At 35.4% G+C, this 54,143-nt stretch carries 77 protein-coding genes, 2 pseudogenes and 1 riboswitch (2 of these 80 running past the window's edge); of the genes and pseudogenes, 60 read left to right on the forward strand and 19 right to left on the reverse strand.

What is annotated here, in order from left to right; all coding sequences use genetic code 11:
• On the forward strand, positions 1-602 hold the 3' end of the coding sequence (locus LG329_RS16145; protein WP_404451849.1) for a catalase. 1,048 nt of this gene lie to the left of the window's left edge; 602 of the gene's 1,650 nt are visible here — the last part of the coding sequence; its start codon lies beyond the left edge, outside the window; the stop codon is at positions 600-602.
• Positions 603-958: 356 nt separating this feature from the next.
• On the opposite strand, the gene LG329_RS16150 is transcribed toward LG329_RS16145, so the two are convergent.
• From LG329_RS16150 to LG329_RS16165, 4 genes are all read right to left on the reverse strand, one after another.
• The gene (locus LG329_RS16150; protein ID WP_404451850.1) at positions 959-1,102 is read right to left on the reverse strand and encodes a hypothetical protein; all 144 of its coding nucleotides are present in this window, start codon (positions 1,100-1,102) and stop codon (positions 959-961) included.
• Positions 1,103-1,412: 310 nt separating this feature from the next.
• Positions 1,413-2,522, reverse strand: coding sequence for an endospore germination permease (locus LG329_RS16155; protein WP_404451852.1), 1,110 nt, complete (start codon positions 2,520-2,522; stop codon positions 1,413-1,415).
• Positions 2,522-4,057, reverse strand: a complete 1,536-nt coding sequence (locus tag LG329_RS16160; RefSeq protein ID WP_404451854.1) for a spore germination protein — start codon at positions 4,055-4,057, stop codon at positions 2,522-2,524. The genes LG329_RS16155 and LG329_RS16160 overlap by 1 nt, the downstream gene beginning before the upstream one ends.
• A 144-nt stretch (positions 4,058-4,201) precedes the next feature.
• Positions 4,202-4,906: a lysostaphin resistance A-like protein gene (locus LG329_RS16165; protein ID WP_404451856.1), complete on the reverse strand. Its 705-nt coding sequence runs from the start codon at positions 4,904-4,906 to the stop codon at positions 4,202-4,204.
• Between the two features lie 86 nt (positions 4,907-4,992).
• Here LG329_RS16165 and LG329_RS16170 point away from each other — a divergent pair, with 86 nt between their 5' ends.
• The 6 genes from LG329_RS16170 to LG329_RS16195 all read left to right on the forward strand — a co-directional run bounded on the left by LG329_RS16170 (position 4,993) and on the right by LG329_RS16195 (position 9,221).
• Positions 4,993-5,748, forward strand: coding sequence for a MerR family transcriptional regulator (locus tag LG329_RS16170; RefSeq protein ID WP_404451857.1), 756 nt, complete (start codon positions 4,993-4,995; stop codon positions 5,746-5,748).
• Between the two features lie 229 nt (positions 5,749-5,977).
• Positions 5,978-6,457: a DUF2975 domain-containing protein gene (locus tag LG329_RS16175; RefSeq protein ID WP_404451858.1), complete on the forward strand. Its 480-nt coding sequence runs from the start codon at positions 5,978-5,980 to the stop codon at positions 6,455-6,457.
• 10 nt (positions 6,458-6,467) lie between these two features.
• On the forward strand, positions 6,468-6,689 hold the full coding sequence (locus tag LG329_RS16180) for a helix-turn-helix transcriptional regulator (RefSeq protein WP_018392595.1): 222 nt from the start codon (positions 6,468-6,470) through the stop codon (positions 6,687-6,689).
• A 46-nt stretch (positions 6,690-6,735) separates the two neighbouring features.
• Positions 6,736-8,208, forward strand: coding sequence for a DUF4153 domain-containing protein (locus LG329_RS16185; protein WP_404451859.1), 1,473 nt, complete (start codon positions 6,736-6,738; stop codon positions 8,206-8,208).
• A gap of 15 nt (positions 8,209-8,223) precedes the next feature.
• Positions 8,224-8,922: an isoprenyl transferase gene (locus LG329_RS16190; RefSeq protein ID WP_404451860.1), complete on the forward strand. Its 699-nt coding sequence runs from the start codon at positions 8,224-8,226 to the stop codon at positions 8,920-8,922.
• Between the two features lie 167 nt (positions 8,923-9,089).
• Positions 9,090-9,221, forward strand: coding sequence for a YuzL family protein (locus tag LG329_RS16195; protein ID WP_404451861.1), 132 nt, complete (start codon positions 9,090-9,092; stop codon positions 9,219-9,221).
• A gap of 137 nt (positions 9,222-9,358) precedes the next feature.
• Here the strand turns inward: LG329_RS16195 and LG329_RS16200 are convergent, their stop codons facing one another.
• Entirely contained in the window at positions 9,359-9,697 is a 339-nt protein-coding gene (locus tag LG329_RS16200; protein WP_404451862.1) for a DUF3889 domain-containing protein, read from the reverse strand.
• A gap of 136 nt (positions 9,698-9,833) precedes the next feature.
• Between LG329_RS16200 and LG329_RS16205 the strand changes: the two genes are divergently transcribed.
• The 11 genes from LG329_RS16205 (at position 9,834) to LG329_RS16255 (ending at position 15,075) form a co-directional block, all read left to right on the forward strand.
• Positions 9,834-10,310, forward strand: coding sequence for a GNAT family N-acetyltransferase (locus LG329_RS16205; RefSeq protein ID WP_404451863.1), 477 nt, complete (start codon positions 9,834-9,836; stop codon positions 10,308-10,310).
• Between the two features lie 146 nt (positions 10,311-10,456).
• Complete coding sequence (locus LG329_RS16210; RefSeq protein WP_404451864.1) at positions 10,457-10,615, forward strand: hypothetical protein; 159 nt, start codon at positions 10,457-10,459, stop codon at positions 10,613-10,615.
• 64 nt (positions 10,616-10,679) lie between these two features.
• Complete coding sequence (locus LG329_RS16215) at positions 10,680-11,135, forward strand: cell division protein (protein WP_404451865.1); 456 nt, start codon at positions 10,680-10,682, stop codon at positions 11,133-11,135.
• Positions 11,136-11,297: 162 nt separating this feature from the next.
• Positions 11,298-11,594: a hypothetical protein gene (locus LG329_RS16220; RefSeq protein ID WP_404451866.1), complete on the forward strand. Its 297-nt coding sequence runs from the start codon at positions 11,298-11,300 to the stop codon at positions 11,592-11,594.
• A gap of 88 nt (positions 11,595-11,682) precedes the next feature.
• Positions 11,683-11,931 (forward strand): hypothetical protein, encoded by a 249-nt coding sequence (locus LG329_RS16225; protein WP_404451867.1) that lies wholly within the window; start codon positions 11,683-11,685, stop codon positions 11,929-11,931.
• A 118-nt stretch (positions 11,932-12,049) separates the two neighbouring features.
• Positions 12,050-12,250: a hypothetical protein gene (locus LG329_RS16230; protein WP_404451869.1), complete on the forward strand. Its 201-nt coding sequence runs from the start codon at positions 12,050-12,052 to the stop codon at positions 12,248-12,250.
• Between the two features lie 163 nt (positions 12,251-12,413).
• Positions 12,414-12,788: a DUF4181 domain-containing protein gene (locus LG329_RS16235; protein WP_404451870.1), complete on the forward strand. Its 375-nt coding sequence runs from the start codon at positions 12,414-12,416 to the stop codon at positions 12,786-12,788.
• Positions 12,789-12,995: 207 nt separating this feature from the next.
• The gene (locus LG329_RS16240) at positions 12,996-13,553 is read left to right on the forward strand and encodes an AAA family ATPase (RefSeq protein ID WP_404451871.1); all 558 of its coding nucleotides are present in this window, start codon (positions 12,996-12,998) and stop codon (positions 13,551-13,553) included.
• A 283-nt stretch (positions 13,554-13,836) separates the two neighbouring features.
• Positions 13,837-14,049 carry a helix-turn-helix transcriptional regulator gene (locus LG329_RS16245; RefSeq protein WP_404451872.1) on the forward strand — a complete coding sequence of 71 codons (213 nt, stop codon included), beginning with the start codon at positions 13,837-13,839 and terminating at the stop codon, positions 14,047-14,049.
• The gene (locus tag LG329_RS16250) at positions 14,039-14,455 is read left to right on the forward strand and encodes a hypothetical protein (protein ID WP_404451873.1); all 417 of its coding nucleotides are present in this window, start codon (positions 14,039-14,041) and stop codon (positions 14,453-14,455) included. Before LG329_RS16245 ends, LG329_RS16250 begins: the two co-directional genes overlap by 11 nt.
• A 113-nt stretch (positions 14,456-14,568) precedes the next feature.
• Positions 14,569-15,075: a sigma factor-like helix-turn-helix DNA-binding protein gene (locus LG329_RS16255; protein WP_404451874.1), complete on the forward strand. Its 507-nt coding sequence runs from the start codon at positions 14,569-14,571 to the stop codon at positions 15,073-15,075.
• Positions 15,076-15,127: 52 nt separating this feature from the next.
• On the opposite strand, the gene LG329_RS16260 is transcribed toward LG329_RS16255, so the two are convergent.
• The 6 genes and pseudogenes from LG329_RS16260 to LG329_RS16285 all read right to left on the reverse strand — a co-directional run bounded on the left by LG329_RS16260 (position 15,128) and on the right by LG329_RS16285 (position 17,630).
• On the reverse strand, positions 15,128-15,295 hold the full coding sequence (locus LG329_RS16260) for a hypothetical protein (RefSeq protein WP_404451876.1): 168 nt from the start codon (positions 15,293-15,295) through the stop codon (positions 15,128-15,130).
• Positions 15,296-15,346 (reverse strand): annotated as a pseudogene (locus LG329_RS16265) (hypothetical protein); the annotation flags it as partial.
• A gap of 36 nt (positions 15,347-15,382) precedes the next feature.
• A complete protein-coding gene (locus LG329_RS16270; RefSeq protein WP_404451877.1) occupies positions 15,383-15,793 on the reverse strand; it encodes a hypothetical protein in 411 nt (136 codons plus the stop codon).
• A gap of 85 nt (positions 15,794-15,878) precedes the next feature.
• A pseudogene (locus tag LG329_RS16275) lies at positions 15,879-16,046 on the reverse strand (LysR family transcriptional regulator); the annotation flags it as partial.
• 128 nt (positions 16,047-16,174) lie between these two features.
• Positions 16,175-16,489, reverse strand: coding sequence for a hypothetical protein (locus tag LG329_RS16280; RefSeq protein WP_404451878.1), 315 nt, complete (start codon positions 16,487-16,489; stop codon positions 16,175-16,177).
• Between the two features lie 205 nt (positions 16,490-16,694).
• The gene (locus LG329_RS16285; protein WP_404451879.1) at positions 16,695-17,630 is read right to left on the reverse strand and encodes a DUF3231 family protein; all 936 of its coding nucleotides are present in this window, start codon (positions 17,628-17,630) and stop codon (positions 16,695-16,697) included.
• Positions 17,631-18,028: 398 nt separating this feature from the next.
• Here LG329_RS16285 and LG329_RS16290 point away from each other — a divergent pair, with 398 nt between their 5' ends.
• The 5 genes from LG329_RS16290 to LG329_RS16310 all read left to right on the forward strand — a co-directional run bounded on the left by LG329_RS16290 (position 18,029) and on the right by LG329_RS16310 (position 20,909).
• Positions 18,029-18,343, forward strand: a complete 315-nt coding sequence (locus tag LG329_RS16290) for a hypothetical protein (RefSeq protein WP_404451880.1) — start codon at positions 18,029-18,031, stop codon at positions 18,341-18,343.
• Positions 18,344-18,403: 60 nt separating this feature from the next.
• Complete coding sequence (locus LG329_RS16295; protein WP_404451881.1) at positions 18,404-18,991, forward strand: YdeI family protein; 588 nt, start codon at positions 18,404-18,406, stop codon at positions 18,989-18,991.
• Between the two features lie 158 nt (positions 18,992-19,149).
• Complete coding sequence (locus LG329_RS16300) at positions 19,150-19,344, forward strand: DUF6366 family protein (RefSeq protein ID WP_404451882.1); 195 nt, start codon at positions 19,150-19,152, stop codon at positions 19,342-19,344.
• Positions 19,345-19,737: 393 nt separating this feature from the next.
• A complete protein-coding gene (locus LG329_RS16305) occupies positions 19,738-20,169 on the forward strand; it encodes a hypothetical protein (protein ID WP_404451883.1) in 432 nt (143 codons plus the stop codon).
• 563 nt (positions 20,170-20,732) lie between these two features.
• Positions 20,733-20,909 (forward strand): hypothetical protein, encoded by a 177-nt coding sequence (locus LG329_RS16310; protein WP_404451884.1) that lies wholly within the window; start codon positions 20,733-20,735, stop codon positions 20,907-20,909.
• A 375-nt stretch (positions 20,910-21,284) separates the two neighbouring features.
• Here LG329_RS16310 and crcB (LG329_RS16315) read toward each other — a convergent pair whose 3' ends face one another.
• Both crcB (LG329_RS16315) and crcB (LG329_RS16320) read right to left on the reverse strand, forming a co-directional pair.
• Complete coding sequence (crcB, locus tag LG329_RS16315) at positions 21,285-21,644, reverse strand: fluoride efflux transporter CrcB (protein ID WP_404451886.1); 360 nt, start codon at positions 21,642-21,644, stop codon at positions 21,285-21,287.
• Complete coding sequence (crcB, locus tag LG329_RS16320) at positions 21,641-22,027, reverse strand: fluoride efflux transporter CrcB (RefSeq protein ID WP_404451887.1); 387 nt, start codon at positions 22,025-22,027, stop codon at positions 21,641-21,643. Before crcB (LG329_RS16320) ends, crcB (LG329_RS16315) begins: the two co-directional genes overlap by 4 nt.
• Before the next feature lie 69 nt (positions 22,028-22,096).
• A riboswitch (Fluoride riboswitch) is annotated at positions 22,097-22,159 on the reverse strand.
• Between the two features lie 260 nt (positions 22,160-22,419).
• On the opposite strand from crcB (LG329_RS16320), the gene LG329_RS16325 reads away from it, so the two are divergent.
• The 5 genes from LG329_RS16325 to LG329_RS16345 all read left to right on the forward strand — a co-directional run bounded on the left by LG329_RS16325 (position 22,420) and on the right by LG329_RS16345 (position 26,612).
• Complete coding sequence (locus LG329_RS16325; protein WP_404451888.1) at positions 22,420-22,680, forward strand: S8 family serine peptidase; 261 nt, start codon at positions 22,420-22,422, stop codon at positions 22,678-22,680.
• Positions 22,681-22,850: 170 nt separating this feature from the next.
• Entirely contained in the window at positions 22,851-23,201 is a 351-nt protein-coding gene (locus LG329_RS16330; protein WP_404451889.1) for a VOC family protein, read from the forward strand.
• A gap of 631 nt (positions 23,202-23,832) precedes the next feature.
• A complete protein-coding gene (locus LG329_RS16335) occupies positions 23,833-24,705 on the forward strand; it encodes an SMP-30/gluconolactonase/LRE family protein (protein ID WP_404451890.1) in 873 nt (290 codons plus the stop codon).
• Positions 24,706-25,313: 608 nt separating this feature from the next.
• Positions 25,314-25,901: a DUF1062 domain-containing protein gene (locus tag LG329_RS16340; protein WP_404451891.1), complete on the forward strand. Its 588-nt coding sequence runs from the start codon at positions 25,314-25,316 to the stop codon at positions 25,899-25,901.
• A 216-nt stretch (positions 25,902-26,117) separates the two neighbouring features.
• Positions 26,118-26,612 carry a DinB family protein gene (locus LG329_RS16345; protein ID WP_404451892.1) on the forward strand — a complete coding sequence of 165 codons (495 nt, stop codon included), beginning with the start codon at positions 26,118-26,120 and terminating at the stop codon, positions 26,610-26,612.
• A gap of 673 nt (positions 26,613-27,285) precedes the next feature.
• On the opposite strand, the gene LG329_RS16350 is transcribed toward LG329_RS16345, so the two are convergent.
• Positions 27,286-27,399: a YjcZ family sporulation protein gene (locus LG329_RS16350; protein WP_404451893.1), complete on the reverse strand. Its 114-nt coding sequence runs from the start codon at positions 27,397-27,399 to the stop codon at positions 27,286-27,288.
• A gap of 136 nt (positions 27,400-27,535) precedes the next feature.
• Between LG329_RS16350 and LG329_RS16355 the strand changes: the two genes are divergently transcribed.
• The 6 genes from LG329_RS16355 (at position 27,536) to LG329_RS16380 (ending at position 31,471) form a co-directional block, all read left to right on the forward strand.
• Positions 27,536-27,907 (forward strand): hypothetical protein, encoded by a 372-nt coding sequence (locus LG329_RS16355; RefSeq protein ID WP_404451894.1) that lies wholly within the window; start codon positions 27,536-27,538, stop codon positions 27,905-27,907.
• A 432-nt stretch (positions 27,908-28,339) separates the two neighbouring features.
• Positions 28,340-28,816, forward strand: a complete 477-nt coding sequence (locus tag LG329_RS16360; RefSeq protein WP_404451895.1) for a DinB family protein — start codon at positions 28,340-28,342, stop codon at positions 28,814-28,816.
• A 276-nt stretch (positions 28,817-29,092) separates the two neighbouring features.
• Positions 29,093-29,449: a glyoxalase superfamily protein gene (locus tag LG329_RS16365; protein WP_404451896.1), complete on the forward strand. Its 357-nt coding sequence runs from the start codon at positions 29,093-29,095 to the stop codon at positions 29,447-29,449.
• A gap of 737 nt (positions 29,450-30,186) precedes the next feature.
• Complete coding sequence (locus LG329_RS16370; RefSeq protein ID WP_404451898.1) at positions 30,187-30,354, forward strand: hypothetical protein; 168 nt, start codon at positions 30,187-30,189, stop codon at positions 30,352-30,354.
• A gap of 202 nt (positions 30,355-30,556) precedes the next feature.
• Positions 30,557-31,084 (forward strand): cupin domain-containing protein, encoded by a 528-nt coding sequence (locus LG329_RS16375; RefSeq protein WP_404451899.1) that lies wholly within the window; start codon positions 30,557-30,559, stop codon positions 31,082-31,084.
• A gap of 153 nt (positions 31,085-31,237) precedes the next feature.
• Positions 31,238-31,471 (forward strand): hypothetical protein, encoded by a 234-nt coding sequence (locus LG329_RS16380; RefSeq protein WP_404451900.1) that lies wholly within the window; start codon positions 31,238-31,240, stop codon positions 31,469-31,471.
• A 366-nt stretch (positions 31,472-31,837) separates the two neighbouring features.
• Here LG329_RS16380 and LG329_RS16385 read toward each other — a convergent pair whose 3' ends face one another.
• The gene (locus LG329_RS16385) at positions 31,838-32,092 is read right to left on the reverse strand and encodes a hypothetical protein (protein WP_404451901.1); all 255 of its coding nucleotides are present in this window, start codon (positions 32,090-32,092) and stop codon (positions 31,838-31,840) included.
• 25 nt (positions 32,093-32,117) lie between these two features.
• Positions 32,118-33,026 carry a sulfotransferase domain-containing protein gene (locus LG329_RS16390; protein WP_404451902.1) on the reverse strand — a complete coding sequence of 303 codons (909 nt, stop codon included), beginning with the start codon at positions 33,024-33,026 and terminating at the stop codon, positions 32,118-32,120.
• Between the two features lie 275 nt (positions 33,027-33,301).
• On the opposite strand from LG329_RS16390, the gene LG329_RS16395 reads away from it, so the two are divergent.
• From LG329_RS16395 to LG329_RS16405, 3 genes are all read left to right on the forward strand, one after another.
• Positions 33,302-33,493, forward strand: a complete 192-nt coding sequence (locus LG329_RS16395; protein ID WP_404451903.1) for a hypothetical protein — start codon at positions 33,302-33,304, stop codon at positions 33,491-33,493.
• A 408-nt stretch (positions 33,494-33,901) separates the two neighbouring features.
• Positions 33,902-33,973, forward strand: a complete 72-nt coding sequence (locus LG329_RS16400; RefSeq protein ID WP_404456725.1) for a putative holin-like toxin — start codon at positions 33,902-33,904, stop codon at positions 33,971-33,973.
• A gap of 382 nt (positions 33,974-34,355) precedes the next feature.
• Positions 34,356-34,898, forward strand: a complete 543-nt coding sequence (locus LG329_RS16405; RefSeq protein WP_404451904.1) for a DUF4269 domain-containing protein — start codon at positions 34,356-34,358, stop codon at positions 34,896-34,898.
• A 230-nt stretch (positions 34,899-35,128) separates the two neighbouring features.
• Here the strand turns inward: LG329_RS16405 and LG329_RS16410 are convergent, their stop codons facing one another.
• Positions 35,129-35,758, reverse strand: coding sequence for a CGNR zinc finger domain-containing protein (locus LG329_RS16410; protein ID WP_404451905.1), 630 nt, complete (start codon positions 35,756-35,758; stop codon positions 35,129-35,131).
• 216 nt (positions 35,759-35,974) lie between these two features.
• Here LG329_RS16410 and LG329_RS16415 point away from each other — a divergent pair, with 216 nt between their 5' ends.
• The 14 genes from LG329_RS16415 (at position 35,975) to LG329_RS16480 (ending at position 45,280) form a co-directional block, all read left to right on the forward strand.
• Positions 35,975-36,439: a hypothetical protein gene (locus LG329_RS16415; protein ID WP_404451906.1), complete on the forward strand. Its 465-nt coding sequence runs from the start codon at positions 35,975-35,977 to the stop codon at positions 36,437-36,439.
• A gap of 224 nt (positions 36,440-36,663) precedes the next feature.
• Positions 36,664-37,476 carry a DUF899 domain-containing protein gene (locus LG329_RS16420; protein WP_404451907.1) on the forward strand — a complete coding sequence of 271 codons (813 nt, stop codon included), beginning with the start codon at positions 36,664-36,666 and terminating at the stop codon, positions 37,474-37,476.
• Between the two features lie 441 nt (positions 37,477-37,917).
• A complete protein-coding gene (locus tag LG329_RS16425; RefSeq protein WP_404451908.1) occupies positions 37,918-38,097 on the forward strand; it encodes a hypothetical protein in 180 nt (59 codons plus the stop codon).
• 93 nt (positions 38,098-38,190) lie between these two features.
• Positions 38,191-38,550 (forward strand): hypothetical protein, encoded by a 360-nt coding sequence (locus tag LG329_RS16430; protein WP_404451909.1) that lies wholly within the window; start codon positions 38,191-38,193, stop codon positions 38,548-38,550.
• A gap of 120 nt (positions 38,551-38,670) precedes the next feature.
• The gene (locus LG329_RS16435) at positions 38,671-39,072 is read left to right on the forward strand and encodes a hypothetical protein (protein WP_404451910.1); all 402 of its coding nucleotides are present in this window, start codon (positions 38,671-38,673) and stop codon (positions 39,070-39,072) included.
• Between the two features lie 56 nt (positions 39,073-39,128).
• On the forward strand, positions 39,129-39,317 hold the full coding sequence (locus LG329_RS16440; protein ID WP_404451911.1) for a hypothetical protein: 189 nt from the start codon (positions 39,129-39,131) through the stop codon (positions 39,315-39,317).
• Between the two features lie 171 nt (positions 39,318-39,488).
• Positions 39,489-40,028: a dihydrofolate reductase family protein gene (locus LG329_RS16445; protein ID WP_404451912.1), complete on the forward strand. Its 540-nt coding sequence runs from the start codon at positions 39,489-39,491 to the stop codon at positions 40,026-40,028.
• Positions 40,029-40,067: 39 nt separating this feature from the next.
• Positions 40,068-40,244 (forward strand): hypothetical protein, encoded by a 177-nt coding sequence (locus tag LG329_RS16450; RefSeq protein ID WP_404451913.1) that lies wholly within the window; start codon positions 40,068-40,070, stop codon positions 40,242-40,244.
• A gap of 39 nt (positions 40,245-40,283) precedes the next feature.
• Positions 40,284-40,748, forward strand: coding sequence for a hypothetical protein (locus LG329_RS16455; RefSeq protein WP_404451914.1), 465 nt, complete (start codon positions 40,284-40,286; stop codon positions 40,746-40,748).
• Positions 40,749-40,841: 93 nt separating this feature from the next.
• Positions 40,842-41,354, forward strand: coding sequence for a hypothetical protein (locus tag LG329_RS16460; protein WP_404451915.1), 513 nt, complete (start codon positions 40,842-40,844; stop codon positions 41,352-41,354).
• A gap of 352 nt (positions 41,355-41,706) precedes the next feature.
• A complete protein-coding gene (locus LG329_RS16465) occupies positions 41,707-42,528 on the forward strand; it encodes a hypothetical protein (protein WP_404451916.1) in 822 nt (273 codons plus the stop codon).
• A 452-nt stretch (positions 42,529-42,980) separates the two neighbouring features.
• Positions 42,981-43,406 (forward strand): MaoC family dehydratase, encoded by a 426-nt coding sequence (locus LG329_RS16470; protein WP_404451917.1) that lies wholly within the window; start codon positions 42,981-42,983, stop codon positions 43,404-43,406.
• Positions 43,407-43,729: 323 nt separating this feature from the next.
• Positions 43,730-44,293: a GNAT family N-acetyltransferase gene (locus LG329_RS16475; protein ID WP_404451918.1), complete on the forward strand. Its 564-nt coding sequence runs from the start codon at positions 43,730-43,732 to the stop codon at positions 44,291-44,293.
• Positions 44,294-44,407: 114 nt separating this feature from the next.
• A complete protein-coding gene (locus tag LG329_RS16480) occupies positions 44,408-45,280 on the forward strand; it encodes an alpha/beta fold hydrolase (RefSeq protein WP_404451919.1) in 873 nt (290 codons plus the stop codon).
• Between the two features lie 381 nt (positions 45,281-45,661).
• On the opposite strand, the gene LG329_RS16485 is transcribed toward LG329_RS16480, so the two are convergent.
• Positions 45,662-46,384 carry an NADPH-dependent F420 reductase gene (locus LG329_RS16485; protein WP_404451920.1) on the reverse strand — a complete coding sequence of 241 codons (723 nt, stop codon included), beginning with the start codon at positions 46,382-46,384 and terminating at the stop codon, positions 45,662-45,664.
• Between the two features lie 231 nt (positions 46,385-46,615).
• Here LG329_RS16485 and LG329_RS16490 point away from each other — a divergent pair, with 231 nt between their 5' ends.
• The 3 genes from LG329_RS16490 (at position 46,616) to LG329_RS16500 (ending at position 47,767) form a co-directional block, all read left to right on the forward strand.
• The gene (locus LG329_RS16490; protein WP_404451921.1) at positions 46,616-46,975 is read left to right on the forward strand and encodes a winged helix-turn-helix transcriptional regulator; all 360 of its coding nucleotides are present in this window, start codon (positions 46,616-46,618) and stop codon (positions 46,973-46,975) included.
• Positions 46,976-47,185: 210 nt separating this feature from the next.
• Positions 47,186-47,491, forward strand: a complete 306-nt coding sequence (locus LG329_RS16495) for a TIGR04104 family putative zinc finger protein (protein WP_404451922.1) — start codon at positions 47,186-47,188, stop codon at positions 47,489-47,491.
• A gap of 66 nt (positions 47,492-47,557) precedes the next feature.
• A complete protein-coding gene (locus LG329_RS16500; protein ID WP_404451923.1) occupies positions 47,558-47,767 on the forward strand; it encodes a hypothetical protein in 210 nt (69 codons plus the stop codon).
• A 47-nt stretch (positions 47,768-47,814) separates the two neighbouring features.
• On the opposite strand, the gene LG329_RS16505 is transcribed toward LG329_RS16500, so the two are convergent.
• Positions 47,815-48,699: a LysR substrate-binding domain-containing protein gene (locus LG329_RS16505; protein WP_404451924.1), complete on the reverse strand. Its 885-nt coding sequence runs from the start codon at positions 48,697-48,699 to the stop codon at positions 47,815-47,817.
• A 329-nt stretch (positions 48,700-49,028) separates the two neighbouring features.
• Here LG329_RS16505 and LG329_RS16510 point away from each other — a divergent pair, with 329 nt between their 5' ends.
• The 6 genes from LG329_RS16510 to LG329_RS16535 form a co-directional block, all read left to right on the forward strand.
• Positions 49,029-49,805, forward strand: a complete 777-nt coding sequence (locus tag LG329_RS16510; protein ID WP_404451925.1) for an SDR family NAD(P)-dependent oxidoreductase — start codon at positions 49,029-49,031, stop codon at positions 49,803-49,805.
• 24 nt (positions 49,806-49,829) lie between these two features.
• A complete protein-coding gene (locus LG329_RS16515) occupies positions 49,830-51,113 on the forward strand; it encodes a Rieske 2Fe-2S domain-containing protein (RefSeq protein ID WP_404451926.1) in 1,284 nt (427 codons plus the stop codon).
• A complete protein-coding gene (locus tag LG329_RS16520) occupies positions 51,110-51,598 on the forward strand; it encodes an aromatic-ring-hydroxylating dioxygenase subunit beta (protein ID WP_404451927.1) in 489 nt (162 codons plus the stop codon). The genes LG329_RS16515 and LG329_RS16520 overlap by 4 nt, the downstream gene beginning before the upstream one ends.
• 27 nt (positions 51,599-51,625) lie before the next feature.
• A complete protein-coding gene (locus LG329_RS16525) occupies positions 51,626-52,660 on the forward strand; it encodes an NAD(P)/FAD-dependent oxidoreductase (RefSeq protein ID WP_404451928.1) in 1,035 nt (344 codons plus the stop codon).
• A 30-nt stretch (positions 52,661-52,690) separates the two neighbouring features.
• On the forward strand, positions 52,691-53,701 hold the full coding sequence (locus LG329_RS16530) for a VOC family protein (protein ID WP_404451929.1): 1,011 nt from the start codon (positions 52,691-52,693) through the stop codon (positions 53,699-53,701).
• A 126-nt stretch (positions 53,702-53,827) separates the two neighbouring features.
• Positions 53,828-54,143 carry the start of an amidohydrolase family protein gene (locus LG329_RS16535; RefSeq protein ID WP_404451930.1) on the forward strand. 701 nt of this gene lie beyond the right edge of the window, so 316 of the gene's 1,017 nt are visible here — the first part of the coding sequence; the start codon lies at positions 53,828-53,830; the stop codon falls past the right edge of the window.

The raw sequence follows: 54,143 nt of genomic DNA on the forward strand, positions 1-54,143 counted from the left end.
AAGGTCGTACTTTCTCATACTCTGATACGCAGCGCTATCGTGTAGGTGCAAACTATTTAAAATTACCTGTGAACGCACCAAAAGCACCTGTTCGCACAAACCAGCATCGTGGCCAAATGGATATCCATAACCCGAAGGAATTTGGAGATAATCCACATATTAACTATGAGCCATCGATGAAAGGCGGCCTTCGGGAAGCAAGTGAAGAAGAACCTCCACAACACCGTCCAACTTATAATGCGGCGGCTATGAGTGCACCAATTGATCGTCCTAACAACTACGGCCAAGCAGGCGATACATATCGTAGCTTTGAAGATTGGGAGCGCGATGAATTGATCGAAAACCTTTCCGGAGCACTTGCGGTATGCGACAAACGAATTCAAGATGCCATGATTGGGCACTTCACTCATGCCGATAAAGACTATGGTCGCCGTGTGAAGGAAGGTATCGAAAAGAAAATGAAAGAAATGGAAGAAAAAAAGATGGAAGACAAAGTCCTTGGACGTGATGCAAGTAAATCGAAATATGGTCAAGGTTCGCTAGCTGAGAATGAAGCAACAGAAGATGCTGTAAAGAAAAGCCACGAAGCTGATCCTTATTAATTATAAGGTAAGGACAATCACTTCTTCAGAATACTACAAGAGCAGGAACAGCCCTTTCCCCTTATTCTGGGTTTACTGGAAAAAAGTGAGGTTAATGATGACAAAAGTGATGGGGCTAGTCTATTGTAACCGTTCCATGTAACTAGCATGGGACGGTTTTTATATTATATCTTTCTACTTGTGGTATATTAAATTGTATAATGTCAGCCATGAAAATCTTCCTTCCTTGAAAGCATATATCTATGTCCTATGTGGTTAGCTTCATGATATTATAAAACTTGTAAATGAACAACACACCATGTATTCGAATAAAATTGAGACCAGATTTATCAATTATATTTATTATTCTGGGGCATTTATGAGCATTGTAGGATCTCTGAAGAATCATTTTGTTGTTCTATCAACCATTTAATAAAATCATATTCTTTGTTTGTTAATTTCCTGTTTAAGTTCTGCTCAAATTCCTGCACAAGACTTATATACTGGTCAATGTAATGCATTGTACCCACCCCTTTAGATAACTATAGCAATTTTCAAAATAATTAAAAGGGTATTACATAAATGTAATCTAAATGACCCCTTATAAATATACTGTTGAATAGAGTAGCAACGAATTCAATCAGTATACTTATAGTCACTTTAAAAGAACTAAATAAGATAAATAGTCCTTAATAAATAGTTATAGTTTGTGGAACAACTGGTGACTCTAATATTTATTCCAAAGAATTCACTACGGTTTTCTATGCTACTTGGTCCTAACATCCTGTTAACTAGAAGACAAATGTGCAAAGGATTAGCAAATAGACTTTTCTATTTTCCATCCCGCTTCACCCCCTTTACTTTAGCAACAATAAAGAGAACCACCCCTATGAAAATGGTGTATACGAATGCTGCATTACTGACAATTGAGCCAAGTAGTGTTACCTCAATTAAGTCCTGTGGAAACATACTAACGCTAAATACAATCGGTGCTACTAAAATAATAACTTTGATTTTTTTCGTATGATTAAAGATAGAGTTGAGTGAAAGTACAACAATATCTAATGCCATCGCAGTTGTATTAAAGATGGCCATAATCCAAATAATAAAAAAGACAGATTCAAACCGTTCTAAAAATCCCCCAGGTACGTCAACCCCCTTTGCTAACTCAATGGTTGGAGAAAGTAGATTAGCTGTTACCGAATGACCAAATACGCCTATACACAGAAGAAAAAGCATTAAATACAAAGCAATTGGTATACACATCCCAATTGCAGCCTTTTCAGGAACGTTTTTGGGATTGTCAACTAGTCCAATGTAAAATAAAACAATGACAAATCCAACATATGATAATAAACCTGTATGAATCCCCTTAACGTAACCTTTAAAGTCTGTTTCAAACATTGGTAATAATTGGTTTGGATCAAAAAATCCTAAATTAAATACAAAAACAACTAAGGCAATAAGGAGAATAATCGGTAAAAACAACATATTTAATCGAAATAATCCTGCCCTAGAGCCTGAAACAGCATAAACAACGACAAGAAGAAAGCAAAGTGAAATTACCTCGACAGGCGTTCGGTCAAATAAATATAGTTTTGATACATCAGCAATTCTACGGACTTCAAAAGCAGTAATTCCTAACCAAATTACAGCAAACAATAACGATATAACAACTGCCACCGGTTTTGAAAGAATGGTAGATGAAAACGTAAAGAAGGATTGATTTGGAAATCCAATAGCAAGCTTAGCCAATAACCACGTGGCAAGAACTGCAACTAACCCGGCAACGAGTATAGCAATCCACCCATCCGAGGCGGTAGTTACATTCGCCAAATCTCTAGGTAATGAAAAGATTCCAACACCAATCACCAGGGATGGAATAGCAAGCATGATTTCTCTATCACTAATTTTTTCATCACCATATTCGAAGCTCTTCATTACGTTGTATCCCCTTTATTTGCTGAAGTATTATCAGGTGGTTTTAAATAACCTGGACGCTTAGTCAACGTAGGAATTGGTGCTCGTAGCACAAGATCCTTCCAATCCTTTGGAAATGCAGGGGCAAATTGGCTAGAATAAGGAACTCCAACACTTTTAAGATTTACAATATGAATGTTAATCATAATGTAAACAAGGATAATACCATAAAGCCCTAGAAGAGCTGCTGAAACCATAAAGAAAAAGCGTACCAATCGAAAAGAAATTGCAACACTATATGCAGGGAGTGCAAAAGAAGCAATCGCAGTTAGAGCAACAACAACAACCATAACTGGACTTACGATGCCGGCTTGAACTGCGGATTCTCCAATTACCAAACCTCCAACAATACCAATTGTTTGTCCAATTGTTTTCGGCAGCCGTGCTCCTGCCTCCCGTAACAATTCCATGGTTACTGCCATTAAGAGGGCTTCCACAAATGGCGGAAAGGGTACTCCATCTCTAGTGGCTGCAATGGAAAACGCCAACTCTGAAGGAATCATTCCCTGATGGTAGGAAACGAGAGCGATATATAATGCGGGCAAAAACATGGCTATGAATGCAGCAAAGTAACGTAAAACCCTCAGTGCCGATCCAATCGTCCACCGTTCATAATAATCCTCGGGAGACTGAAATGCATTTCCAATTGTTAAAGGGGCAATCAATGCAAATGGCGTACCATCCAGTAAAATTACAGCCTTCCCCTTTGCAATGGCCGCCGCGGCTGTGTCAGGTCGTTCTGTATTAAGAAGTTGTGGAAATGGTGACAGAAAACTATCTTCAATCCATTCTTCAATGTAGCCAGATTCCGGTACATCATCCATATCAATTGATTCAAGTCTACGGTTCAACTCTTTCAAAAAATCCGGATGAATAACACCACCTAGATATGCTACAACAAGGACACGTTTCGAACGACGCCCAACATGATGCGTTTTAAAATGTAAGTTAGGATCTTGTAAGTGACGGCGAAGAAGAACCATGTTTGTTCGTATATTTTCAACAAAACCTTCACGCGGCCCACGGATTACTGCCTCTGATATTGGTTCTTCAATTGCGCGACTTTCCCATCCTTTTGTATCCATAATTAACACACGATCTATTCCATCCAGATAAAAGATCGTGCTACCATATAAAAGAGCATTCGAAATAGCGTCCAATGTTTTAGCCTTTTTGATATCACATATGGAAATGATCTCCCGATGAATTTCATCTAAGAGCTCGGTTACGTCATCAGGAAGTTGTTTTCGTTCGTTTACTATCTGTACATTTTTCAAGATATTATTATTTACCAAATTCGTATCTATCAAGCCATCAATAAAAACGACAGCACACTTATGGTTAGTACCACGAACCGTAAATTCCCTTATAACTAAATCATTGGGTTCATCCAACATTTTTTTTAGATTATCTAAGTTTTTATCGAGTTCTTTTACTAACTCTATAGAGAAATCTTCTTCCGTATTTTTTGACTTCTGTTTTTTAATCCGTTTCATTTAATTCACCTCAATGCACGGTAGGTTGCTTCCCTTCTTTTGCCCATAGTCAATGTTATTTATACAGAAATAGGTTTGACTGTATGAGATAGGAAAACGTCCTTTTAATGAGGTGGCACTTTGAATTAGATTGTGAAGAAATGCTTACATGGTCACTGTCAAAAAAACTGCCAATCCGTTAAAAGTTCCATGAATAATCATTGAAGGATAAATAGATTGTGTTTTTTCATATGTCCATGCAAAAACTAGACCAGATAAAAAAGTGTATGGCAAAGAATTGAATGTTGGAATATGAACAATCATGAAGATAAAGGAGCTAATCAACATTCCCGCTAACAATCCATATTTACTTCTAAACCAACGATAAAGAAATCCACGATAAAAAATTTCCTCATAAATTGGCGAAATTATCGCAGCTGATACAAAAGCAATGATGGTATTAATGGTGGTTAATCTAGTTTGTAAGCTATTTGTCTTGCTGTTGTTCGTTCCAATATCAAATAGCCATTCCGTGATATATGACAGCAAAATGCTACCGATAATTAGAACAATGGTCCATCCGATCATGGGACTCCAATAAGATTTTGAGAATCGATGGAAACCTACTTCATTCCAAGAAAGTTTTTTCGGTTTAATCCCAATAAAATAAACTCCAAAGGTAAAGAGGATGGACATAATAAATCCAATTAAGGTCCCGGAATATAATTCATTTTGAAAGATTTCTGTTAGATATTGCATTATCAGAAATTCAATGAAGAATGGGGTAAACACCAAAACTAGCGTCAAAAGCTGGATTAATTCCTTCCATGACCATGGACTCTGATTGAAATAAAAATCTTTACTATTCATGAATAATCACTTCCTTATTTATGCTATATTAAGTGTAATTGGTAACGTTGCGTAACCCGCAATTGTTTTTTTTGGGAGGGGAAAAGGTGAAATTTCATTCAACAGGGGAAGTTTCTAAGATGCTGAATATTTCTGTACGGACATTACGGTATTATGATCAGATTGGATTAATGAGCCCAAACAAGAAAGATGAGCATGGAAAACGGTTTTATAGTGATGAAGATTTATTAATATTAAAAAAGATAACGATACTAAAAATGCTGAACTTGTCACTAAATAATATTGGGAAAATACTTTCAAAGATTACGATGGAGAAGTTACTTTATGTCCATAGAGATTACTTACAGCAGAAGATGGAAGGGTATCATGCATCCGTTAAACATACTAACTCGCTTTTAAATAGTATTAAACTGGAAGGAGATTTAAAATGGGAGCAATTAATTCCTTTGATACAAGAAGATCAAACAAAGGGCAGTGCCGATGAAAAGTGGAATAAATACTTTGGTCTTCAAGAACAGGTGACCCTTAAGGGAAATCTCCCAAAGTTGGAACAAGATAATCCTCAAGTAAGACGATGGATTAACCTAAACAGGAGGATTGAATTATGTTTGAAAAGGGGTGATAGTCCGAAATCTGAAGAAGGTCAGATTATTGCTGAAGAAACTTTATTCTTATCTGAGGAATTATTTGAAGGTGATGAACAGCTAGGTGATAAATTTTTTGAAATACGTAAATCACCAGAAAAGTCACGAGAAATTAATCTCTATCCGGTAAAAGAAAAGGTATTGGATTTTGTAGAAGAGGCAATTCAGCTTTTTGAAGAAAATATGCACGTGAAATAACCGATAATTGTTGTTTTCAGAGAAGGAAAATTAATTAAAAATGATAAATCCAATTTTCTTAATTAAAGGGCGCGATTCTAAAATTAGAATTGCGCTTTTTATTTTTGTCTAAGATTAAATGGATATTTATGAAACAACAATAATATCATTTAATACAGTAATAATTTATTGTAATTCGATAAATATGCTGTTATAATCAATTTGAAAATGAATAGGAGAGGTGCATTTTATGAAACGAGAAACATTCTTTTTAAAGTTCGTTGTTATTCTTATGGGACTTCCTGTCCTGGCTTTGTGTATCTTTTTGTTGCCTGGGTTATCGGAATATGTGGCAGAGATCATTCCAGAATTTTCCTATCTGAAATATCTCTTTTTAATCGGTATGTATGCAACAGCGATAGTGTTTTTCTTTGCTCTGTATCAGACTTTAAAACTTTTAACCTATATTGACAAGAACAAAGCGTTCTCTGGGTTATCGGTTAATGTTTTAAAGAATATAAAATACTGCGCCATCACAATCAGTATCTTGTATGCAGCGGAATTACCAATCATCTATCAAATAGCGGATGCGGATGACGCTCCAGGTGTCATGTTAATCGGATTGGTCATTACTTTTGCTTCCATGGTGATTGCTGTGTTTGCCGCTGTTCTTCAAAAGCTATTAAAACATGCTATCGATATAAAATCAGAAAATGATTTAACGGTCTGAGGTGAATACAATGGCGATTATAATTAATATTGATGTGATGTTGGCTAAAAGGAAAATGAGCGTAACAGAACTTTCGGAGAGGGTTGGGATAACAATGGCTAACCTTTCTATATTGAAAAATGGAAAGGCAAAAGCGATTCGATTGTCAACTTTAGAGGCGATTTGTAAGGCTTTAGAATGTCAGCCTGGAGATATTTTAGAATACAAAAGTGATGAAGACACTCAAGGATAATAAGACATTTTTTATAAGTATTTGGCAGTAAGGGGGGAATTGGTAGATGGATACAGTAATTAAGAAGAATGAATGGTTGTTTATGCTCAGTTGTCTTGGGCTTGGTATACTTGCCGAAATTAGCTTTTTTCATGCCAGGATAGGAGTTTCGTATCTGGTTTTTCTCACAGGGTTCTATCTAGTGGTGTTTGTGCGGTATAAACTGGGGTTCAACCACCGGAGGATTGGCCTTTTAATAATGGGGTGTATCTGGCTCCTGGCAGCGAGTTATGTATTATATGATAATGTGCTTTTCTACCTGCTGAATATTGTGGTCATCCCGTTTCTTGTGTTGTTCCATGTGGTCTTAATTACAAGCCCTGGCAACTTGAAATGGGGCACGCCCGCATTTGTGGTCCGAATGGCGGCTAAAATCGGCCAAGGTGTCACCTACAGCAGCCAATTCAGTGGCAGAGTATTTAAGCTAGTGTCCAGAAATATGGATGAATCCACTTCTCAGACAATGAAACGGGTACTGATTGGCCTTCTTATTGGCCTCCCACTCCTTGGGATAATTACAGGTCTTTTAATGTCGGCGGATGCCGTCTTTCAGGAGATGGTACTCAGGCTGCCACAGTTTATTTTTGATTTTAACTTGGAAGGGATATTTCGGACAGTGGCTGTTCTAGTATTCACGGCTCTGTTTTTTGGAATTCTGCAGGTGTTGCGGATTAAGACACGGACACCTATTCAGGAAAAGAATGATGCGGAGAATGGTACGATCAGCTGTAATGGGGTAACTGCAGTGACAATCCTGATTCTGCTTAATGCGGTGTACGCTCTTTTTACAGCCATCCAGTTCACCTACTTTTTCAGTGATGGACTGCAGGGAGGCTATACTTACGCGGAGTATGCGAGGCGCGGGTTCTTTGAACTGATAATCGTCACGCTGATCAACTGGACGATTCTGATTTGCTGTCTGAAGCTTGTGCGCGAACAGGGGGCAAAAATGAAGTTAGTGCTTAAACTGATGTATTCTCTGTTGGTGACCGTCAGTGGAGTGATGCTGGTGTCCGCCTATCAACGGCTGAGTATGTATGAAGCTGCATACGGATTTACCATGGAACGGATTCTAGCTCATGCATTCATGATTTTTCTGATTGTGATTTTTGCCTACACACTATTCCGGGTCTGGTTTGAGCGACTTGCGCTCTTGCATTTCTATCTGATCGCAGGGCTAGTGTTCTATACAGGGCTGAATGTCATGCATATTGAACAGATAATCGTGGATGAGAATCTGGAGCGATACGAGCGGACCGACAAGATTGATATTCATTACCTCAACGCTCTTTCCTCCACGGGAGTTGAGGGATTGATTGAACTGTACAAAGTGAATCCAGATTATCCGGAGCTTGAACAGATGCTATATAACCGCCAGCAGATGATGGAGGATAATTCACTGGATCACTGGCAATCGTTTAATTTTACTAAGCGGGAGGTCCGCGAGCAATTGCTCGGTTTGGAACTAGAAAAATACTGAGGGGGGTGAGGTCGGATGTATAAAAGTAGTCCTGACCATGTGGCAATTATCATGGATGGGAATGGCAGGTGGGGTAAAAAAAGACGTCTGAGCCGAAGTGAAGGCCATTATGCGGGATCAAAGCAAATGGAGAAGATTATTGACGCAAGTATTGAACTCGGCATCAAGGTACTGACGCTGTATGCCTTTTCCTCGGAAAACTGGTCCAGACCCTCTGATGAGGTGAATTACCTGATGGGTTTACCGATAAGATTTTTTAATAAAAAGCTTCCTGAATTTATGCGAAGGAATATTCAAATCAGAATTTCCGGAAACACGGTTCCTCTTCCCGATAAAACTCGGGAAGTGCTGGCAAAGGCGGTTTCTTCTACAGAAAATAATACTGGCATCATCGTTAATTTCGCTTTCAATTATGGTGGCAGGGGCGATATTGTCCATGCCGCTAAAACACTGATTGAGGAAGTCAGGAACGGGAAGATTAGCAAGGATGATATAACTGAGGAAAGAATGCAGCAGTATTTGTACACGGGGGATTTGCCGTCACCCAACATGATTATCCGGACGGGTGGGGAGAAGAGAATAAGTAATTTCCTGCTCTGGCAGTCCGCTGAATCGGAGCTGTATTTCTCGGATGTGTTTTTTCCCGATTTCACGGGGGAGATGCTTGCCGAAGCAATTGGTCAGCAACCGGTGAATACTTATTTGAGCGGGTGAATACAAAATTGACGAAGACACTCAAGGATAATAAATGGAGCTGTCGTTGGACCTGACTATTTTGATTATCTTAAAAAGATTGCCAATTTTAGTGGTTTATTCAAAGTAGCAATAAAATAGCATACCTAAATATATTTTAAGGAATACTTTAATTGGAGGTGAATAGCGTGTCAAAGAAAAAAGCTAATCCATCAACAATTGGTTTGGGTTCATCAGAAACTGAAGGGCAAGGAACGACAAGAAGAGAAACTGGAAGAAAAAAGGCTGATTCTTCAAGAAAGAAACAAAAGCGTTCTTAATAATTATTTGAGATTAAAATGAACAAGCAGGTGGAGATAAATTCCACCTGCTTTTCTTACAGTTTTAGGAAACTACTGGTGCGTATCTGAAATAAACAGATACGCTTTTTCACTACTGTCGCCTTATAGTTACAGAATTACCGGGTTGTTTCCCTATATTTAATACTAATAATTTGTTCAGTTTCATTATTGAATTTAATATCGACAAATACACCAAATTCTTTATTGTCCTTTTTAAGCCATAGTTTAAACCTTTCTGTTGAATATTCCATTCCTTTTTCCCTGCTGATGTGAAGATAATCAATAATATCTGCGTGGGTATATTTTTCTTTTGTCTCTTTCATAGCTATTTTCCCCCACTTGGCATAGGAAGGGCCTTCTTGTTCTGAATTTGTAGTATTGTTAGGTTCAAGAGGTGTAAATTCACCAAATGAGAATAAACAAAATAGCAACTGAATGGATATTAATATTTTCATACCTTAAAACCTTCTTTTTTATATTAGTCTTTTCTTGTTTGTGAAGGTTATGCGCCAAATTTTTCTTCAACTTTTGGTGCAAGAGTGAGAAGTGGTATAATACCAATTAAACAATTATTGAGGGGTAGAAAAAAATATGGATATATCTATTCGAAATGCCGAGCAAAACGATTACGATTTTTTGTTGCCTTTATTTAAGCAGGTTCATGAATTCCACGTTTTTGTAAGACCAGATTTGTACAAAGAGAATTCCACTCCAGTCGAGCAAGAGTTCTTTGAAAGCCAGTTGATTGATGGCAAACAACACATTTTTGTTGCTACCATAGACAATGATATAGTCGGTGTTGTAGTGGCAAAGGAAGAAGAAACAAGTGAAAATTCTTTTGTTAAAGCGAGGAAAGTATTAGTTATAAACAGTTTATGCGTTGCTGAAAAGCATAGAAAGAAAGGTATCGGAAAAAAACTAACTAAATACGTTTTTGATTTTGGGAGGAGCCTCAGAGTTGATAGTATTGAATTGGGAGTATCTGAGGAAAATACATCTGCCATTGAATTTTATAGGTCAATTGGGATGACAACAAAGGGTAGAAAAATGGAGATTATATTGAACTAACTGGCTAGAGTTGAACAAGGCAATCATCAATTTGATTGTCTTTTCTTTATGAAAATCATTTGGAATATTATGTTAAAATAAATTAAAAAGATCTTGAGCTAACTAATCAGGATAGTGGAAGAAGATTTAAAGTAGGAGAGATAATGATGATAATTATATTGGTAACTTTAATGATAGGATTATACTTAGTCACACTTGGGGTTTGGGAACTCAGAGAAGGAACTAACAGAAAAAAGTACATTACATATATGACTATTGGATTATTATTAATTTTTGTTTTCCCAAGATTATTCGATTCGTTTTAAAGTAATTAGTGCTTTCCTTGCATAAGTAATAATTTAAAATACGTACTTACAAAGGAGAATGCAGTTGCCTATTATTAAGCACAAACAATTTATACAAGCACCTATGGAAGTATGCTTTGACCTTACAAGAAACGTAAATGTACATACTAAAACCACTGCTAAAACGAAGGAACAAGCTGTGGGAGGGGTTACGCAGGGGTTGTTAAAAGAGGGCGATACAGTTACTTGGGAAGCCACTCACTTTGGTATTAAACAAAGGTTAACAGCTAAAGTGACTCATATGGAAAAGCCTACTGAGTTTGTTGATATTATGGTAAAAGGAGCCTTCAGTTTTTTCACTCATACACATCAATTTATAGAAGAAAAAGGTGGAACCTTAATGATTGATACATTTGAGTATAAGTCACCTTTGGGTCCAATCGGAGTAATTGCCGACAAATTGTTTTTGGAAAAATATATGACAGCGTTTATAATTACCCGTGCAAAAGAACTAAAAAGGATTGCTGAAAAAATCAAATAGCTGCTTATTCAACAAACTGGTGCGAGAGTTTAACAAGCATTTGTTACTTAAGATCCTTTTACTTATTGTATTTGTATTAATGGGTCAGTAGAGTTGAAGAAGAAAAAGGGTTATATGAGTATAAAATGACTATGGATTGGACTATGAAAGGGAGGTGGTAATTTGGAAAAGGAAAATGTTATTGAGTTCCTTTTTAATGGAAAAAGATTTAGAGGAATGAAGAATGTGCTATTAATTTTATTTTGGGTGATAGCCATTTTTTTAGATAACCTCCTTCCTGAGTCTGAGTCTTCTCTAATATTTAAAGTTTTATTTGTACCTGTAATGTCAGTTTTATTTATTTTATCTTTAGTAAAAATAAAGTGGTATGACAAGAAAAAGAATATCAAGACAGGTGTAAAAGAATGGATAACTTCTTTTATTATGGTTTGTTTAATTATCGCTTGTTTCTATGTCTGATTTTGTTAAGTTAACTGGTGCATTACTTCAACAAGAGTTATTCAACTATTGCAGCAGGATCGTTAAACAAAAGGGGAGGAGAAACAGAATGAAAATGTTGCGTAAAATAAATGTGATTATGGCAATTTCAATTATTTGTATTGTCATCTATTATTTTTTAATTGACTGGAATGAATTTTTTTGGATTATATTTACTCCGTTTTTGACCTTATTTACCTTTTTACGTGGTTTAGAATATGTTATCGAAGACAAAATGAAGTCAGGTTATTTCTATTTTGTTATATCATTCGTTATGTTTTTACTTGTAATAAAAAAGTATATTAGCAACTTTTCTTAACTATTCCTTGTTAAACTAACTGATGCTTTATTTTATAAAGCTAGGCACTTCTTGTTCAACACACGAGGCAGGATTAAGGAAGGAGCAATTTTGAATTCTATTATAGGAGAGTTTTTCAATGAGGGAATACATTCAATATAGATATAAAAGTTACTTGTCACTAGCATTAGGAATAGGTATTGGAACTCTAGCTGCATTTCTTTTTTCTGATATGAATGACGATTACGTGTTTTTTAAATGGATGGTACTAGGATGTTTAATAGCTGAAATATTACACCTTGTTAGTTGGTTTCGTAATAAAAAAAAGGATAGCAATTAGAATTAGGTTTCACCTTTTACAGAGTTTCAATAATTAAGTATTTCGTGTAAAAGTTTACCTAAAGTAAAAGGTGCGATTGTTCAATTAGAGCAGTCGCTTTTTCACTAACGACGCAGAAGAGTTTAATAATGGAATAATATTAAAGGTAATAAGGGGGAATTGGGTGAAGTTTGTAGCGTTTTTTATTGGTCTACTTATTTTGTTGTTCGTGGTAGAAAAAGTAACAAATAAGATACTTGGGGTTGAAAGGAAAAAAGTTTCGGAAACATCTGGTAAAAATTTAGACTTTTGGGGTAGAGGTATTATCCTTGTAATCTTTTTAAGCACACTATGGTTTGTGATTACTAATAATTCAGACATTCTAACAAAGTTTTATTGGATGACCTATTTAGCATTATTAATAGGATTCCAGGTAATTATGGAATTTATTTTTATAAAGGAATCAAAGCAGTATATCAGCACAACTTTATTACTAATATTGTGTCTTGTTGTTATGTACAATATAGATAATTTTCCCTTTTTGGATTTGATATTGTGACATAGTGTACTTAAAGTAACTGGTGCAAGACCTTAACACGAGGGTTGCAAATCTAAGGTGACCTTTTTCTTTACCCTCTGATTCAGAAAATTGCGTTTGCAATTTTAATAATATACTAACATGGATCCAATAGTCAAAATCGATAAATATGTGATGATGCTAATCAATAAAGGATATACCGTAATTTTTGAGAATGGAGTTGCATTCATGAATAGGGTAGTAATTATGACAGTCGGTAAAACCCATAGCGGGAAATCATCATTCGCGAAAGCTTTAGAAAAAGAGATACCCAACTCAGTTGTGATTGATCAAGATAACCATGCTGAATTTCTCCACACTTATTACCAAACATTAGTACCAAAACATGGACCTAATACAGCCAAGTACGCTCTCACACAATCCATTATTGATTATGCAGTTAATGAGACCAATTGCCACCTCATTATTTGCAACTCAAATCGCAATCGAAAAGGCCGGTTGAAACTGCTCGAACATTATCATAACAAAGGATTCACCAGCATCCTGGTGAATTTTGATATTCCTGACCATGTGCTTAAAGAGCGAATTAAGAAAAGTAAGCGTAGTACAACTATATTAAGAACTGCTTCAACTTTTGAGGAAGTACATACTCGGCAGCAGGATGAGACTAATATAAACGATGTGATTGCGCCAGTAGAAGGTGAAGCGAACCATTTATTTGTGATCAAAAATGGAGATGGTGTCCAGTCTATTATCCGAAAAGTTGCTGATATTTCTAATAGATGATGAGTGCTAAAATAGTTAAGCAAATGGGTGAAATTCTTCAATAAACGAGGAATACCAATTTGGTATAGAAAATGAATATGATGTTGTTGAGAAATGGCTAATCCTTTTTAAAATTAGCCATTGTTTGTGTATAGGGTCTATTAATACCTCTGGTGCAATTTCTTTAAGAATTTGCACTTTTTTATATTGACAATAAATACCATTAACTATAAAATGAAGTTAACTTCACATGAAACAAACTTCACGTGAAGCAAACTTCATTTTTATTTAGGATGATGAATAGATGAAAAACCATATTAAAAGTTATAGGAACGAAGCGAATATAACACAACAGCAATTGGCGGATTTAGTTTCTATTTCCTCAAGAACTATCATTTCATTAGAAAAGGGGCGGTATAATCCTTCTGTACTTTTAGCCTACAAAATTGCAAGGGTTTTTAAAGTTAGTATTGAAGAATTATTTATTTTTGAAGAGGATGATGAAAATGAACAATAATAATTTACGTAATTTGATTATGACAATACTGTTAGCTGTGATTGGAATTCTTGTATTCATTATTAGTGTAATAGAAAGCGAAAAATTACCATTTGGTGTTGGTGCATTAGGTATTGCATTAGCTGGAATTTCCATAGAAGTTTATTTGAAAAGTAAGAATGATACAAAGAACGAAAAAGGGGAGAAAAGAAATGAAATTGAAAAATACGATGAGCGTAACGTATTGATAAATGCAAAGTCCGGAGAAACAGTGAATTTTGTAATGGATGTTGCTATCTTTATCGCCTTTTGCCTTGCGATTTATCTAAATATATCTATAGTAGGACAAACTCTAATCTTTTCCTTACTTGTAATAAGAATGATCATACGTCCTATTGTAAAAAGATATTATGAAAAACAAATTTAACGAATTAATCGTTTAAATGTAGAGCTTGCAGGAGACTATGTCAGGTTTAGAAAATAGGTAAACAACTCGTTGCCTCGTTTTTTATCGTGAAGACAAAAAGGTAGGTTATTTTAATGGGACAAATGATAAAAGAAGTTGTTTCTACGTTTCAGAGAGGAAAAACTGATGTGTTCAAACAAATTGTTGATTATTATTTTGAGAGCGTGTTTCAGATTTGCTTTTTTATAACGGGGAACACAAAAACTGCTGAAATATTAGCTGAGAAGACATTTATATACGCTTATTCTAATATACATTCTTATCATTCTTTACAAAAGTATTCCGTATGGTTGTATCAAGTGAGTATTAAGTTAGCTATAAGTCACTTCGATTTTAATAGTCCCGATAATGACTACTCCAAAGTCACCACGGACCGATTCACATTTGAGCTAACTGATATGCATAGAATCTTAATGAATTTGGCATTGGAAGAAAGGATTACGCTTGTTTTAAAACATAGGGAAGAGTTGTCAATAAAAGAAATAAGTGAAGTATTAGACACTACGGAGGCATTTATTAGAAGCACAATTTGGCAGGGAAGAGAGAAGCTCCGGAGTGTTCAACTGAGGAATTGTTTATAAAAATAACAAGTGAATTAACAAATAACATTGCTTGGGTTTCCCCAAGCGTTTGTTATTTACACAATATAAATTGATTAAATTGTTCTACTGTTTCAAAGTAATATTTAGATTCCAATTTCATTTGTTCCTTGATTTCGGAAATACTGTGAGACCATCCAGCAGCTGCAAAATCTACATTACAACTTCTCGCCATCTCCAATCCAGGCTTTAGGTCATCCAACATTAGTGCTTCAGTTTCTTGAAGTTTAAAGCGATTTAAAATCTCTTTAATTGGATAAGGGTTTGGTTTTCTCTTCTGTTCTGGAAGTTACCATCCAAAGATTGCGTCTGGCACAAATCCACAATGAATAGAATAATCTCTTTCAATTCGGTTCCTCTCAGAATGAGAAACAACCGTTACAATTCCACCTTGTTTTTTAAATTCTTGAATAGTCTCTACAAACAGTTCATAGAAGTCAGGTACAGTTGATTCGGTATAATTTTTCCATACCACTTGCTGATGTCTTTGTTCTTCCTCTGTGAATTTAATGATGTCTTTACATAAAGAAGAAAATCCTGGATTGAAACAGTATCTAACAAAATCTTCAAAGGTAATAGATTTATCATGTGGTCGCAAGTCTTTAAGAGCCTCCACAAATGATGGATAGTGTATATCTGGTGTGCTTTTTACTGCTGTATCATCGTGGTCTAAGATTAAACATTTATATTTTAAAGCCATAGTAACCTCCTATAAAACTGTAATATCTTAATCTCTCTTTCCTTATGCAGATTGACTTCCCCAATTAAATATTAACCTTTAAGTTTTATTCCTTAAAGGTTTTTCTAGTTAGATCGATAAAGGCGTCTAAAGGTGGTGTCATCCATTTATCTTTGTGCCAGGCAATTTGAATGAAAATGGGGGATGTGAAGTTTCCCCATGCCAACTTCTTCATTCGTCCCTTACCAATATCTGATTCTACTTGAATAACAGGATGAATAAAAGTTTTACAATAATAAACAGTATGGTCGTACTGTTTATTTTAATTTTTTCTCTTCATTGATCGGAAAAATCTGTGAAGGAGATTTTTCGGAGAACGAAAAAAAGGAGCATAATCGCTCCTTATTGGTTTTTTAGTATGCGTTTAAAGTCTTTTATTTCACTTTCGTGATTAACAGAACGAACTGCTAAAGTATCAATTACCCTTTGTTGGTCTTCTAAAGTATCTTTTACTTCATCAAATCTTTCATCGATGTGTTTAGCAACTTCTTCGATATATGGACCAAAACGATTAATTGTGCTTTCTTTCAGTTGTTCTTGTCCATCTTTAAGTTCATTCATGTCTTTATCCAAGTTATCAAAGCGTTTTTCAAAATCATGCATTCCTTGATTTACGTTTTGAAGTTCGCTGAGTATTTGCTTCAAAGTTTCTTCCATTAGTATCACTCCGATTTCATTTCTATATTATAACTCGTTTATGTCACAGAAGAAATGTTTAAATCTTTTTCTTTGCAAATTGTGTTGCATAAGAAACAGAATTTGCACCTCTTCAACCGATTCTTTTTTGGAAGAAAATTTGTTCCACTATATGGCCCCAAATCCAGGAAGGGGAATGCTCCAAATCAATTTTTCCATATATCGTCTAACCCTTCCTTTTTGCAATTCCTGTACGGTCAGTTGCTCCTGGTGGTTGCTCCATCCACCCATGTTCAATCATAATATTAGCACCGTCCTCTACATATAGTGCATTATTCGCTAGAAGCCGAGCATACATTGCACCAATATCACGCCTTCCGTTAAGTGATGAAGCATTGGCATACGATCTAATTTTCATGGAAAACATGTCTATTTTATGCCATAACATTAATTTATCCGAGAAAGGAGAAAAAGTAGAAGTGCTTATTTGGTCGTCCAATAATGGAGGAGATGGTAAATTATCTTTATTTAGTTGTTGTGAACAGGCCTTTATATGTTTATTAGTAAGTTCCTTACCTCTTAAAAAATACTTTTGCACTTTATTAGTTTTAGCCACTTGACTAAAACCAATTAATAACCCCTTACTTGTTACATTGTTTTCAATATTATCATAAAGATGTGCAATCTCTAGTGCATGAGGAGGTCTATTATCTCCAAAAAAACCACTTAGATAATCTTGTTTATTTATAAAATCAACTTTTTCTGGTGTTGGAATTTGTGGGGGCTTCATATTAAATCCTTTTACCATTAATAAATCATTAACTTCATTTATTAAATCCACTGTTAAGTTAAAAGTATCGATAAAGAAATCTCTTATGTCTTTTCTTGTCATTAAAGGGATTGCTATTGAATAAATACTCATCCCTGCTTTACTCGTATATTTCAAGTAATGAAGATAAAATTCATCTGAAAATAACCTTGGAGCACCTAAGTTCACATCCTCATCCGTAAACCCAATTGGTAAAGGAAAGTTTTCTTGAATAAATATTTCTTTAATATTTTTCACAATCTTCTCACTTAAATGTAGAGCCTTTTCTACAACTATTTTAATATCTTGGTTATTTACATGTTGAAGATAATAACTAAGAACACATTCCGCCATTGTGTTGCCCGTATAAGTTACCCATAATTTTCCATTTCAGCAGAAGTTAATCTAGTGTGATCGTGATTATATTCCATTGTACGACCTCCAATATTATCATATATTCTAGGGATAATATGCGCAGTATTGGAAAATATATGTGGCTGAGATAACTGTAAAGCATGTTCTGAAATTGGATGAGCATTTTCAACGGTCTCCAAAAAATGCTTTAGCAAGCATATTTGGCGGAATAAAATAACTTTTAAAAAAATTCAGGGTGATCCAATTAACCTGATGAAATTTAATGTTAAAATAAAAATGTGTTATTAAGCTATAGAGAGCAGTTATTTCATATTGTACTAACGAGAGCAGGATTGTGAACAAGATGAAGAAACAAAAAATACAAAGGGGGAGTAGATATGATTGGTTTGCTTAATCTTGACAGCCTTATACTTGGACTAATTGCTTGGATACTTCCTGTTGTTAATCTTATGCGATATGAAAAGCATAACCATAGGAATTGGGTCGCTCTTTCCATTATGAGTATCAGTGCTTGTGCTATTTCGCTATGTTTCCAGATTTTCTATAACTATCATCTGGTAAAGATTGAGGATTGGTCTGCTCTTATGGACACAACAGGTGCCGTGGGGCTCGTCGCAGCAGTTCTTCTCATTGTTACCATCCTATTAAATGCAATTACTCTGATTGTATATCGTGACAGAACAGCAATGTAGGATGTCAAATTCCAGTTTGTATTATTGAATGATCGGAAAATTGAAGAGGGGTGTTACTTGATGACAGATAGTAGAATGAATCCTAAGGTTGATGAATATTTAAGTAAATCTAAAAAGTGGAAGGAAGAATATGAACAGTTAAGAAATATTGTTCTTGACTGTGAGCTGACCGAAGAATTTAAGTGGGGTAAACCTTGTTACACGTTTGAGAATAAAAACATTGTTTTAATACATGGATTTAAAGAATATTGTGCGCTTCTGTTTCACAAAGGTGCCTTGTTACAGGATGCCCATGGGATTCTAATCCAGCAAACGGAGAATGTACAGGCGGCGCGCCAGATCAGGTTCACCAATGTTCAAGAAATAGTTGAAATGGAAACTATCCTGAAAGACTATATTTATAAAGCCATTGAAGTTGAAAAAGCTGGTTTGGAAGTGAAGAAAAACACAGAATTCATAATTCCTGAAGAACTTCAAAATAAATTCAATGAAACCCCTGCCTTGAAAACTGCTTTTGAAGCATTGACGCCGGGACGACAAAGAGCATACATTCTTTATTTCTCTAAAGCCAAACAATCCAAAACGCGAGAGTCAAGGGTTGAAAAATGGATGCAGCAGATTCTCGATGGAAAGGGATTAAATGATTAGTATATTCGATGAAAAATAAATTAATATGCTTGGGGCTTTGATAGGCTTTGGAATTTGGAGAATAAAAGGTCGTACAGAAATTACTTAAATAGTTTTTATTTACCTTTGAGTAACGGGTGAAAATTAAAGAAGGAAATTTGAACTAGTGAGGTGTTCAAATGAATGATGAAAGAGAAACTCCTGAAAGAAGAAGAGAAAAAATGAGACAAGAAGAACTAAAAAGAAACCCTGCCGGAAGTGTTCACGGTGGAGGACTTTCAGATTTGGTTGGGAGTTTAGGGCGGAAAGGTACTGGAATACTTATTCTTGTAATAATAGTAGGCTTTTTAATTGCCTCATTTTTCTTCAGGTGACAGGTTCAAAAATTGAAGATGTCGAGCGGACCTTAATCAAAGGTTCTATTTTTTTAAAGAAAATAAATGGAATTTTATGCTAAAGTAAACATAGTCAGTTATTGATAATTCCTATTTAAATTTTTGTAATTGATAAAGGTAGAAAAGTTTAGGAGGAATTACTATGGAAAAGAAAACAAAGAAAAAGGAAGCAAGTTTTGGCGGAATCGTTTTAGGAGTTGTGGTTGGAATGGCAATCTTTGAAGGAATAAAGGAATTGATTCAAAATTTATTTTGAATGTGAACTTATGTACTTAAAGTAATAGCTTCATTACTGGAACATCGACAAAGTTCCTTCCATATTCAAGTATCAGAGCATAATAGTTGAGTAAGAAAAAGGAGGTGAGGTAAATCGTGTATAATGTAATACCGCAACGGCTGTCAATTTTTATTACTATTTTTATCGTCATATTATGGAATGTGTTAGTAGATTATTATGGAGGATCTTTGTCTTTATTCTTATTACTTTTACTATTAGCTGTTGGATTAGCCTCTCTTCGATTTAAGTTTAAAATACACGATGACCATTTAGTATATCAAATATTATTATTCAATAAATCTATTATAAAAAAGGAAATTTATCCTGACCAAATAAATCAACTAAAATTTGTACGAGTCGGCTGGTCTAAAAAAGCTGCCATTATAAAAGTAAATAAAGGAATCAACATTAGATTAGCTATGCTTGAAACCCCAAAAGCGTATGAACATTTAATAGAGTTTGCAGAGAAACGCGATATAACGATTTTTAAAACAAAGGACTATTTAATTTTGGAAAGAATGAAATAAAATTGTTATTCAATGAATGGGAACGATTGTTCAATTGCTTTTCAATATTGTTTGGAGGGATTATTTGAAGAAATACCTTGTAGCGATTGATAATTATTTCGAAAACGTTGATAAAAAGAGTGACAATGTTTTTACTTATATTGCAATTTTTTCGATAATGATTGCACTTGAATTTTTAGATAAGTCTTCTGTTTATAACCTTATTCTAATACCAGTTATTCTTGTAATAAGGATTGGATGGGATTTCACCAATCCCAAATCCAAAGTTCAAAATAGGTACAGACAAACATTAAGCATCACTCTAAACTTAACTATATTGTTTGCTATTATATGGTTTGTTATCAGAATGTTATTGCCTCACCCATTCGGCATTCTTTATTAGATGTCCTTCAGGAGATGCAATAAATAAATTTCTTGTTTAACTTTAAGAGTGCGGTCTGATTATCTTTCAACAATCGGGCCATTATATTGAAAAAAAGTAGTTTGGTTAAAAAATATTAACCTCAATATATTTACGTTAACATTTAACCGGAAAACTATTTACTTTTTTGGGTGGTGAGAGATTGTCTAATAAAACAAGGTTTATAATTTCGATAATCGCAGCTATTTTACTAGTAACCAATTGTGTTATTTCTTTTAACAATCACTATGATTTAAAGTGGTTATGGCTTGTTGTAGCTTTATCCAGTGTATTTAATTGTTTTTATTTTTATAAAAGGAAGCGGAATCAAATTAATTAGTCTCATTAAATATACATATGTGGAAATGAAATTCTATTGCTTTAAATCACTAAATTGATCTTCATTAAACTGGCGCGTTCATTGAACAAGACTTTTTATGATTTAGGACTTGATAAATTTTAAAACTACAATAAGACCACACATATTAGATTAAGTAGTTTCGTTACTGTGGAGAAAAAATAAAAAAACAGTACAATTAATTACACTAAAAAGGACTATAATTAGCACCACGAATAACAGTATAAATAGCAACCAAAAACGCTTGGACATTTTAATGTCTAAGTGTTTCGTATTTTTATATTGTTTTGTTCAACTCAACTAATGCACCAGTTAGCACAAGAGATTTTTGCCCAATTAAGCTATTTTTTATATATTCTAAATGTAAAAACCAATCATTGCTGAAATCACACCTACTATAATTGATGTAACAACGTATATGGTAGCTAATTTAATTTTGTTTGATTGTATTAGAGTAATTGTTTCGTTCCCAAAGGTTGAGAAAGTTGTAAATGCACCACAAAAACCTACACCTCCAAAAAGCCATAACAATTCGCTGATATGGTTTGAAAGGTGAAGCTGAATAATTAACCCAAGTAAAAATGAACCTGTGATATTTATTATCCAAGTCCCCATTGGAAAAGGATATACTTTTTGAGTCCCTTTACTAATCAAGTTACCTACTATAAATCTAGCTGCGGCTCCTAAAGAACCACCTATTCCTATAACCCAAATCATATTGCATCGCCTGCTCTTTCTTTTGATAAAGCTAATTTGCGACCTAAGTATGCCAGCACTAACCCTAACACTGTGGTAGCCAACACATAGAGTATTCCCATTAACAAAAGACCCTTCTGAAATAAGTTAAGGGCCACCACCGAAAAGGTTGAGAAAGTCGTAAAGGAACCGATAAATCCTGTTCCAATTAGTAGGGTAAACTCAGGACTTATTTTTTCCTTTTGGCTGACGAATGTAAGAAACCACCCTAGAATAAAACATCCAATGAGGTTGATTAAAAAGGTACCCAAAGGAAATCCATTGTTTGTATGTATCCATTCACCCAAAGCAAACCTAGATATAGCCCCAAAAAAACCACCAATCATCACTAATAATAAATTCATTCAAATCACCTCTCTGTTTAACATTTGAAAATAAAAAGACTCCTGCCAAAAGACATAGGTATCCCTTTATCTTTGGCAGGAGTCATCAGCCTCATACAGGCAGTTATGGTAAACTCCATCACCTATTCGCTTAGTAATTATAGGCTAAATTATTGATAATTGTTTGGAATCTGTAAACTATAATTCAATCTATCTTATTGTACTAAACTGCTTCGTCGTTGACAATATCTTTTGTCAGTAAGAGAGTTTGGTTGCGATTTCGTATGTTAATTCATATGTTAAAATCCAATAACCTTTGTTATATAAGGAAAAATGGAATTGTCATACCAATTTTGGGATAAAAGATATTGCTCCAAAAGTAGATTTATATGCGTACCGTGTATTAGGTGCTTATGGTAGAGGTTGCTACTTCATGGGTAATCGCTGGGATGTATATTATCAACCTATCACTTGGAAGCATAAATAACACACAAATAGCCGCAGACGCTTTCGCAATCAATAATGCCATGCTTTCAGGTGTTGTTTCGGTTGTCGCAACAGGGAATAGCGGTCCTAAAAGGAGTACAATTCGCACGCCAACAACTGCATCAATGGCAATTTTGTTGGGAATTCAACAAACCCTGAAACACTGCGGGCGGCAGATTTATGTATGAAGGCAGGGGCATTTGAGAAAACATCAAATGTAGACTTTATGTCATGGACATTTGACAAGGATCCAACACAACAACTTGATGTAATGGCAATTCCTGGAGGGGAATTAGATATGTAACAAGGATTATTTGTAGTGATTGTAGAATTTAATAGAAAATGGGAGGTGGTAAGAATGAAGGTTAAACGAATTGTTGCGAATGTGGAAACACAGGATATTACCAAAGCAAGGTACTTCTACGAGGAAGTACTTGGACTTGATCAATTAATGAATCTGGAATTTATTGCAACCTATGGCTCGCATGAGAAAATGGACACTCAAATTAGTTTCCTTTCAGAAGGTGGATCTGGGACACCGGTACCTGATTTGTCAATTGAAGTTGATGATCTAGATAATGCACTAGCTCGCATAAAAGATGCAGGAATTCCAATTGAGTATGGACCAGCCAATGAGCCATGGGGTGTGCGGCGTTTTTACGTTAGAGATCCGTTCGGGAAACTTGTCAATATTTTAATCCATTTATAAATGAATGAGTTGAGGGGGCATTTCATGATCTTACCCAATAGGGTGTGTTTGCCTAATAGATATAAAAGGATCATCCATGTTAGACAGAACTAATATGGATGATCCTTTATTTCAAGGAAAGAAAGTATAAAACTTTGGCGTTTATCTGTCTGGCGCAAGCGCCCTAGCCCGCCAGAGGTTTTAAGTCAAATCTCTTTGTGATAAAAATCATTACTAAGAGATTCGTCTTAAACTTGCCGGGGCTGACCAAGGCGCTTGCGCTTTTCTTTTTTGTTCACGCAAAATAATTATCAAAACTGCGCAATTTAAATAATAAATTGATATTTAAAAACGATACGGATACATTCAAAACATTGACTTAGCAATGTTTTCCTTTTAAGATAGCGTTATACATTAAAGGAATGGCTGACGAGGACTATTTAGTAGGAAAGGGAGTAGACCGATAAGCGATACACAGGCTTACCAGGCATTAGTCAAGGCAGGAAAGATGATTGATCGCGATGATATAGGGACTCATACCATGTGGAAGACATTTGGTTACTTTCATTATAAACGACATAAAGACGTAGCGACGCTGCAACAAATATTTTCTCATTCAACACCAGCCATAACATTGAAAGGGGTATACTCAGTGGAAGCAAAGTTAGAAAGAAAATACGCAGGTCAATTACTAGAAGGACCATTATGGGATGAGGAACGAAATCGGTTATTATGTGTAGATATTCTAAACAATAAGCTGATCAATTATGACCCTTCCAGTCAAGCCTTACATGATATTGAATTTCCTTCTAACGTTACAAGTGTTGTAAAAGTAAAAGATTCGAGGCTCCTCCTATCAACAAGGAATCAGTTAATTTTATTTGATAAATCAAACGAAGCATCTAAAGAGATTATTTCATTAGCTGATCTTGGAAAGACGATGCGCTTTAATGATGGAAAATGTGACCCGTTCAATCGTTTTTGGGTGGGTACCATGAGCGAAGATGGAGCTAGAGGAAAGGCGAATCTATATGTTGTCTATGAGAACGGAGAAATGAAAAAAGCAAAAGATGGTTTAAGCATCTCTAATGGGCTTGCATGGAATCAAGCAGCTGATACGATGTTCATCATTGACACCCCTACGAATCAAATTATGTCATATCCATTTTCTAAAGAGACAACAGAACTTAAAGAGGAACGAGTCGTCATTGATTTAAATGATATTGAAGGATCTCCTGATGGAATGACCATCGATGTCAACGACCGATTATGGGTAGCACTTTGGGGAGGTTCTCGAGTCATTTGTGTTGATCCCAATTTGGGTAAAATCGTTGAATCAATTACTTTGCCTGTTTCAAACGTTACAAGTTGTGCATTTGGAGGGGCTAACATGCAAACACTCTATATTACAACAGCGCGTGAAGGGGTAGAGAGCGATAAGCTTAAAATGGAACCATTGGCCGGGTCATTATTCTCATGCCAGGTGGGAGTACAAGGACTAACTTCTATCCCGTACGTATACTGATTTAATCAATAGTGTCTGGGGTAGTACTAGCTTTCGTACGGCCAGGGGGTAAGTAGTATCTTCTTTAAAGGAAATTAAAATAGTTCTTCAACTATATGGCCACTGGTTTTATAAGGTTAACGAGTTCATCCGGTTAGCCTTTAATTTCATTCTTCAACTAACTGCCGCACATGTACCCTTTAGTAAGATAAGATTATTGAATATTTGCTATGTTTTTCTTTTCACCATTTTATCTGCTTGCCAAAAGGAATATAGCGGTGAATATGTAGAGTGGGGAGGGAAAGCCAATATTAATACTCCTGAATTATCATAATTATTGATATATAGCATAATATTGGTATAATTATATATAGGAGAAATACGGAAGGTGGAACTGGTTTGCCAACATACTTGTAATGGTTTAGTAACTAAATAGTACATTTCTTTTTTGAACATTAGTTCAATGACGGGAGAAGTGTGCCTATTTTTAGCCATTACAGGGAACGCAGGATAGTCAGTTGTTTTACTTCCAGCGGGATACCTGTAAGGTATTCCGTTTTTTTAATTGGAAATCTTTCTCCATTCAACCGTTTTTTGCGTTCCTCTGGATAAATAGGAGGAACTGGTGTATGAGTTTTAATAATTTATTCACTTATGAGATCATTGCTCAGGAAACACCTTATATAAAACGAAATTGTAGTAAATGTAAAACGAACAGAGAATTTTATTGTAGTGAGAAATTCAGAGTAAATGCGAATCAGAAAATAGTTGATATTTGGCTAATTTATAACTGTATACATTGTGAGGGAACTTGGAATTACCCTATTTTATCGAGAGTAAATATTAATAAAATTGACTCTATGCTAATTCAAAAGTTTATGAATAATGATAAAGAGACAATTTGGTACTATGCTTTTCAAATCAACAAATTAAGAAAACTATGTAATGATGTAAATACAGATATACGATACGAGTTAAGAAAAGAAAAGCTCGATTCACTATTTAACGACGTTACCATTAAACTTTGCTGTAAATATGATTTTGGTCTTAGAATAGATAAACTAATAGCAGAAATCTTTGGCATTTCAAGGTCAAAAGTAAATAAATTGTCTCAGAATGGAACTATTTTATTAAATCCAAACATTAATATGAAGAGCAAAGTTATAGATGATTTACAAATTACAGTCATAGGTGATTGGTACAAAGTTGAAGGTTGACATAATAGTCCAATATCATTGTTATTAGAGCAATCGGGCCCTATCTGGAATAAGAATCGGCGTCTTATCTTGCGGAAATGGCCATGATTGTGGAGTAAGGAAGGTAATTAGATGGTTCATCTTGAAATTGTAAGTTATGCCAGAACAACACGACTGCAAATGAATTATGACCAAAGGGATTATCTATTAAAGGGATTAAATTGGAGGGAATAGAAAATGGATGTAAAGACACTTTTGTTACAACAATGGGCAAGCTGCTTAGATGAAGAAGACTGGTTTCCACCACTTGAAAAAGTGCTAGAGGATATTACTTTTGAACAGGCAATTTGGAAACCAGCTGATGGGGCAATGAATTCCATTTGGGAATTAGTTTGTCATTTACGTTTCTATGAAAAGAGATTTTTGCTGCGATTTCTTGGTGAAACAGCGAATGAACCACAGGCAGAAAATAATGAATCTACATTTCGATTACCAACTGAGACGTTAGAAAATTGGGAGGAAACAAAACAAGAATACTTTTATGTTCATCGTGAACTTGGAAAAATACTAGCAAAATCAGAACATGAAGATTTGTATAGACAGATCCTAGGAGAAGATAATTCATTAGTGCTTGAACTGAAGAGTTTAGCATTGCATGACGCATATCATATTGGGCAAATTGTATTCCTTAGTAAAATGCAGGGAGCTTGGCCAGAGAAACGCAGCTTTTAAAAAGTTTTATTAGCTTTACAGTTATTCCATTATAGGGCGCGCTTGTTTTACAAGGCGTCCTTTTGAATAGGGCCATATAGTTGAAGAAGATGGTTACATGGAATTCCCTTTTTATAGTCGAGACTATGTTAACTAGATCCGAATAGAACAATGATCAGTAAGTAAAACTATCTTTTTCCGATCAAGGTAGTGCACTTTTCCTTTGGGGATTTCTATAATTATTAATATCAGAAATATATTACTTAGTATACTATCGGAGGGAATTTAGTAGCGTATTGGTTCAGCAACCTGGATAGTTTTAAAAAAATAACAGGTCGCTCTTGAAGTATGAGAAGTTGTTCTAAAAGAGCCTTTGCTTTGTTCAAGTAACGGGTGGCTTCAGAAGTATCATATCCAATAAACGAGGGCTTTTTTAGAACGTAAGCTTATTACAACAATAGAGCGATACACCCTCCCGGAACAACTAGAAAATTACATAACAGTGGATTCGTCATGTGATAAATACTACATCAAGGGCATTGTGAGTGGATTAGTTGAAATTGAAAAACCAGAAAAGTCATAGAAACCTATGACTTTTCTGATCAGGAGCTATATGATGTAAACAGCCTGAATGTTTGAGGTTTAAAACCTTACCTCTAAAATCAAAAACGGGTGTAGTATCAGCAAAGTAGTATTAGTAATCCTTCTTTACGAAAGAAACGCCTACAATAATTAACAATATAAACAGGACAACGATTAATGCAAAATTGTTGTCTTTCTTGTGAAAATCACCTTGATAATCACTCATTTAAAATCCCTCCCTCCCAATATAGCTACTATTAAATTATGCGGCAAGGTTAAGATTGTTTGGACAAAAATATACGTTAACATAGGCCAAACTATGTGAATATCCTAAGAGTGTAAAAGAAGGAGGGATTTTTTAAGTGAAAAACAACATTCCAATGAATCCTGATCAAGTTCAGGAAGATCACCGCCCTATGGGAGACGATGTAAAACAACAGTGTCAAATATATATGAATTACCATGTTATAGCGCAAATGAACGACGGGTCACAATTTGATGGTATTATCGAAGGTATGGATGAGGACAGCGTTACTATGTTAGTTCCTGAAGAGATTGATGAAGAACAAGGAAACAGGCAATTTGGCTATGGATATGATGATTATGACTACGACTACGATGATTACGGACGTCCTCGTAGAAGAAGATTTCGTCGTTTCCGTCGACGCCGTTTCCCATTCCGTTTGTTTAGAAGATTATTCCGTTATCCTTATTATCCTTGGTATGGATACTAGTGAGAGTCACCTTAATAATGATTATAAAAGTTTTTGTTAGAATCTTTTTTCGGTTGGGGTACCGCCAACATTTATTTTGTACGCTACGCGAATTTCATCCTAAAAAAGCTGATTTTCTTACAGGAAATCGGCTTTTTTTATTTTACCGAACTATGCACTCGTTAGATTAGTGGGATCCAGAAAATCTACATATTTTATTGAAATATTGGATAATAGGGTCAATTGTATGACGTTGAGGAAAGAGCAAGTGTAGGCAGTGAATTCTTCAAGAATCGGGCGCTTTTCTGTAATAACGAAATCGTCCTAGTTGCATTTAAGGTCCAGTTTTGAAGGATTTTAACAGGATTTTTTTAGATTTATTATTTAAAAAAGGATTTTGAAGTATTTTGTTGAATATTAATTGTTAGTCTATAAAAAATGGAGGTTGTTGTGATGTTGAAACTGTTTCAATATAACTGGCAAGTTCGCGATGATTGGTTTACATGGTGCGAAGATGTTCCGGAAGAAGATTTATTAAAAAAACGGGTAGGAGGAGTTGGGAGTGTTCTGTACACTCTTTTTCACATCGCAGATGTTGAATACAGTTGGATTTGCGGCTTACAAGGTAAACCCGAACCTGAAGAACCATCTTTTGAAACCTACGCTAGCTTATCCAAAGTCCGAGACCTTTCAAGCCAATATCACAAGAAGGTAGAGCCCTTTGTGACATCGTGGACAAACGAAATGGAATACCGGAAGCTCACGGAAACTGATTCCAATGGTGAAACGGTTAGCTTCAGACACGGAGAAATCATGCGCCATGTCATCGCCCACGAAATCCACCACATCGGTCAATTATCTGTGTGGTCACGTGATATAGGACGGAAGCCTGTTACGGCGAATCTCATTGACAGAGGATTATTTGAGTAAACACTGACCCCAGTGGTCATAAGTTTGAATTTCATATGGGATTTTACAAAAACGACTGGATTATTATTAATGAGAATAAAAATCATATGGAGTTTTAAGAATTAGAACTTGTTCAAGAAAAGGGCGCCTTTCTGGAATAAGGTGGGTGTCATAATTTTTTGTTAAAGTAATTAAATTGGATTACTTGTTTTGGAATAATTGGTATTAAGCAATAGGGCAGGTAGGATAATACAATTCATTGATTGGGAGTAAGACTTAATATGAGGAGGCGTCCATATGCAAAAAGTGATTCCTGCATTACGCATAACTGATTATACAAAAAGTAAGGCATTCTACGTGGAGGGAATGGGTTTTCAAATTGATTGGGAACATCGATTTGAACCGCATTTTCCCGTTTTTGTTCAAATCAGCAAGGATGAAATGACTATTTATTTGACTGAACATACTGGAGATTGCCAGGTAGGTGGATTAATTCACTTTTTTGTTCCCGATGTTGATAATTGGTACAGAGAATTAAAGAGCAAAAAAGAAATTCGGATTATTGAGCCCCCAAATGAGGATCTTGAAGGGCTTCGCATGATGACACTCGTAGATCCTGATGACAATCAATTACGCATATGTACTCGTTTATAAAAATCTGATTGAACTAACAGAGACGTTTTTGCAATAACTGTAAAACGTAGATAATGGAAACCGAACTTCCATTATCGGGCGCAGTTGTTTAATAAGCGATTGCGCCAATACTGAACAAAAAAGGTTATTTTGTGGAAAAGGACTTTACTGAATTATAGGTGGTGAATATTGTTTTGAACTTACTTCTATTTGTCTTTTCTTATATTTTGTTAAATATAATGGGTTCTGTGTTTTACGTTGGAATGTTACTGTTACTTTTCACGATATTGAAAAAGACTTTTAATATGGGTGAGAATAAGTGGAATGTTCTTTTCAAATTTGAAAAAGGCAAAGGATTTTATTGTATGATGCTCTTTCCTTATTTGCTAATGCTTCTTGTAATGTTTTCGGCAAGTAAAAATTGGTTTGATTTGATTGATTTTGAATATAGCGTTTTAGGCTCGTTGTCTGTGATTATATTGCTAACGCTTATTATGGTTTTTAGATTCCCTAAACTTAAAGATATTGTAAATAGTAAATTACAGGGAAATCATTAAATTATGTGTTAAAGATCTGATATTGTTCTAAGCAATCGGGCGTGATTCTGGAGTAAAGGATTACGTTTTTTACATAAATTTTGTGGCGATTTTGGTTAGAAATAAATATAAAAGGTAGTATACAAGCATAGGAATGGGTTGTATAGAAAGGTTTGTAAAGCTAAGAACGATATAAAACAGATATAAAGGAGTAAAAAATTTATGGAAACCTTTTTTTCAATACTTCCTATACTTTTATGGTTAGCAATTTTTGTATTGTTATTCTGGATTACTGTACGTACTATTAATAAATCAATACCAAACAAAGGATTAGAAAGAAGAGTGGAGGTTTTAGAACAGGAAATAAAAGATCTCAAAAATAAGAGTTGAGAAATTAACATTAGGAAAGTTTCTCAGGAATCATTTTAATAATTTTTTGTTCCGAACTGCAACAATAGGGCGCTTTTCAGGAATAAAGATTAGCGATCATTCATTTAAATGGCGAGATAATTGAATAACCAAACCTCTATATAATGTTTAATAATTTAAATTAGGAGATATAATGGAAACTGCTGAATAAAGGGGGATTCAAATGGATAGGCCAACGGAAGAGGTACTCGTTCATCCAGACGGAACAACAATTACTTTTTTAGGTCGAGGCACTGATAAAAAAGGGGAATTTTTAATTGTTGAACATCTCGTATTGAAACGGGGTGCTATGAACGGCCCTCATTGGCATCCAATTCTGACGGAATCATTTACGGTTAAGGAAGGGAAGGTGCGCTTTATAGTAGATGGCGAGGAGCAGCTTCTTGGACCTGGACAACATATTAAGGTTCTTCCCAAACAGGTGCATCAATTCTGGAACGAGAGTAAAGATCGGTTGATAGCTATTCATGAAATCCGACCACCAGGAAATCATTGGAACATGTTCAGTCTTATTCATAAATTAACCAAACAAAACAAATTAAATTCCAAAGGCATACCTTGGAATCCTTTATGGTTGGGGATGGCGTGGGAGTGTATAGACGGATATATAGTAGGACCTCCTATCTTCTTACAAAGGGGAGTATTCGGGGGATTGGCACGACTGGCACGTGCAATCGGGTTTCAAATTTAAGCCTTGTACAATCATAGATGAGTTGCTCAATTATAGGGCGCTTATCTGGAATAAGGGTAAGCGCTTGTATTGCTTATAAGGGTCAGTTAATGGAGTAAAGTTATGTTAAAATGAAACCAGTAAAGCACTGATATACGTGAAGGGGTGATGAAAATGAGTAAAAAATTAAATCCACCACAAAGTTTGTTTACAATTGCTTTTCTTATAATTGTTTTGTCTATATATAGTTTTGCTATCCCTGAATTCGAATATAAATCTATATTATTTATACTCGTTAGTGGAGTAGCAGTCTATATTGGAGCAATTTTGGCAACGTCGATTATTAAAGATGAAGAATGTGTTCTTAAATGGTTACAAAATGACATAACAGAACTAAAGAATAAGTAATATCAGTTCATTAAGCAAACGGGCGCATTTCTGGAATAAAGGAAAGCGCTTTTTTAATGTATCGGGCGATTAAATGGAATAGTGAAGAAGTGTTAGGGAGGCTTTATTTTGGATGAAAAATCTTTTATTTTATTCACAATTGTATTAATTGGTTTATTATCTGCGTGTAATCCATTTGACATAGACAAATCAGATAACCCAACTTCATAGGGATAATTGAAGAAATAAACCATCAAAATGCTCTTGTTTCAATAAGAGAGGTCGAAATTCTTAAGTTAGGGGATAAAGTATATGCTCCAATGCCACCTAATATAAATACTAACGGTAAAGTACTAGCAATGACTACCTCCAAGTTGTCTAGCTTATTTATCTATTATTTAATCTCCGGAATACACCATTATGCTCTTCAAAGGTTTCTGAAAGCATATTTTCAATGTTGTCATTCTCTTTTTTATTGCTTTTTGTAATCTCATCACGTTCGACTAATTTTCGTAAATGCTTAGAAGGTGCGCTATTTTTAGGTACATACATTGGTTGATCATGTCCTTCAACTTTTAATCGAATAGAATCAGATGCTGCCCATATTCTCACTTTTGTATCTAAATATTTATGCTCTCCCATTTTTATCATCTCCCTGTTTTTTATTTCATATATCCGGGAGCTCCAAATCATATCTTTTTGCAAGTTTTTTATTTCCTTCTGCATACCTTTCTTTTAGTAACTCACGAATATCTTCGGGTAGCTCATATTTCTTATAGTGCAATGTGTAGCTTATCCTGGTTTGCAATAAAGTTCTTGGTGCAAGATTGCCGATTTTCGGAATTCTTATGGTCGGTATACGTCCTTTTGGATTACTTCGCGATTTGAAATATTTATTAAGTTTACGGGCAATCCGCACTTGTGCCACACCGTAACTTTTGTTGGATTTACGAGCGCTTGTTTTAGTGCTGTATTTCGGAATTTCCCGCTCACCCATGAAATGCAGCAGCTTTCGTATTTCGTCAGCAGGATTTTGCCTGAAATCCTCATAAATCATTACATATAATCGATCGCGTCCAAACGTCTTCTCCACCTTTTGCAAGTAGTTGTGAAAATTTAAACTTTGAAGCGAACCATTATTCCTGCAGTAATTTAAATACCCGTATGCATCCAGGACGCCTCCCATATGGATGTGCTGGATATACAGAGATGTAAAGAGTGCCACCTGCGATCGAATCCCTACAATCACATGGACATCATATTCCGTTGCCGGAAAAATTCGTTGTAAACCAATTAAAATGTTTGCCTGCTTTTTCGTTTTCCTTGGAGCAAACGGACTACCGGATAATCCTTCATACGAAATCAGTATTGGATTGTCGTTATCAAAGCTATCCACATAGCTCCTTATTTCTTCAACCTTTGTATTTGATAGGTGACGGAGCCGTATATCCTGCAGGTAAGACTTTATTTGCTTCTGCTTTATATAATTAACCTGTTTCAGCTTTGGATAAATATATTGCTGTAAGAATGTTGTGGCCGTTTTATGGTAGCCAACTTGTAAATAGATTGTTCGCATACGTTCCTGCTCCCATCGTAATTCATTTCTTATTGCCATTATAGCAAAAGGGATGCTTTTGATAAATCCAATATTGTACCATCTGACGCCCAAGTGTTTCGGGGTTCAGAAAATCTTCCTTTGTTGATACCGTAATAACCTTCCAGCCCGGTAAACACCATTCTCTGCACCACATACCAGCAATCATCCCCTCTTAATTCCGGCAAAATTCGAAAAATACCGGAAAGTGACTGCCACTATATAAAGTATACAGACAATAGGATATGATACGATGGGTGAAAAAGAACGAAAGAGGGAGATGGATTTTAATAAAACTTTTTATAAGAACAGGATTTATTATTTTTGTTTGTGTATTATTGACTGCATGTGGTGACAGTCATGAATACAGTACACATGGGGAAATCCAAAAAGATGAAGAAGATGAAAAAGATGAAACTTATACACCTCGAGAAACAGACGTTATTTAAGTATCATATTCGGACAACGGATATGATGTTTGTATGAATGATCAACATGGGGAAAAGGAATAAAACGTTAGGGAACTAGACTGTATTATCAATACTACAAACGAGCGCTTTTCTTGAATAATAAGGAAGCGCCTATTTTGCATTAGTGATAGGTATGGAGATTAGTTTTTCGGGAATCGCTTATTCCGCCTTTTCGAGGGGATGTGCAAAAATACCTATTCTATGTTTTTTACAGGTTGTGATTTATTAATCCAGCAATTGTAAAAATGGACACGCATCGTGTGTGAATGTACGTTACCAATAGAAAATGTGATTAATATACTAGTAGTAGATAATGTTCATCAAGGGATGTCAGGCTAGCCTTTCGAACGGAGGTGGTGCCAGGTGAGTTTATATGAATTATTCAAGGTGCTAATTGGATTTGGTTCCTTGTTGATTACCTTAATTGCGTTGGTCATAACTTTAATCAATAGAAAATAGACCTCCCTATTTACCCAGAAAAGTTTTGTGGGAGGTCTATCCGCTTAGAGTAGTCGGACTCCCTTGGAGAACCGCTTGTCTCTAGACCAAAGTTAATATAGTGGTCTTACATATATAGTCAGGTAAGTATGTCATTTATATCACTTATTAAAAATGAATTAAATACTATTGTCAGTACGAAGTGGTAAGATTAACAGAGTATGTGTAAAGGTAATAGTTTCTATACAGATGAAATCCAGTATTTGGTGTTTAGATATAATTGAATTAAAGGAATAACTTTAATTATACGTAGTGAGTCTTACCTAAACGGGTGTATTTCTTGAATAAATAATCATGCATTTTTTGGATGATTCATAGAAAGAAAAAAAGGGTTGGTGGTGATATGATCAATTTATTAGATTGCATGAAAGAGGGTAATGAAAGGCAACAAAGTGCTTATTTTGCAATACATGAACTGAATATCATGAATGATTTAATTGATTATAATCCTGTTTTATGTGGAACTGTGCCAATTGGTATTGACGTTAAAGGATCAGATTTGGATATTATCATGGAAGCAAATGATTTGAACAGTTTTGGAGAAAAAATATACAATCTGTATGATAATCAAGCTGAGTTCAGGATTAAGCGAACCAACATCCGGGGACAAGAAGTGGTTAAAGCGAATTTTGTCTTTAAACATTTTGACTTTGAATTATTTGGCCAATCCGAGCCCGTACATGAGCAAACTGCATACTTACATATGGTTATCGAGCATAAACTACTAATGGAAGATCCAAGTCTTAAAGGACAAGTAATTCAACTTAAGGAGCAAGGTTACAAGACAGAACCAGCCTTTTGTAAGCTTTTGGGGATTTCGGGAGATTCCTATGAAGGGCTTATTCGTTTCGGAATAAAGAAGAGTATAGTAGCAAAAGGCTTTTAAGGCAAACTATGCAGCAATAAGGTGCGTTTGTCGAACAAGGCGTCCTTCTGAATAAGGCGCGCTTTTATTGTCAGATAAAAACGCCCTTTTTCTTGAACAAACAACAACTTTGATTAGATAGTCTTCAAAGCAGTTCTTAAGTATAAAGAAAATCTTTAAAGTAAAGCCCATACCAAATACAAATAACCTGTAAGGTAACACGCTTCCCTAAAGATACCTTGATATGGTCCTTACTTTTTACGTTCATAAAACCGACGCGCCTTTGCACGATTTCCGCAGTCTTCCATCGAACACCAGCGGCGGCTACGGTTTCGGCTTGTATCCATAAACAGCCAACCGCACGGAGTCCCCTCACACTTTTTTACTCTTTTTAGTTCTTTTTCCGAAATGAGAATGTTGGCAGTGGATTGAACGATTGGTGGAAGCATCCCGTCTAATGTTTTTTGATCATTTTTAAATTCCAATGAAAAATGATTTTTCCCAGGTACTACTTGCAACATCCCGTATGCTTTGCTTAATGCCTCGTTCAAAATTGAAAGGTCAATAGAGGTTGGCGTTTCATCATTTGAAATCGAACTAAATATGCGGTAGATCGCTTCCCGGAGTTCAATTGCCTCATCAAGAACCCTTTTTGCTTCAGAAGGCTGATCCATTGCTCTGTTGAGTAATTGATGTACTTGTTGCTCCTTAAGAATATCAGCATGAAAACTCCAGTTTACCAACTTTTCATAACTCGTCAGCCACTCCTTCGATTCCTCACTACCATCGTGCCAGCTCACCGTATTGGCAAAATCCAAACACAAACGCCCGGCGAGCAAGTCATGCGAGTATACATCCATACTTTTATTTAAATCAGTCATGGTTATTTTCTCCTTTGTTTTACTCGTTAGTATTTGATAGCCCTTACAGGATAATCTTGAAATTTTACTTATAACCATCATAAGTGGTATTGACAGTTAAATTCAAATCATTTACGATATAACCATCAAAAATTAATTAGGGGGTTATATATTTCAGGCTATGAATCTCAATAAATTTTGATTTGAATGTGAAACGATTAAATTGGAGGGGATAAAATGAATCATTCGTTATCAACATCAGTAAGACAAATGGTGAAAGAAACATTTGAAGGACCGCCCGGTGAAGGAAGTATGTTCACAGAGTCACGGCCAAACAGCGGACTTTTCGGGACTCTTGATCAGTTAACCGCAAATGAAGCTTCAATTGCGGTTAACGGGACGACGGTTGCGGCTCACGCTGACCATACCCGCTTTTATTTATGGGGAACGAATGCCATCCTGAAAGACGGTAAGCAGCCAAAAATGGATTGGGGAGAAAGTTGGAAAATTAATTTAGTGGATGAAAAGCAATGGAATCGAATTAAGGAAGAATTACGACATGAATACTTAACACTTTTGGAAGCAATTGATGTTACTGAATGGAATAAACTACTTGCCAATGAAATTCCAGGTTCTTTGGCTCATTCAGCATATCATCTCGGAGCTATACGGCAAATGTTAAAAGTGGTCAAAAATAGTTAAAAAGCTTTCATTGAAAGATTGACCTTTGATCTTCTGCAATAGGGCGCTTTTCCTTAATAAGGAGAAGCGCCCATCTTTCGTATTATGACCATTTAATTGGAATAAGAAGGAGTTTAATAAAGATTGTCGAAAGAGTAAAAGGAAAAGTATTTTTAGCAATCGAAAAGAATTTCATAGCCATCATTTGTGATAAGTTTAAGAAAATAAAGAAGGGAGAAGATGATATGAAAAAAACGCAAAATCATCTGCAACTACCAAATGTAGTGTCACGTGATGAATGGCTTGTGGCTCGTAAGGAACTGCTGGCCAAAGAGAAGGAATTCACTAAGGCGCGGGACTCGCTGAATGCCGAACGTCGCCGACTCCCAATGGTAGAGATTGATAAGGACTATGTCTTAGATGGTCCGCATGGTAAGACCCGTTTGCTTGATCTGTTTGAAGGGCGTCCTCAACTTATCGTGCATCACTTCATGTTCGATCCTGATTGGGAAGCAGGTTGTCCTGCTTGCTCGCTGGCTGCGGACAACATCGGCCATCTCGCCCACCTTCATGCACGCAACACGTCACTAGCTCTGATATCCCGTGCTCCACTTCCCAAGCTTCAACGCTACAAGGAACGCATGGGTTGGAACATTCCTTGGTACTCGTCCTACGATAGCGACTTTAACTATGACTTTCACGTTACACTGGACGAATCCGTCGTTCCAATCGAATACAACTACTTGACCAAGGATGAGCTTGTTCAGATGGGCGTACCCGTTGATTCCGGTCAGTCAATGGAAGTGCCTGGCGTTAGCACCTTTCTTCGCGATGGTGAAAGAATTTTTCACTCGTATACGACTTACGCCCGTGGAACTGACCTAATAATTGGTACCTTCAACTATCTCGATTTAACAGCTCTTGGCAGGCAGGAGGACTGGGAACAGCCTTCTGGACGCAGTGACGGCAACGGCAAGACATGGCTACGCCGTCATGACGAATACGATCACTCTTTTGAATCGGATTCCTGTTGCAATTCAAGAAAGAGCGATTTGTAATCAATGTAGTTCATAAATATATATAAAAATTAGTTAACAGATGTTTAAGAAACGGTCGCTTTTTGTTGAATAAGCGCTTCTTTTCTTATTCAACGATCTGGTGCAGAGTTGAAGATGTCGAGCGGACCTTAATCAAAGGTCCTCTTTTTTTTAAGATAATAAATGGAATTTTATGTTAAAGTTAATGTAATATTTGCACTTGCGATTTTTTATTTATCTTTATACATAACTATCGGTTCTAACGTATCCGTTATCGCTGCCTTTCATACACGAAATTAAGGTACTTCAAGGATTAGACGGAACAACCACTTTAATGCTTAGACAACTTTGCTGATTGGGGTGGTTGTTGTTATACCTTCAAATAAATAAGATTATTCTTCATTTAACAGGGTGCTTCATTGCGTAAGAAACTAATAACCTTATTCAACAGGGAGTGATAGAATGAATAAAAAGAAAGGTATGCAGAAGTTCTTTATTGTATTTATTTCTTTTGGAATATTAATGTTACTTTTTTTAATGCAAGACTCAAAAATTCTTGAAAGAATAGCAATTTTTATACCTATTATTGCGGTAACTACTTTTTGGCTCTGGGTAAACTATGGAGAGAAAAAACGTGATTAAAAATAGGGTAGCTTTACTTCAATAAAGATAAAGGACTATTCTACTAACGCAGCAGGATTTCAATAACCTTTTACATAGAAGTGGGGGATAATTATGAGCTTCTATTTCCAAAATTACTTAAGCGTGCTTAAAAATAACTTTATGTTAGTTATTATGGCATCAATACTATTAGTTTTAACCTTTTTTATATGGGCAGGTTTTCCATTTTTTATAATTGGTGGTGTAGTGGCAGATTTAACTGCTAACTTTGCTTTCATTCATTTTTGTATTTCATTATCAGGTGGAATTCTTTTTTCCTTGTTCTTTGTGCCAATTAATCTAAAAGTTGCTAAAAGTATAGCCAACATAAAACATTGTGGTGTGGCAAGTTCTTTTGTACATATACAAACAATATGGACATTAGTATGTTCTATAATTTTTGAAATAGTTATGAGCATCGTTCTTCAACTATAGGGTGTAATCTTCAAGAAGGGAATCGCTTATTTCTTATTCAAGTAAAGCAGTAGGTTAGTGGAATAAGATGCCCCTTTAAAACATCTTATTAGATTTAGATTCGGGGAAAGGAGATTTATTTTGAAGAAAATAGCTGTTTTTATCCTTCTTTTACTATTATTAGTAGGATGTAGCCAAAGTAATGTTATACATAATACAGAATTAGAGGATTCCATTTATTCTATTGTTGAGGATAAAAATAAAAATGAGCTAGGTTTAACATCATTGACGACTTTCGAATGGGAAAACGCTTTCCTTTTCTCGCCTTATAGTACACAAGAAGGTATAGAAGAACAATTAGGTATATATTTCAAAGACCCAAGCAATATCGATATCAGAGACGATATATACCTATTGGTCTTCCTTAAAGGAGATAAAGTCGTTCAATATGTTGAAATAGAGCGTCAAGGATCTGACTTTTCAATAGAGGAAAAGGGACCCCTTACTCCATCCAATGATGTGATAAGTATTGAAAGACACTAAAAAGGAACTTTCCTTGTTGTATAAGAAATAGATATTTCAGAAGGGGTGTAAGGTCAATGAAGTCAAAAAGGTTAAGGAATTGGATAATTGGGTTAATGGTTTTGGCTATGTTGACTATCGGAATTGCTTCCAGCTATAGCGGATTTGTAGAGGCAAAAAGCACTTGTGTGAAAAGTAATGGAACTATTACAGAAAAGAATTTAGATTTATTAGCTTTCAATTGGTCAGTATCTTGTGAAAGGTAATTTTCAGTTAGCAAATACAGGATTGTGAAAGAAGATACTTAAACTATCAGGTGCTTTCCTTTAATAAGAAATTGCATCCTTGTTCCACTAAAGCAGCAGTAGAGTTGAAGAATGAACTATTCTTTGTTACATTTAAAAACGAACATATATTCTCTTTTAGTGGAGGGTTCTATGGATAAAAAACGAAATTTGGTATTATTTATTGCTTCGAGTTTAGATGGATATATTGCTACAAAAGACGAGTCACTTGAGTGGCTTTACAATGTCGAAGGTGAAGGTGATAACGGCTTTTCAGAGTTTTATGAAACGGTGGATACGGTTTTACTTGGTAAAAGGACTTACGATTGGGTAATGAAACAAGATATTGAGGAATTCCCATATAAAAACAAAGAATGCTATGTGTTTACAAGGTCCTCTATTGAGGATACCGAAGATGTAAAATTTGTTAATGACGATGTAAATGAATTTGTTGATAAGCTAAAGAGCCAAGATGGGAAAAATATTTGGATTGTTGGTGGAGGAGAATTGTTGCATTCTTTTATACAAGAAAAATTGGTTGATGAACTAATCATAACGGTTTCCCCATCTTTACTCGGTAAAGGAGTTCCGTTATTTAGAGAGGGAGATTATCAATTAGACCTCTCGTTGAAAGGAATGAGGAGCTTTAATCAATTTGTTGAACTGCACTATGAAGTTAAAACTTTAAGTTAAGCTCTTCAACAAACTGGTGCAGGAGTTGAGGAGGGTGCTATGAATTTTAAAGGTAGTATATTAAGAGTTATATTATCGGGTTTAACGGCAGGAACTTTAGCTTACATTTTTAACAAACTAGTTGATAATGAAATTATTGAAAACATTGGATTTATCATTATTGTTATTTTTACGGTAATATTTTTTCTTCAAAAGGAGAACAACCCGATTAGTTGAAAACTAATGATAATATAGTGAAAAAGGATGTGAATCTATATGATTGAAAGGCAATTAATCAATGAAAATGATGATCGTTCGTATTTTGTGTATCTAACCAATCGAAATGAGCGATTGAAAATGTTCCGGAAAGAGATTAATCAGATTCTAGATGAAATGGATATCATTCCAATGGGATACACAAATTTATGGATATATGAGCGCGTTGCGATTTATGAAGATGAAAAATGGATTACTTTTTCCAATAACGATGATGCAGCAAACAAGGGATATGATTTTGGACGCATTAAAGAAGAGAAATACCGTACGTTTTTTTTCTTTGAAAGTATACGTCCTTCAACTAATGAACTTTATATGCCGGATGAAGAAACTATAATACATGATTCCTATAAAGAAGCATTAGATCATATGGAAAGCAGGATGCATTACTTTAAATCACATTATCCGAACCGAGTAGTGTACGGGATGGTTGCCAAACATCTTTACGACTTTGGGTGGCATTAATTATAAAGATAAGGGCAACACAACAATAACTAAGTTACGTCATAAATCATGGTAAGCGTATGGAGTGAAATATAATATAAGGGGAGAAATGTTATGGAGGAAAAAGTTCTAATGGAAGTTTCAGAACAAATTGAAGAATTTATTGATCAGAAAAATGAAAACTCCTATTTTGTCTATCTGACAAATCGAAAAAAGTTGTTACTCCCTATACTCATGTTTAGGAAGGAAATAAATCAAATTCTTAATCATATGAATGAAGAAATCGAAATGGGATTCACAAATTTGTGGATATTAGAACGAACTGCAATTTATCGTGATAATCAATGGTTACTACTCCCTGAAAACAATGACGAAGCAGATAGTTCATTTGATTACGGTCAAAAAGAAGACCAATACTGCACATTTATATTTCATAACTTTAATAAACCTTCTGATATTGTTATGAATCGGAAAAGCATGGATAGAAATGAAACAAAGGTACATGGTTCTCTTAAAGAGGCCCAAGAATACGTTGAAAAACGGATTGATTATTTAAAATCAAAATATGAGAATCGTGATTTCTATACTCTATGCGCCAAACAGCGCTACGATTTTATGTGGCATTGACGCGGGGAGTCGTGTTGGTTATATTAGCGAAGTTTTTACCTATAAGTGGAAATTAAATCGGTTGTTATACACACGGGAAGTCTGATACAAATAAAAACTTTACCTTAAGACGTTGGGTTTCTTCTTTAATTAATGAGACTGAAAATAGCTTTCGAATTGCTGTCGGTACAAGTGAATTAAAGTTTACATCAAAGGATATAGAGGGAAGTCCTTATACCTTGTGGTTAATGTTCCGGCTAACAACGGAATAACAAGGGTAACTAAAGTATTTACAAGGGGTTATTTAGTTGATAGACATACGTTTTTGCTCATTTCTGTTAACCTAAATTAAATATTAGAAAAGAGTGATTCTGTGTATTATAATCATCAATCGGTTAAGAAAGAGGCTAAGAAACATAAAAAATTTTTAGAGTCATTCATCATTGATCCGGGATCCTTTCGAATAAATAATTGTGATTATTTTTTGGTGAATTATCAAAGAGGAGAAAAAATAACCGGTTGTGCAGTAGTATCGCCGAATTCTAATGCTGGAAAAACGGAGTATTTGGAAGCGTTTGACTCATTATTGGAATTCTCCGTACTAACCTATTTATTTGTAGATCATGCTGAAAAAAGGGTAAATGTATATATGTATCCACATACTCTGATGCAGAAATTTTTGATGGATGTTTTAAAAGAAGTTTGTAATCATTTAACTTCAGAGGAAAAGAATGTCTTTGAATACTGCCTTGAAAGAATTGATTTAATGTTAGAACTACAAGGACGTATACAGGAAATGTACGGTGAATTTGAACAAAAAGCTAAAAGGTATCGTGATGGAGTTGAAGAAGAGATTACAAAACAAGACATAGAAGAAGCAGCAAATTATCTTGGTGAAGTTGGTTTTATTCAATATAGACAGGTGGTTGCAGTTTACGAATACATACCCAAGTTCAGGTATATAAAAGAAATGAATAATCCGGAAGTGAAAAAATATATAACTACAACTGTTGATGGCTATTTGGACGAATTTTCGATCAATGAAGAAGAACATCGAAAAAATGTCGAAAGAATTTCTATTCAGCCTAATATGAGTGATCTAACCAAAGAAGAACACATTGAATTAGAAAAAAGTGAGATTTATAAAAATTTAACAAATATAAATGTATCTTCAAGAAAAGAATTGAGATTCTAATGATATTTTTGATTAAAGAATGACAACGATAAATATTTGGAAAATCATTGAGCAACGCTTGAAAGGTTTATTCATTTTGATTGAGGTGATTAACAACGGTTACACAATTGGGGGCTATTTACTAATAAGGAATGGCGTCAATACCGCATATGGACCAGATTGTTTGATAGTGGGGGTTCTTGAAGAGAGGAATCTTGGACCATCATAAAACTTGATCCGCAATCGAGCGCTTTTCCTGAATAAGGATTTGCGCTCTATTTGCATTTATACGAGGGCCATTTTGTTGAATAACCGAGATTTCTATTTAGAGTATTTGAATATTAAAGTGGCGGGATCTTTTTGGTAACTGCAGGGTAATTGAACAAAAAAACAAAAATTAGTACCAACTATTAATAATAGGCGTTAAAATAAAATAAGAACTAGTATTAACTAATAATTAAGAGGTGTTTTGTATGAAGTTAGATGAATTTACAATTGGAGATGTGTTCGAAACGAAATCATATAAATTAACAAAAGAGGATATTGTGAGGTTTGCAGGTGATTTTGATCCCCAATATATGCATTTAGACGAGGAAAAAGCAAATCAGGGAAGATTTAATGGAATCATTGCTTCCGGAATACATACACTAGCCATCTCATTTAAGCTATGGGTTGAAGAAGGTAGATATGGTGAGGATGTTATTGCTGGAACAAAAATGAATAATATTAGATTTTTAAAGCCAGTGTATCCCGATGATGAATTACATATCATTGTTGAGGTAATTGATAAAAAAGCATTAAAGAACGAAACAGGTCTCCTTACGGTATTGTTATCTACTTTCACTGATAAGGAAGAAAAAGTTTTTGAGGATGACTTAACCGTATTGATAAAGCTATGAAGGTTAATTTGTAAGTAATCTTATTTCTTTAAAGCGAAGTGGAGGGACTAATCCCCACCACCTCATTGACTAAATAATAACCCAATGCTAAACAGCTTTTGTTCTATTTATCTTACGTGAGTAAGTATGTCTCTGCATCATTCATTTACCTAGTTACATTTTGAACATTATAGTTCCAGAAACGGGTACAGTAATTGAACAATGGTATGATGTTTATATAGTTTGAATCGAAAGGTGTGATGTCTTATGGCATATAAACTAAATTACGTTGACACAGAAGAATTTGTCTTTAGGGAAAAAATCTATGTTAAGGAGCTGCCACATTGAAAACGGAAGAAGTCAAATTTCAATCAGAAACAGAGAGATTGGTATTAAGACCGTTACAGAACCAGGATTACGAACAGTGGCTGGAAGGTTGTCGTAATAGATTTCCTTCACAGTATAAATACGATGACGACAAAATGGACTTGAGTGAATGGACGCAGAAAAAATTCAATGACGATGTAGTTGCAAAACTTCAAGGATTAGCTGACCGGGACGAAGCGTATGTTTTTGGTGTCTTTCGTAAGTCGGATCAAAAACACGTTGGTAAGGTTGAATTTGGCACGATTATGAGAGGCGAATTTCAGTGGGGACTCTTGGGGTATACCATTCACAATCAATATTGGCGCAAAGGTTACGGAAAAGAAGCAGTAAAGGAAGCGCTTAATATCGCTTTTCAAAATCTCCATTTCCACCGCATTGAAGCTAATATAAATGTTGATAATAACCCTTCCATCAAATTAGTGGAAAGCGTAGGAATGGAATTCGAATGCATTAGGAAAGGATTTATATTTGAATTTGATGAGTGGACCGATAACCTAGTGTATTACTTGAACTCAAAATAAACAGGCTTTACAGGACGTAATTCAATAATATTGAAATGCGCCCATTGTTCTGTTATCGGGCGCGATTCCAGAACATTATTACTTGAAGAAGTACATGTTAAGGGGTGTGGGGCAATGGAAAGAATTATAGATACATATACCATAGATGGGCAAACCATCGAATATTCCATGATAGGAAAAGATGGTGAACCTGTCCTAGTGATGCACGGTGGACATTCCAATTGCTATGAGGAATTTGGATACGATTCACTTATTAAAAATGATTTCATGATCATTACACCCTCAAGAGCTGGATACGGTAGAACTTCAAAAGAAATTGGAGAAAGTTTGACCAAAGCCTGCGATTACTATGTGGAGCTATTAAATCATTTAGGAATTGAAAAAGTTCACGTTCTTTCAGTTTCAGCTGGTGGACCAAGTGGACTTTATTTTGCTTCTCATTACCCGAAGAGAGTCAAAACATTGACGTTACAAAGTGCTGTTACCAAAGAGTGGCACACGCCTAAAGATAAAATATATAAATTGGCACAGATTCTATTCCGTCCTTCTTCGGAAAAAATAATATGGAAATTCACTTCAAGTATGAGCAACCGTTTTCCAAAATTTATATTTAAGCAAATGATACCCTCATTTAGTAAGCTTTCATATAAGCAAATAAAAGACAAAATGATGGACGAAGATATTGATGAAGTCCGAAAGATGAATAATCGGCAGCGGTCAGGGTATGGTTTTTTAATTGATTTATTACAAACAAAGGAAATTACATCGAAGGATTTGAAAGCAATTTCTTCCCCAACCCTTATCATGCATAGCAAACATGACGGGGCAGTCTCGTTGGAACATGCGCATTATGCACATCAACAAATTTTGGGCTCGAAGTTATGTATACTTGAATCATGGGGACATTTGATATGGCTTGGTGAGGGATCTAAAGACATAAAAGGAAAACTTGTAGACTTTCTTACTCGTCATTCAAAAGCATCATAACAAGTCAAAGGTCGATAGTAACTGGGATTCCATTAAAGGGCGCCATTCTTGAATAAGGATTGGCGTCAGTTTCGTAATACGAAGGGCCATATTGTTGAGGAACATCTTCACATATTCATGTAGAATAATAATTGGAATTGTGAATGACTACACTTAAACTAAAGCAGCAGTTTAGTATAATAACAATACATTTTTTTGCGGCGATGAAAAAATTATTAACAACATCTAAAAAAATTAATAGTGTTACATCCAAGGTGGATGAACAGCAAAAATAGTGATCAAATTTATTTTGATCACTATTTTTGGTTCTGAATTTCCCTATGTTCTTCTATTCAATTTAAAATTAAATACCAGAGCAATGAATAATATGGGTTTCCTAAATTATGAATTATATGTTTCTCTGTTTAGATTTACAATATCTTTATGTGACAATCCAGCTGAAAACTTCTCTATTACCTTATCACGTAGAAGTGGGGCTTTTTCTTTATCTGCCTTTTTTAATGCTTCCGTTAGTTCTTCTTTTGTTAGTTCTGTGCAGTATGCAGGAGTTCCTGGCTGTTGTCTCCAAGAATCAGTTAAAGAGCCACTATCCACTGCATCGAAGCCTAGCTCATTTACTAGATCCATGATTATTTGTTTTTGTGATAGGTCATTACCAGCAATTGTCATGGCAATGCGATCACTATTACCTTCGGGGATTCCTTTATTTTCTAAAGTATAAGCTAATAGATTGCTGAAGGCTTTAATGATAGATCTACCTAATTGATTTGAAACCCAAACGCTTTCAACCATTTCGTTCTCAATTTCTTCAATTTTATTGTCTCTAAAAGGATAATAATTTGAAGTGTCTACAACGATTATTTCCTCTCTAGCTTTATCTACAATGTTGCGAATGCTTGGAATCACATGAAGAGGGATAGATATTATAAGAACATCAATATTTGTTATTACATCTTCTACACTCACAGGTGTTCCCGCAATCTCTTTTCCTTCTAAACGTTCAATTTCTCGAGCATCTGCAATTTTAACATCATGTCCATTTTTAACTAATATTTTTGAAATAATTGTCCCTATTGGTCCTGCACCTATAATTCCAAATCTCATTATTGTTCCTCCTAAATATAATTTTGTTCGATTATGATTTAATATCAACTATGAAATTTTCCAATTGCCTCAACACGAAATTGTCTACATTCCTTTTTTGCAAGCAAAAAGGTAATTGAGTGTTTTGGTTATATATAATATAATGAACCCATTACTCACATTTTTGAAGTAGGCAATAAAAAATGACATAGTACACTTTTTTGTACTTTATAGAAGAAAAGGGATGTAAGTATGGCTAAAATATGCAAGGATGGATTTGAAAAAGAGTTTATTAAGGAGCATAGAGACGTTTATGGTATTGCGTATACCCAAAATATGCTTTCAGGACGCTGGAAGTATATTATTCTTTGGTTTTTAAAAACAAAAGAACGTCGTTATAGCGAAATTAAAGCCTTTTTATGGGACATTTCACAAGGTTCTCTTACAAAACAGTTGAGAGAATTAGAAACAGATGGATTAATTAAACGAGAGGTTTTCCCTGAGGTACCTCCACGTGTTGAATATTCATTAACAACTAAAGGGCGTGAATTTATCCCAATACTTGATATGATGGAGAATTTCGGAAAGAAATACGGTGAGAAACCTGAGTGAAATAATAAAATGATATTTTTTATTATTTGAGCCGATATTGTGAAGTGTTGTACTAAAATTAAATGGTGCAAGAGTTAAACAAGGCGATCACCAAATTGATCGTCTTTTTATCGTATAAAAAATTTATATTTTTTGGAATAAAATGTTAATATTGAAGTAAGTGTATTGAACAATGAAGCAGTATTGTTTAAGTAGAAGGGAGCTTAATAAATGGCGACTTGTCAAAATTGTGGGAAAGAGTGGAGTTGGAAACAATCAGTTAAACAATCATTCACATTGGACACTGGAATGAAATGTCCGCATTGTGATAGAAAGCAATATCTTACAACTAAAGCAAGAAAGAGAAGTAGCATCATTTACTTTACCCCGTCCTTGCTTCTGCTATTTTTACTCGTTTTTGATATTTCCTCTGTCTTTACTTATATTAGTTTGATGATTGGAGCCTTTTTATTAATGGTTGGGCTTTATCCGTTCTTTATCGAATTATCGAATGAAGAAGAACCTCTTAGGAAGTGAATTTGAATGATCAGCTTTAATGAATTAGAATGTATCAATAATTTTTGTTAGAGGGAGTGAGAAAATGTGTCAGAAGGATTAAAAAAAATGCTGTTATGCACACTGGTATTTCCCACAGGTGTTACCATTCTTCGTCTTTTTATAGATTTTACTTTTGGTAATAATATTGAATTGTTGTCATATACTGCTGTTTTTTTTGGTACAGCTTTTGCAGGGTTAATTTTCATTGGACCACTAATGTATCATGTATCAAAATCGAAGGAGGAGAAAAAGTAACTTACTTCTTAAGAACGGGTGCAAGAGCCGAACAACCTTCCCACGCCTTAATAAACTTTTGAATATTGATGATTAATGATGGAGTAAATAATCTTCTTAGCAAGGGTCTTTATTTGGGAACTTTCCCGGTATTGGACATAGACCTTATTTGGGATGTCATCAATCTGGCTTATTTTTCGGATTTTTACTTCCTCTTTAAATCTTTCGTCAATACCAAGTTCAGGTATAATTCCAATTCCTATCTCATTTGACACAGCTTGTAAAAGCATTTCATTATTAGCAACATCAATGCGCGTTATATTGTGTGCGCCAATGAGTTGTTGATCAACTAACTTCCATAATGACGAGTTTCTTCTATAACTTAATATCGTTTCCTCATTTAGATCTTCTACGTCAAGTGTGTCTTTATCACATAGATGATGACCCGCTGGGATGACAGCCACAATGTTATTATCAAATAGGTATTCTGAAATAATGTCATGATTATTTGGTAGAACATCTCGAGTAAAAATTAAATCAACTTCCCCCGATAAAGCCCTTTCATTTAAACTGACAGAATCATTTCCTTCAATCACTTGTATATCTATTTTTCCTATTGATTTAATCGTTTTTAACAGCTCTATAATAAATGAATACGCGTATCCAGGCGAGAAGCCAACTTTAATAACTGGATCCTTAACGATGTTTGTAATTTCCTTTGAATGTTTAATATAAATTAAAATATTTTTGGCATAATCGATGAACATAGTAGCTTCCTCAGTTAGGAAGATTTCATGGCCAATTCTATTAAAAAGCTCACATTCTAAGATTTCTTCTAATGCTTTTATTCGTGATGTAATGGTTGGTTGCGTGACATTAAGGGCATCCGCAGCTTTTGAATAGCTCTTATATTCCGCTACAGTAAGAAAAGTCTGTAATTGACTCTCATTCATCGTATTTCCTCCTGAATCATCTTGGTTTATAAGTCTTAACAAGGAAAGCGTTTTCAGTAAATGAATATTTGTTAATGATAAGTCAAGAAAAGACAAATTGTCAAATCAATTAACAGAAAGATAATAATATAATATGTTTTTAAAAAAGTGTATAAAACTTTTCTTTAAATTAATAGAAAAACAAAAAAATATTCAATTGGAATCTGAATTATCCGACTTCTATAATGAAAAGTAAGCAAGGTAATCAAAGGCAAATTAATTAATTGAACTGTTAAAAAAATTCATCTGCAAAATGAAGTAATTACAACTGAGAAAGGAGTGGCTTTAATTTGGAAAATAAGCGAATGAGTGAATCATTAGAAGGAAAAGTCGCTATTGTGACGGGATCTGCTAGAGGTATTGGTAATGCTATTGCATTAAAGTTAGCTAATTCAGGTGCGAGTGTGTTAATTAGTGGAACAAATGAAGAGCGTACTAAACAAGCCGCAGAGGAAATGCAAACGCTTACAGATTCAACGATAAACTACTATGCAGGAGACCTTTCCAAAGAAGAAAATGTTGCGGAATTGGTTGAATATGCAATGAGTAGTTTAGGCAAAATTGATATTTTAGTAAATAACGCTGGTGGAGGTGTCATTTTACCTTTTCTTGAACAGACTTCTGAAACTTTGAAGACAACAATCGATCGCAACCTATGGACAGGGGTTTGGTCATGTCATAAAGTATTACCTCATATGGTTGAGGCTGGAAGTGGACGAATTATTAATGTAGGTGCTGATTCAGTACGGAACGGTCTATGGGATCATGCTGCATATAATGCTGCAAAAGGTGGCGTACATGCCATGACTACCGGGTTAGCAAGAGAATTTGCCAAAAATGATATTACAGTAAATACGGTAGCACCACCTGCAGTTGATTGTGAAGGGTTAGATGCTATCCGAGAAAGAGACTCCGAGTTAGTGGATAAATATATTGAAATCATTCCAAAAGGAAGAGCCGCTCATGTGGAAGAGGTAGCGGATGCAGTATGGTATCTATCTACAGAAGGTGCAAGTTTTATTACAGGACAGGTTATTAGTGTCAACGGCGGAAGTAATATGCTTTAAATTACGAAAAGTGGAGGGTGTTTAATGGATCAAATCATTCAAGATAATGTTGAAAAAAATGAGTTTCTTGTTAATAGAAAAGTATTTACAGATAAAGAAATCTTAGCAAGAGAACGAGCTGAAGTTTTTAATAAGTGCTGGTTGTTTATTGGCCATGAAACGGAAATTTCAGAGGTAGGCGATTATAAACGAAAAAAAGTAGGCGGGCGTAATTTATTATTTGTTCACAGTCAAGACGGTGAAATTAGAGCGCTTTTCAATACATGCCCACACCGCGGTGCATTAGTTTGTAGGGAAAACGAAGGAAATTCAAGAGTTTTCCGTTGTTTCTACCACGCCTGGAGTTTTAAAAATGATGGTGAATTAGTGGGTATGCCTGGTAAAGATGGCTTTCCTGACGATTTTAACGACGAAGGCACGAAGAATATGAAAGCGGTTAATCGCTTGGAAAACTATCGTGGGTTTATGTTTGTGAACTTTGATGATAACGCTATTTCGTTAGATGAATACTTAGGGGACGCAAAAGAATACATCGACCTGGTGGTAGATCAATCGGAATATGGGCTAGAAGCGCTAGGTGGCGTACAAGAATACAGCGTTCGAGCAAATTGGAAGTTAATAGCTGAAAATAGCGTTGATTTATACCATGGAATGCCTACGCATAAGACATATTTTGATATTAAGCAAGCCCAGGATCCCGATTTAAAGCGTGTGAAATTAGAAGGAAAAGGGGTTGACCTAGGTAATGGTCATGCTGTCATGGAATACGTGGCACCTTGGGGAAGGCCTATTGCACAATGGACACCAATCTGGAATGACGATTTAAAAAGAGATATGGAGAACATTAAGGCTAGACTTGTCGAACGGTTTGGAGAAGAACGTGCCGATCGCATAGCAAATTACAACAGAAATATTGTCATATTTCCTAATCTAGTAATTAATGACATTATGGCTGTTACGGCAAGAACGTTTTATCCTACATCTCCTGGTTATATGGAAGTATCCGGGTATTCATTAGCTCCTAAGGGAGAGCAAGAGTCACATCGGATAGCGAGAAATGATAACTTCCTGGAGTTCTTAGGGCCAGGCGGTTTCGCGACACCAGATGATAATGAAGCATTGGAATTATGTCAAGAAGCATATAACAACAACCAAGAGGTTCAATGGAATGATATTTCCAAAGGAATGTTAAGAGGAGAAGGTAACCAGCTGGCAACGGATGAACTTCAAATGAGAAGTTTCTGGAGACAGTATAATGCTAGAATTCAGGAATCTTTGGCTAAGGAGAAGGAGGTTGTTCAGAAATGACTGTAACAACTAGAACCCGTCAAGATGTGGTTGATTTTCTATATACGGAAGCCAAATTGTTGGATGAGTGGAAACTAAAGGAATGGGCCGCATTGTTTACGGATGATGCTCTCTATACGGTACCTCCTTTAGGAGATCCGGATGCTAGTGCAACAACTTCTTTATTCTTTGTTCATGATGACCGCAAACGACTGGAAGAACGAGCGGAAAGGTTATTAAAGAAAGAAGCACATGTCGAGTATCCACACTCTACTACGATCCGAAATGTTCATAATATACTGGTTCAAGATTTGGATTCGGATGTGATTAAGGTGAAGAGCAATTTCACTACACACCGAACAAAAAGAGAAGTGGTGGACACATTTATTGGAAGAACAGTCTATGAATTGGTTCCTTCAGATAATGAATTTTCGATAAAAAGTAAAAAAGTTATCTTAGGATTAGATAGTTTAAGACCGCATGGGAAAATTAGTTTGATTCTATAGAACAAACATGTGTTAGGTGGTGAATGGATGAGTAATGAGTCAGAAGTATACGACATTACGATTATAGGTGGCGGCCCGGTCGGTTTATTTACTGCTTTTTATGCGGGGATGCGTCAGGCAAAAGTGAAAATCATTGAGAGCTTACCAGAATTAGGTGGTCAACTTGCAGCATTGTATCCAGATAAATATGTGTATGATGTAGCCGGATTCCCAAAGATAAAAGCCAGTGATTTAGTAGATGGACTGACCGAACAGATGAATCAATTTGAAAATGAGATTTGCCTGGATGAAGAAGTAATCGACGTAACAAAAGAAGACGATGTTTTTACACTAACAACAAACCAGCAAACACATTATTCGAAAACAATTATTATTACTGCTGGTAATGGAGCCTTTAAACCAAGAACAATGAATTTAGAAAATGAAGCACAATTTGAAGGGAAGAACCTCCATTATCGCATTGAAAACCTTACTGATTTTGAAAATAGAGATGTCGCTGTTTTTGGCGGCGGCGATTCTGCTGTAGATTGGGCTTTAATGTTAGAGAAGATAGCGGCAAACGTTACGATTGTTCATCGACGGGATCGATTCAGGGCGCACGATTATAGTGTAAAGCTACTGAAAGATTCGTCGGTTAATATCTTAACGCCGTATATTCCTACTGCATTAGTGGGAGAGGACAAGATTGATTCGATGACGCTTAAACTGGCAAAGGGCGAACAGGATGTGGATTTAAAAGCTGATGATTATATCGTAAATTATGGTTTTATTTCCAACTTAGGCCCGATTAATGACTGGGATTTAGCAATTAAAAATAGTTCGATTCTAGTAAACTCAAAAGCTGAAACGAATATTCCAGGTATCTATTCAGTTGGCGATATATCAACCTATGAAGGCAAAGTTAAATTAATGGCAACCGGGTTTGGCGAGGCTCCAATTGCGGTGAGTAATGCCAAGGTTTACATGGATCCAAATGCATCTCTGCACTCTGCTCACAGTACGTCCATTATGAGTAGGGAAGGAAAGAAGAAGCGAAAGAAAAAGGAAAGAATCACGCAATAAAATGAACAACTAAATCAGGAGGTAATAGATATGTCTAAAACGAAGGAAGCAGTAGTAAGTGAAGGATCCGCACAAGAGAGGTTAGATAACTATTTACGAACGGTTGCGCATCTCGGGCATGTAGAAATTAGTGTAAACAACTTTGAAAAATCATTATGGTTTTATACAGAAGTAATGGGGCTTGTATTAACAGAAACAGACGGAGACCGCGCTTATCTACGAGCATGGCAGGACTTCGATCATCATACGCTGGTTTTAAAAGCATCGGATAAATCGGAAGTAAATCGTATCGGCTGGCGTGTAAGCACGAAAGAATCACTGGTGCTTTTCGAAAAACAATTAAAAGAAATGAATATTGATTTTACATGGGTAGAAGGTGGACAAAAGAAAGCATTAGGAGACGCGATTCATTTTAACTCTCCCTCCGGATTACCGATTGAACTCTATTGGGAAAAGGAATTATTTGTAACGAATGACCCGCAATTGATATCCAAATTGCCGAGTCATCCAAGTAAATTCAGATCTAAAGGCGTCTCACCTCGTCGTTTTGACCATGTAAATATCATGGTTAACGATGTTAAAAAGGAACAACAATGGTGGACTGATCTACTTGGCATTCATCACCGTTACTATATTCAAAATGAAGAGGATGTGCGTTTAGGTTCATGGTTGAGCAGAACGAATATTGCACATGAAGTAGCGCTCATGAGAAACTCCAATCAAAATGGTGCAGCGTTCCATCATCTGGCTTATTACCTGGATTCTCCGGATGAACTTATTCGTGCCGCAAACCTAATGGCAGAAAATGATATCAAAATTGAGTGGGGTCCTGGTAAACATGGAACAAGTGGTGCACAGTTTATCTATGTGATCGAACCTTCTGGTCATCGAGTGGAAATCTGGACAGGCGGATTTTTAATCTTTTCTCCTGATTGGGAAGCCATCGAATGGGCTCCAGAAATCGGGCAATTGGGTCTTGAAATGTGGGGCAGTACACCACCTGAAAGCTATTTCACTTATGGCGTAAAAATTGGTGAATAAATAGGAGGATTGATAGACGGGATGACCGTCTATCTTCCTTTCAGCATAAGTGCAACTACGGCTTTCGCTATTAAAGGCGATAAGTCAAGTTTTCTAAAAAACTATGAATGCTAGGAGAGCTCATCTGTGCAACAAAACCTAAAGATTGATTTTCATACGCATATTATATCAGAGGAATTTTTAAATTTAGCCAAAAAATATGGTGATGATCGTTGGCCAATTTTAGAGAAAACATGTGACTGTGGCGCCAATATTATGATAAAGGGCAACAAGTTCAGGGAAATAACGGATCAAACCTGGGATCCAGAAGTGCGAATAAAGGATATGGATAAAGAAGGAATTGATATCCAGGTTCTATCACCTATACCAGTTACGTTTAGTTATTGGTCAGATCCTGAACAAGGATTAGAAATGGCAAGATCCCAAAATGACTTTATTGCGT

Origin of the sequence: Virgibacillus necropolis (assembly GCF_044793635.1) — a bacterium.
Taxonomy (GTDB): domain Bacteria; phylum Bacillota; class Bacilli; order Bacillales; family Amphibacillaceae; genus Virgibacillus_F; species Virgibacillus_F necropolis_A.

What these genes read in the sequence shown, in the direction of transcription:
- LG329_RS16405 (WP_404451904.1), top strand. Translation starts at nt 34,356, where the DNA reads ATGATCAATTTATTAGATTGCATGAAAGAGGGTAATGAAAGGCAACAA.
- LG329_RS16240 (WP_404451871.1), top strand. Translation starts at nt 12,996, where the DNA reads ATGAATAGGGTAGTAATTATGACAGTCGGTAAAACCCATAGCGGGAAA.
- LG329_RS16175 (WP_404451858.1), top strand. Translation starts at nt 5,978, where the DNA reads ATGAAACGAGAAACATTCTTTTTAAAGTTCGTTGTTATTCTTATGGGA.
- LG329_RS16350 (WP_404451893.1), bottom strand. Translation starts at nt 27,399, where the DNA reads ATGAGTGATTATCAAGGTGATTTTCACAAGAAAGACAACAATTTTGCA.
- LG329_RS16210 (WP_404451864.1), top strand. Translation starts at nt 10,457, where the DNA reads ATGATAATTATATTGGTAACTTTAATGATAGGATTATACTTAGTCACA.
- LG329_RS16420 (WP_404451907.1), top strand. Translation starts at nt 36,664, where the DNA reads ATGAAAAAAACGCAAAATCATCTGCAACTACCAAATGTAGTGTCACGT.
- LG329_RS16425 (WP_404451908.1), top strand. Translation starts at nt 37,918, where the DNA reads ATGAATAAAAAGAAAGGTATGCAGAAGTTCTTTATTGTATTTATTTCT.
- LG329_RS16200 (WP_404451862.1), bottom strand. Translation starts at nt 9,697, where the DNA reads ATGAAAATATTAATATCCATTCAGTTGCTATTTTGTTTATTCTCATTT.
- LG329_RS16360 (WP_404451895.1), top strand. Translation starts at nt 28,340, where the DNA reads ATGTTGAAACTGTTTCAATATAACTGGCAAGTTCGCGATGATTGGTTT.
- LG329_RS16180 (WP_018392595.1), top strand. Translation starts at nt 6,468, where the DNA reads ATGGCGATTATAATTAATATTGATGTGATGTTGGCTAAAAGGAAAATG.
- LG329_RS16515 (WP_404451926.1), top strand. Translation starts at nt 49,830, where the DNA reads ATGGATCAAATCATTCAAGATAATGTTGAAAAAAATGAGTTTCTTGTT.
- LG329_RS16190 (WP_404451860.1), top strand. Translation starts at nt 8,224, where the DNA reads ATGTATAAAAGTAGTCCTGACCATGTGGCAATTATCATGGATGGGAAT.
- LG329_RS16245 (WP_404451872.1), top strand. Translation starts at nt 13,837, where the DNA reads ATGAAAAACCATATTAAAAGTTATAGGAACGAAGCGAATATAACACAA.
- LG329_RS16430 (WP_404451909.1), top strand. Translation starts at nt 38,191, where the DNA reads ATGAGCTTCTATTTCCAAAATTACTTAAGCGTGCTTAAAAATAACTTT.
- LG329_RS16325 (WP_404451888.1), top strand. Translation starts at nt 22,420, where the DNA reads ATGGTAGAGGTTGCTACTTCATGGGTAATCGCTGGGATGTATATTATC.
- LG329_RS16300 (WP_404451882.1), top strand. Translation starts at nt 19,150, where the DNA reads ATGAATGATGAAAGAGAAACTCCTGAAAGAAGAAGAGAAAAAATGAGA.
- LG329_RS16490 (WP_404451921.1), top strand. Translation starts at nt 46,616, where the DNA reads ATGGCTAAAATATGCAAGGATGGATTTGAAAAAGAGTTTATTAAGGAG.
- LG329_RS16345 (WP_404451892.1), top strand. Translation starts at nt 26,118, where the DNA reads ATGGATGTAAAGACACTTTTGTTACAACAATGGGCAAGCTGCTTAGAT.
- LG329_RS16285 (WP_404451879.1), bottom strand. Translation starts at nt 17,630, where the DNA reads ATGGCGGAATGTGTTCTTAGTTATTATCTTCAACATGTAAATAACCAA.
- LG329_RS16380 (WP_404451900.1), top strand. Translation starts at nt 31,238, where the DNA reads ATGAGTAAAAAATTAAATCCACCACAAAGTTTGTTTACAATTGCTTTT.
- LG329_RS16455 (WP_404451914.1), top strand. Translation starts at nt 40,284, where the DNA reads ATGATTGAAAGGCAATTAATCAATGAAAATGATGATCGTTCGTATTTT.
- LG329_RS16255 (WP_404451874.1), top strand. Translation starts at nt 14,569, where the DNA reads ATGGGACAAATGATAAAAGAAGTTGTTTCTACGTTTCAGAGAGGAAAA.
- LG329_RS16470 (WP_404451917.1), top strand. Translation starts at nt 42,981, where the DNA reads ATGAAGTTAGATGAATTTACAATTGGAGATGTGTTCGAAACGAAATCA.
- LG329_RS16415 (WP_404451906.1), top strand. Translation starts at nt 35,975, where the DNA reads ATGAATCATTCGTTATCAACATCAGTAAGACAAATGGTGAAAGAAACA.
- LG329_RS16445 (WP_404451912.1), top strand. Translation starts at nt 39,489, where the DNA reads ATGGATAAAAAACGAAATTTGGTATTATTTATTGCTTCGAGTTTAGAT.
- LG329_RS16280 (WP_404451878.1), bottom strand. Translation starts at nt 16,489, where the DNA reads ATGGAAGAAACTTTGAAGCAAATACTCAGCGAACTTCAAAACGTAAAT.
- LG329_RS16460 (WP_404451915.1), top strand. Translation starts at nt 40,842, where the DNA reads ATGGAGGAAAAAGTTCTAATGGAAGTTTCAGAACAAATTGAAGAATTT.
- LG329_RS16165 (WP_404451856.1), bottom strand. Translation starts at nt 4,906, where the DNA reads ATGAATAGTAAAGATTTTTATTTCAATCAGAGTCCATGGTCATGGAAG.
- LG329_RS16390 (WP_404451902.1), bottom strand. Translation starts at nt 33,026, where the DNA reads ATGCGAACAATCTATTTACAAGTTGGCTACCATAAAACGGCCACAACA.
- LG329_RS16410 (WP_404451905.1), bottom strand. Translation starts at nt 35,758, where the DNA reads ATGACTGATTTAAATAAAAGTATGGATGTATACTCGCATGACTTGCTC.
- LG329_RS16520 (WP_404451927.1), top strand. Translation starts at nt 51,110, where the DNA reads ATGACTGTAACAACTAGAACCCGTCAAGATGTGGTTGATTTTCTATAT.
- LG329_RS16290 (WP_404451880.1), top strand. Translation starts at nt 18,029, where the DNA reads ATGATTGGTTTGCTTAATCTTGACAGCCTTATACTTGGACTAATTGCT.
- LG329_RS16185 (WP_404451859.1), top strand. Translation starts at nt 6,736, where the DNA reads ATGGATACAGTAATTAAGAAGAATGAATGGTTGTTTATGCTCAGTTGT.
- LG329_RS16160 (WP_404451854.1), bottom strand. Translation starts at nt 4,057, where the DNA reads ATGAAACGGATTAAAAAACAGAAGTCAAAAAATACGGAAGAAGATTTC.
- LG329_RS16330 (WP_404451889.1), top strand. Translation starts at nt 22,851, where the DNA reads ATGAAGGTTAAACGAATTGTTGCGAATGTGGAAACACAGGATATTACC.
- LG329_RS16365 (WP_404451896.1), top strand. Translation starts at nt 29,093, where the DNA reads ATGCAAAAAGTGATTCCTGCATTACGCATAACTGATTATACAAAAAGT.
- LG329_RS16450 (WP_404451913.1), top strand. Translation starts at nt 40,068, where the DNA reads ATGAATTTTAAAGGTAGTATATTAAGAGTTATATTATCGGGTTTAACG.
- LG329_RS16340 (WP_404451891.1), top strand. Translation starts at nt 25,314, where the DNA reads ATGAGTTTTAATAATTTATTCACTTATGAGATCATTGCTCAGGAAACA.
- LG329_RS16155 (WP_404451852.1), bottom strand. Translation starts at nt 2,522, where the DNA reads ATGAAGAGCTTCGAATATGGTGATGAAAAAATTAGTGATAGAGAAATC.
- LG329_RS16530 (WP_404451929.1), top strand. Translation starts at nt 52,691, where the DNA reads ATGTCTAAAACGAAGGAAGCAGTAGTAAGTGAAGGATCCGCACAAGAG.
- LG329_RS16440 (WP_404451911.1), top strand. Translation starts at nt 39,129, where the DNA reads ATGAAGTCAAAAAGGTTAAGGAATTGGATAATTGGGTTAATGGTTTTG.
- LG329_RS16505 (WP_404451924.1), bottom strand. Translation starts at nt 48,699, where the DNA reads ATGAATGAGAGTCAATTACAGACTTTTCTTACTGTAGCGGAATATAAG.
- LG329_RS16375 (WP_404451899.1), top strand. Translation starts at nt 30,557, where the DNA reads ATGGATAGGCCAACGGAAGAGGTACTCGTTCATCCAGACGGAACAACA.
- LG329_RS16485 (WP_404451920.1), bottom strand. Translation starts at nt 46,384, where the DNA reads ATGAGATTTGGAATTATAGGTGCAGGACCAATAGGGACAATTATTTCA.
- LG329_RS16270 (WP_404451877.1), bottom strand. Translation starts at nt 15,793, where the DNA reads ATGGCTTTAAAATATAAATGTTTAATCTTAGACCACGATGATACAGCA.
- LG329_RS16480 (WP_404451919.1), top strand. Translation starts at nt 44,408, where the DNA reads ATGGAAAGAATTATAGATACATATACCATAGATGGGCAAACCATCGAA.
- LG329_RS16230 (WP_404451869.1), top strand. Translation starts at nt 12,050, where the DNA reads ATGAGGGAATACATTCAATATAGATATAAAAGTTACTTGTCACTAGCA.
- LG329_RS16295 (WP_404451881.1), top strand. Translation starts at nt 18,404, where the DNA reads ATGACAGATAGTAGAATGAATCCTAAGGTTGATGAATATTTAAGTAAA.
- crcB (WP_404451887.1), bottom strand. Translation starts at nt 22,027, where the DNA reads ATGAATTTATTATTAGTGATGATTGGTGGTTTTTTTGGGGCTATATCT.
- LG329_RS16225 (WP_404451867.1), top strand. Translation starts at nt 11,683, where the DNA reads ATGAAAATGTTGCGTAAAATAAATGTGATTATGGCAATTTCAATTATT.
- LG329_RS16250 (WP_404451873.1), top strand. Translation starts at nt 14,039, where the DNA reads ATGAACAATAATAATTTACGTAATTTGATTATGACAATACTGTTAGCT.
- LG329_RS16150 (WP_404451850.1), bottom strand. Translation starts at nt 1,102, where the DNA reads ATGCATTACATTGACCAGTATATAAGTCTTGTGCAGGAATTTGAGCAG.
- LG329_RS16385 (WP_404451901.1), bottom strand. Translation starts at nt 32,092, where the DNA reads ATGGGAGAGCATAAATATTTAGATACAAAAGTGAGAATATGGGCAGCA.
- LG329_RS16370 (WP_404451898.1), top strand. Translation starts at nt 30,187, where the DNA reads ATGGAAACCTTTTTTTCAATACTTCCTATACTTTTATGGTTAGCAATT.
- crcB (WP_404451886.1), bottom strand. Translation starts at nt 21,644, where the DNA reads ATGATTTGGGTTATAGGAATAGGTGGTTCTTTAGGAGCCGCAGCTAGA.
- LG329_RS16525 (WP_404451928.1), top strand. Translation starts at nt 51,626, where the DNA reads ATGAGTAATGAGTCAGAAGTATACGACATTACGATTATAGGTGGCGGC.
- LG329_RS16495 (WP_404451922.1), top strand. Translation starts at nt 47,186, where the DNA reads ATGGCGACTTGTCAAAATTGTGGGAAAGAGTGGAGTTGGAAACAATCA.
- LG329_RS16205 (WP_404451863.1), top strand. Translation starts at nt 9,834, where the DNA reads ATGGATATATCTATTCGAAATGCCGAGCAAAACGATTACGATTTTTTG.